The organism is Paramaledivibacter caminithermalis DSM 15212 (assembly GCF_900142245.1).
Taxonomy (GTDB): domain Bacteria; phylum Bacillota; class Clostridia; order Peptostreptococcales; family Caminicellaceae; genus Paramaledivibacter; species Paramaledivibacter caminithermalis.
This window is the reverse complement of the sequence record NZ_FRAG01000021.1, coordinates 1-57,671: the sequence shown is the minus strand read 5'-3', so window position 1 is coordinate 57,671 and position 57,671 is coordinate 1. Positions and strand designations below refer to the sequence as shown.

The 57,671-nt window shown below is 31.7% G+C and carries 57 protein-coding genes, 1 pseudogene and 1 riboswitch (1 of these 59 running past the window's edge); of the genes and pseudogenes, 47 read left to right on the top strand and 11 right to left on the bottom strand.

Translation table 11 applies throughout. From position 1 onward, the window contains the following. The 22 genes from BUB36_RS09855 to tsaA form a co-directional block, all read left to right on the top strand. Positions 1-186: the 3' portion of a DeoR/GlpR family DNA-binding transcription regulator gene (locus BUB36_RS09855; RefSeq protein WP_073149485.1), read on the top strand. It extends 561 nt beyond the left edge of the window; the window shows 186 of its 747 coding nt (coding positions 562-747); the start codon falls outside the window, past its left edge; it ends in the stop codon at positions 184-186. A 318-nt stretch (positions 187-504) separates the two neighbouring features. Further along, positions 505-1,650 carry a sugar ABC transporter substrate-binding protein gene (locus tag BUB36_RS09850; protein WP_073149483.1) on the top strand — a complete coding sequence of 382 codons (1,146 nt, stop codon included), beginning with the start codon at positions 505-507 and terminating at the stop codon, positions 1,648-1,650. A 263-nt stretch (positions 1,651-1,913) separates the two neighbouring features. After that, on the top strand, positions 1,914-3,443 hold the full coding sequence (locus BUB36_RS09845) for a sugar ABC transporter ATP-binding protein (protein WP_073149481.1): 1,530 nt from the start codon (positions 1,914-1,916) through the stop codon (positions 3,441-3,443). Beyond that, entirely contained in the window at positions 3,430-4,431 is a 1,002-nt protein-coding gene (locus tag BUB36_RS09840; protein WP_073149479.1) for an ABC transporter permease, read from the top strand. The genes BUB36_RS09845 and BUB36_RS09840 overlap by 14 nt, the downstream gene beginning before the upstream one ends. 20 nt (positions 4,432-4,451) lie before the next feature. After that, positions 4,452-5,657: an S-methyl-5-thioribose kinase gene (mtnK, locus tag BUB36_RS09835; protein WP_073149477.1), complete on the top strand. Its 1,206-nt coding sequence runs from the start codon at positions 4,452-4,454 to the stop codon at positions 5,655-5,657. Between the two features lie 11 nt (positions 5,658-5,668). Beyond that, positions 5,669-6,718 carry an S-methyl-5-thioribose-1-phosphate isomerase gene (gene mtnA / locus BUB36_RS09830; protein WP_073149475.1) on the top strand — a complete coding sequence of 350 codons (1,050 nt, stop codon included), beginning with the start codon at positions 5,669-5,671 and terminating at the stop codon, positions 6,716-6,718. A gap of 9 nt (positions 6,719-6,727) precedes the next feature. Next, complete coding sequence (locus tag BUB36_RS09825) at positions 6,728-7,510, top strand: class II aldolase/adducin family protein (protein WP_073149473.1); 783 nt, start codon at positions 6,728-6,730, stop codon at positions 7,508-7,510. A gap of 5 nt (positions 7,511-7,515) precedes the next feature. Continuing rightward, on the top strand, positions 7,516-9,000 hold the full coding sequence (locus BUB36_RS09820) for an aldehyde dehydrogenase family protein (protein WP_073149471.1): 1,485 nt from the start codon (positions 7,516-7,518) through the stop codon (positions 8,998-9,000). Continuing rightward, positions 8,997-9,314 carry a BMC domain-containing protein gene (locus BUB36_RS09815; protein WP_073149469.1) on the top strand — a complete coding sequence of 106 codons (318 nt, stop codon included), beginning with the start codon at positions 8,997-8,999 and terminating at the stop codon, positions 9,312-9,314. Before BUB36_RS09820 ends, BUB36_RS09815 begins: the two co-directional genes overlap by 4 nt. Before the next feature lie 57 nt (positions 9,315-9,371). Then, positions 9,372-9,647 carry a BMC domain-containing protein gene (locus BUB36_RS09810; protein WP_073149467.1) on the top strand — a complete coding sequence of 92 codons (276 nt, stop codon included), beginning with the start codon at positions 9,372-9,374 and terminating at the stop codon, positions 9,645-9,647. A 3-nt stretch (positions 9,648-9,650) separates the two neighbouring features. Continuing rightward, complete coding sequence (locus BUB36_RS09805; protein ID WP_073149465.1) at positions 9,651-9,932, top strand: BMC domain-containing protein; 282 nt, start codon at positions 9,651-9,653, stop codon at positions 9,930-9,932. Positions 9,933-10,065: 133 nt separating this feature from the next. Beyond that, on the top strand, positions 10,066-10,341 hold the full coding sequence (locus BUB36_RS09800) for a BMC domain-containing protein (RefSeq protein ID WP_073149504.1): 276 nt from the start codon (positions 10,066-10,068) through the stop codon (positions 10,339-10,341). A gap of 2 nt (positions 10,342-10,343) precedes the next feature. Further along, positions 10,344-11,012, top strand: coding sequence for a phosphate propanoyltransferase (gene pduL, locus BUB36_RS09795; protein ID WP_084111916.1), 669 nt, complete (start codon positions 10,344-10,346; stop codon positions 11,010-11,012). A 45-nt stretch (positions 11,013-11,057) separates the two neighbouring features. Continuing rightward, on the top strand, positions 11,058-11,294 hold the full coding sequence (locus tag BUB36_RS09790; protein ID WP_073149463.1) for a EutN/CcmL family microcompartment protein: 237 nt from the start codon (positions 11,058-11,060) through the stop codon (positions 11,292-11,294). 9 nt (positions 11,295-11,303) lie between these two features. Then, positions 11,304-11,849, top strand: coding sequence for a hypothetical protein (locus tag BUB36_RS09785; protein ID WP_073149461.1), 546 nt, complete (start codon positions 11,304-11,306; stop codon positions 11,847-11,849). Positions 11,850-11,853: 4 nt separating this feature from the next. Further along, positions 11,854-12,999: an extracellular solute-binding protein gene (locus BUB36_RS09780; protein ID WP_073149459.1), complete on the top strand. Its 1,146-nt coding sequence runs from the start codon at positions 11,854-11,856 to the stop codon at positions 12,997-12,999. 1 nt (position 13,000) lies between these two features. Next, on the top strand, positions 13,001-14,164 hold the full coding sequence (locus BUB36_RS09775; RefSeq protein ID WP_073149457.1) for an iron-containing alcohol dehydrogenase: 1,164 nt from the start codon (positions 13,001-13,003) through the stop codon (positions 14,162-14,164). Beyond that, positions 14,161-15,495 carry a CoA-disulfide reductase gene (locus BUB36_RS09770; protein ID WP_073149455.1) on the top strand — a complete coding sequence of 445 codons (1,335 nt, stop codon included), beginning with the start codon at positions 14,161-14,163 and terminating at the stop codon, positions 15,493-15,495. Before BUB36_RS09775 ends, BUB36_RS09770 begins: the two co-directional genes overlap by 4 nt. Then, positions 15,482-16,348, top strand: a complete 867-nt coding sequence (locus BUB36_RS09765) for a CoA transferase subunit A (RefSeq protein ID WP_242655755.1) — start codon at positions 15,482-15,484, stop codon at positions 16,346-16,348. Before BUB36_RS09770 ends, BUB36_RS09765 begins: the two co-directional genes overlap by 14 nt. Beyond that, on the top strand, positions 16,345-17,079 hold the full coding sequence (locus BUB36_RS09760; RefSeq protein ID WP_207550793.1) for a CoA-transferase subunit beta: 735 nt from the start codon (positions 16,345-16,347) through the stop codon (positions 17,077-17,079). Before BUB36_RS09765 ends, BUB36_RS09760 begins: the two co-directional genes overlap by 4 nt. A 234-nt stretch (positions 17,080-17,313) precedes the next feature. Beyond that, positions 17,314-19,155, top strand: a complete 1,842-nt coding sequence (locus tag BUB36_RS09755) for a sensor histidine kinase (protein ID WP_073149453.1) — start codon at positions 17,314-17,316, stop codon at positions 19,153-19,155. 156 nt (positions 19,156-19,311) lie between these two features. Beyond that, the gene (gene tsaA / locus BUB36_RS09750; RefSeq protein WP_073149451.1) at positions 19,312-19,725 is read left to right on the top strand and encodes a tRNA (N6-threonylcarbamoyladenosine(37)-N6)-methyltransferase TrmO; all 414 of its coding nucleotides are present in this window, start codon (positions 19,312-19,314) and stop codon (positions 19,723-19,725) included. A gap of 10 nt (positions 19,726-19,735) precedes the next feature. Here the strand turns inward: tsaA and BUB36_RS09745 are convergent, their stop codons facing one another. From BUB36_RS09745 to BUB36_RS20370, 4 genes are all read right to left on the bottom strand, one after another. Continuing rightward, complete coding sequence (locus BUB36_RS09745; protein WP_073149449.1) at positions 19,736-20,446, bottom strand: DUF6320 domain-containing protein; 711 nt, start codon at positions 20,444-20,446, stop codon at positions 19,736-19,738. A 13-nt stretch (positions 20,447-20,459) separates the two neighbouring features. Then, positions 20,460-21,740, bottom strand: coding sequence for a hypothetical protein (locus tag BUB36_RS09740; RefSeq protein WP_073149448.1), 1,281 nt, complete (start codon positions 21,738-21,740; stop codon positions 20,460-20,462). A 213-nt stretch (positions 21,741-21,953) separates the two neighbouring features. Next, positions 21,954-23,372, bottom strand: a complete 1,419-nt coding sequence (locus BUB36_RS09735; protein ID WP_073149446.1) for a Na+/H+ antiporter NhaC family protein — start codon at positions 23,370-23,372, stop codon at positions 21,954-21,956. A 227-nt stretch (positions 23,373-23,599) separates the two neighbouring features. After that, complete coding sequence (locus BUB36_RS20370; protein WP_278247817.1) at positions 23,600-23,725, bottom strand: hypothetical protein; 126 nt, start codon at positions 23,723-23,725, stop codon at positions 23,600-23,602. A gap of 366 nt (positions 23,726-24,091) precedes the next feature. On the opposite strand from BUB36_RS20370, the gene BUB36_RS09730 reads away from it, so the two are divergent. The 10 genes from BUB36_RS09730 (at position 24,092) to BUB36_RS09685 (ending at position 36,242) form a co-directional block, all read left to right on the top strand. Further along, positions 24,092-25,339, top strand: coding sequence for a radical SAM/SPASM domain-containing protein (locus tag BUB36_RS09730; RefSeq protein ID WP_073149444.1), 1,248 nt, complete (start codon positions 24,092-24,094; stop codon positions 25,337-25,339). A 148-nt stretch (positions 25,340-25,487) separates the two neighbouring features. Beyond that, positions 25,488-26,642 carry an aminotransferase class V-fold PLP-dependent enzyme gene (locus BUB36_RS09725; RefSeq protein WP_073149442.1) on the top strand — a complete coding sequence of 385 codons (1,155 nt, stop codon included), beginning with the start codon at positions 25,488-25,490 and terminating at the stop codon, positions 26,640-26,642. A gap of 135 nt (positions 26,643-26,777) precedes the next feature. Further along, the gene (locus BUB36_RS09720) at positions 26,778-28,013 is read left to right on the top strand and encodes an MFS transporter (RefSeq protein WP_073149440.1); all 1,236 of its coding nucleotides are present in this window, start codon (positions 26,778-26,780) and stop codon (positions 28,011-28,013) included. A gap of 113 nt (positions 28,014-28,126) precedes the next feature. Next, a complete protein-coding gene (locus tag BUB36_RS09715; RefSeq protein WP_073149438.1) occupies positions 28,127-29,257 on the top strand; it encodes an aminopeptidase in 1,131 nt (376 codons plus the stop codon). Then, a complete protein-coding gene (locus BUB36_RS09710; RefSeq protein WP_165613065.1) occupies positions 29,250-30,998 on the top strand; it encodes a M3 family metallopeptidase in 1,749 nt (582 codons plus the stop codon). Before BUB36_RS09715 ends, BUB36_RS09710 begins: the two co-directional genes overlap by 8 nt. A 29-nt stretch (positions 30,999-31,027) precedes the next feature. Further along, the gene (locus BUB36_RS09705; RefSeq protein WP_073149436.1) at positions 31,028-32,293 is read left to right on the top strand and encodes a M16 family metallopeptidase; all 1,266 of its coding nucleotides are present in this window, start codon (positions 31,028-31,030) and stop codon (positions 32,291-32,293) included. A gap of 23 nt (positions 32,294-32,316) precedes the next feature. Beyond that, on the top strand, positions 32,317-32,817 hold the full coding sequence (locus tag BUB36_RS09700; protein WP_073149434.1) for a hypothetical protein: 501 nt from the start codon (positions 32,317-32,319) through the stop codon (positions 32,815-32,817). A 14-nt stretch (positions 32,818-32,831) separates the two neighbouring features. Then, positions 32,832-34,631, top strand: a complete 1,800-nt coding sequence (locus BUB36_RS09695) for a B12-binding domain-containing radical SAM protein (RefSeq protein WP_073149432.1) — start codon at positions 32,832-32,834, stop codon at positions 34,629-34,631. Between the two features lie 239 nt (positions 34,632-34,870). Beyond that, entirely contained in the window at positions 34,871-35,623 is a 753-nt protein-coding gene (locus BUB36_RS09690) for a DUF6973 domain-containing protein (protein WP_073149430.1), read from the top strand. Positions 35,624-35,726: 103 nt separating this feature from the next. Beyond that, positions 35,727-36,242 carry a hypothetical protein gene (locus tag BUB36_RS09685; protein WP_073149428.1) on the top strand — a complete coding sequence of 172 codons (516 nt, stop codon included), beginning with the start codon at positions 35,727-35,729 and terminating at the stop codon, positions 36,240-36,242. A 75-nt stretch (positions 36,243-36,317) separates the two neighbouring features. Here the strand turns inward: BUB36_RS09685 and BUB36_RS09680 are convergent, their stop codons facing one another. From BUB36_RS09680 to BUB36_RS09670, 3 genes are all read right to left on the bottom strand, one after another. Then, positions 36,318-37,109 (bottom strand): ABC transporter ATP-binding protein, encoded by a 792-nt coding sequence (locus tag BUB36_RS09680; RefSeq protein WP_073149426.1) that lies wholly within the window; start codon positions 37,107-37,109, stop codon positions 36,318-36,320. A 2-nt stretch (positions 37,110-37,111) separates the two neighbouring features. Beyond that, a complete protein-coding gene (locus BUB36_RS09675; protein WP_242655754.1) occupies positions 37,112-38,230 on the bottom strand; it encodes a FecCD family ABC transporter permease in 1,119 nt (372 codons plus the stop codon). Between the two features lie 118 nt (positions 38,231-38,348). Continuing rightward, positions 38,349-39,473 (bottom strand): ABC transporter substrate-binding protein, encoded by a 1,125-nt coding sequence (locus tag BUB36_RS09670; RefSeq protein ID WP_073149424.1) that lies wholly within the window; start codon positions 39,471-39,473, stop codon positions 38,349-38,351. A gap of 486 nt (positions 39,474-39,959) precedes the next feature. Beyond that, positions 39,960-40,140: riboswitch (cobalamin riboswitch) on the bottom strand. Between the two features lie 392 nt (positions 40,141-40,532). Here BUB36_RS09670 and BUB36_RS09665 point away from each other — a divergent pair. The 3 genes from BUB36_RS09665 (at position 40,533) to BUB36_RS09655 (ending at position 42,495) form a co-directional block, all read left to right on the top strand. Beyond that, entirely contained in the window at positions 40,533-41,129 is a 597-nt protein-coding gene (locus tag BUB36_RS09665; RefSeq protein ID WP_073149422.1) for a DUF3793 family protein, read from the top strand. Between the two features lie 245 nt (positions 41,130-41,374). Then, positions 41,375-41,809, top strand: coding sequence for a flavodoxin (locus tag BUB36_RS09660; RefSeq protein ID WP_073149420.1), 435 nt, complete (start codon positions 41,375-41,377; stop codon positions 41,807-41,809). Between the two features lie 5 nt (positions 41,810-41,814). Further along, the gene (locus BUB36_RS09655; protein WP_330390474.1) at positions 41,815-42,495 is read left to right on the top strand and encodes an HD-GYP domain-containing protein; all 681 of its coding nucleotides are present in this window, start codon (positions 41,815-41,817) and stop codon (positions 42,493-42,495) included. Between the two features lie 246 nt (positions 42,496-42,741). On the opposite strand, the gene BUB36_RS09650 is transcribed toward BUB36_RS09655, so the two are convergent. After that, complete coding sequence (locus BUB36_RS09650; RefSeq protein ID WP_073149416.1) at positions 42,742-43,446, bottom strand: Crp/Fnr family transcriptional regulator; 705 nt, start codon at positions 43,444-43,446, stop codon at positions 42,742-42,744. Positions 43,447-43,554: 108 nt separating this feature from the next. Here BUB36_RS09650 and BUB36_RS09645 point away from each other — a divergent pair, with 108 nt between their 5' ends. Genes BUB36_RS09645 through BUB36_RS09615 form a run of 7 tightly spaced genes read left to right on the top strand, consistent with a single transcriptional unit; the run spans position 43,555 to position 51,096 of the window. Continuing rightward, a complete protein-coding gene (locus tag BUB36_RS09645; protein WP_073149414.1) occupies positions 43,555-44,757 on the top strand; it encodes an ABC transporter substrate-binding protein in 1,203 nt (400 codons plus the stop codon). Positions 44,758-44,768: 11 nt separating this feature from the next. Continuing rightward, positions 44,769-45,845, top strand: coding sequence for a FecCD family ABC transporter permease (locus BUB36_RS09640; protein WP_084111912.1), 1,077 nt, complete (start codon positions 44,769-44,771; stop codon positions 45,843-45,845). Continuing rightward, positions 45,835-46,632, top strand: coding sequence for an ABC transporter ATP-binding protein (locus tag BUB36_RS09635; protein ID WP_073149412.1), 798 nt, complete (start codon positions 45,835-45,837; stop codon positions 46,630-46,632). Before BUB36_RS09640 ends, BUB36_RS09635 begins: the two co-directional genes overlap by 11 nt. A gap of 14 nt (positions 46,633-46,646) precedes the next feature. Next, the gene (locus BUB36_RS09630) at positions 46,647-47,405 is read left to right on the top strand and encodes a nitrogenase iron protein NifH (protein WP_073149411.1); all 759 of its coding nucleotides are present in this window, start codon (positions 46,647-46,649) and stop codon (positions 47,403-47,405) included. Further along, the gene (locus tag BUB36_RS09625; RefSeq protein WP_073149409.1) at positions 47,402-48,715 is read left to right on the top strand and encodes a nitrogenase component 1; all 1,314 of its coding nucleotides are present in this window, start codon (positions 47,402-47,404) and stop codon (positions 48,713-48,715) included. The genes BUB36_RS09630 and BUB36_RS09625 overlap by 4 nt, the downstream gene beginning before the upstream one ends. A 10-nt stretch (positions 48,716-48,725) precedes the next feature. After that, positions 48,726-49,877 carry a nitrogenase component 1 gene (locus BUB36_RS09620; RefSeq protein ID WP_073149407.1) on the top strand — a complete coding sequence of 384 codons (1,152 nt, stop codon included), beginning with the start codon at positions 48,726-48,728 and terminating at the stop codon, positions 49,875-49,877. A gap of 22 nt (positions 49,878-49,899) precedes the next feature. After that, positions 49,900-51,096: an ABC transporter substrate-binding protein gene (locus tag BUB36_RS09615; protein ID WP_207550792.1), complete on the top strand. Its 1,197-nt coding sequence runs from the start codon at positions 49,900-49,902 to the stop codon at positions 51,094-51,096. Positions 51,097-51,221: 125 nt separating this feature from the next. Here the strand turns inward: BUB36_RS09615 and BUB36_RS09610 are convergent, their stop codons facing one another. Genes BUB36_RS09610 through BUB36_RS09600 form a run of 3 tightly spaced genes read right to left on the bottom strand, consistent with a single transcriptional unit; the run spans position 51,222 to position 53,638 of the window. Next, complete coding sequence (locus BUB36_RS09610; RefSeq protein ID WP_073149405.1) at positions 51,222-52,169, bottom strand: ABC transporter substrate-binding protein; 948 nt, start codon at positions 52,167-52,169, stop codon at positions 51,222-51,224. Continuing rightward, on the bottom strand, positions 52,144-52,935 hold the full coding sequence (locus BUB36_RS09605) for an ATP-binding cassette domain-containing protein (protein ID WP_073149403.1): 792 nt from the start codon (positions 52,933-52,935) through the stop codon (positions 52,144-52,146). Before BUB36_RS09605 ends, BUB36_RS09610 begins: the two co-directional genes overlap by 26 nt. Then, positions 52,928-53,638 carry a GTP-binding protein gene (locus BUB36_RS09600; protein WP_073149401.1) on the bottom strand — a complete coding sequence of 237 codons (711 nt, stop codon included), beginning with the start codon at positions 53,636-53,638 and terminating at the stop codon, positions 52,928-52,930. Before BUB36_RS09600 ends, BUB36_RS09605 begins: the two co-directional genes overlap by 8 nt. Before the next feature lie 110 nt (positions 53,639-53,748). Between BUB36_RS09600 and BUB36_RS09595 the strand changes: the two genes are divergently transcribed. From BUB36_RS09595 to BUB36_RS20135, 5 genes and pseudogenes are all read left to right on the top strand, one after another. Next, complete coding sequence (locus tag BUB36_RS09595) at positions 53,749-54,390, top strand: Crp/Fnr family transcriptional regulator (protein WP_073149399.1); 642 nt, start codon at positions 53,749-53,751, stop codon at positions 54,388-54,390. Between the two features lie 114 nt (positions 54,391-54,504). Beyond that, positions 54,505-55,500 (top strand): ABC transporter substrate-binding protein, encoded by a 996-nt coding sequence (locus BUB36_RS09590; RefSeq protein ID WP_073149397.1) that lies wholly within the window; start codon positions 54,505-54,507, stop codon positions 55,498-55,500. Then, the gene (locus BUB36_RS09585; RefSeq protein WP_073149395.1) at positions 55,472-56,224 is read left to right on the top strand and encodes an ABC transporter permease; all 753 of its coding nucleotides are present in this window, start codon (positions 55,472-55,474) and stop codon (positions 56,222-56,224) included. Before BUB36_RS09590 ends, BUB36_RS09585 begins: the two co-directional genes overlap by 29 nt. Positions 56,225-56,348: 124 nt before the next feature. Next, positions 56,349-56,990: an ATP-binding cassette domain-containing protein gene (locus BUB36_RS09580; RefSeq protein WP_165613064.1), complete on the top strand. Its 642-nt coding sequence runs from the start codon at positions 56,349-56,351 to the stop codon at positions 56,988-56,990. A gap of 491 nt (positions 56,991-57,481) precedes the next feature. Next, positions 57,482-57,671, top strand: a pseudogene (locus BUB36_RS20135) (transposase); the annotation flags it as partial.

Sequence of the window (57,671 nt, the reverse complement as noted above, 5' to 3'; positions counted from 1 at the left end):
GCTGAAGTAAATAAGATAGCCCTTGAAAACTCAGCAGAATCATACATAATAGCTGATTCTAGCAAGATTAATAAACGATCTAGATATACATTTGCACAACTTGATAATACACGAAAACTTATTACAACAAGCAAAGTTAACAAGACATATCACAAAGATCCAAGATTCATTTTAGCAGACGTCTAAATTACTATAGATTCTTTATTTTTTATGGTGGAAGGATTATTTTTGTAGAGACGATTCATGTTGTAGGTAAGCCATTGATAAATATCAGTGGTTTACCTATTTTTATTGCAAAATATTTCTTTCATAAAACAAGTATAAATATAATATTTGCACAAAAATACAAGCAAAATATGAAAAAATACGAAAATATTTTTTAAAATTATTTTTTTATTTGAAAAATATTGACACAAAGTGAAAAGTTATATAAAATTAAGACAAGAATGAATAGTCACATAATTTACATGGTACAAAAAATTATATGAAAAGGGGAAAATGTTTATGAAAAAATTTTTTGCGTTACTACTAGCTGTACTACTAATATTTTCGGTAGTAGGATGTTCTAGTCAACCTAAAGAATCTGCTCCAGAAAAAGCAGAACCAGCAGCAACTGAGTCTAGCGAACCAGCAAAAGCAAGTGAAGCAACTAGCGGAAATATTCCAGCGGCACTTCAAGGTAAGACAATTAAGATGGCACTTATTAAAGAGTGGGGTACAGGTACCCACATGATTACACATATCAATGGTGTTAAGGCAGAGGCAGCACGTTATGGTATTGAATTGAGTGTAATCGATGCCAACAATGATTTAACTAAGATGGCAGAAGGAATTGATAATGCAGTAACAAATAAGATGGATGCAATACTAATTTCTCATGGTAAAGCCGATGCTCTTACTGATTCGGTAACAAATGCTCTAAAAGCAGGAATTCCTGTAATAGTATTTGATAACGATTTTGATGTACCTGAGGAAATACATAAAGGAAAATTAGTTTCACTTGATCAATATGACTTAATGATGGGACTTTTATCTCAAATGTCATTAGTTCAAGAATTAGATGGTAAGGGTAAAGTTGTTTATAACAGAGTGGCAAACGTTCCCCCAACAGATAAGCGTCACAGAATCTGGGAAGGTGGAATACTACCAACGTATACAGGTATAGAAGTGATAAATACCATTGACCTTGGTACAGATAATCCAATGCCTAAGGCTCAAACAGCTTTAGAAACTATTTTAACTACTACTGATAAAATTGATGCAGTATATGGTGTATGGGATGAGTATGCTAAAGGCTTCTACAATGCAATAGTTGCATCTGGAAAGAAAATTCCACTATATTCAGTGGATATCTCAGATCAAGACCTAGCAATGATGCAGGATCACCCAGAAATTTGGAGATCTTCAGCAGCAGTTGACCCTACAGTAGTTGGACAAGTTCAGGTAAGATTAGCATTAAAAGCATTAGCAGGTGAAAAAATTCCTCGTTACTACTCATTGAAGCCAGTATTAATACATGTTGACGATCTTCCAAGTAAGGATGAAAGACGTGTAACTATGGCAGATTTAGCAGAATTTTATGATGGGTGGGGATCTACAACTGATTTCTTAGAAGACTGGATGTTAGAAATGGAGAAACAACAGAAATAAATATGAATGGATAAGCCCCCATATTAAATTTTATAGATATATAGAATGTTATTTTGAGGAGTATTTTTGATGTAATAGGAAGGATAGGATAAGGATATCCTATCCTTCCTAAACTCCTCATGATAACGAGTAATAATAATATTACAAATATATGATGCATATTGGGTTTGAAACTAACTGTAATAGGCTTTATGTAAATTGAGCGTAGTATTCTAAATACCTAGGTTACAAACTAAATATTTGGAAAATGAGAGGTTTTAAACATGAGTAAACTGCAAATGAAGGGTATAACTAAATCATTTCCTGGGGTAAAAGCGTTAGATAATGTAAATTTTTTTGTTGGAGATCAAGAGGTACATGCCCTAATAGGCGCCAATGGAGCAGGAAAAAGTACACTGATGAAGATTTTGGCAGGAGCTTATCAAGGCTATGAAGGTGAAATTATTATAGATGATAAGGTATGTAATATTAATAGTCCTATAGATGCTAAAAACGAAGGTGTAGTAATTGTTTATCAAGAGGTTGATACAGCCTTGGTTCCACATCTTACAGTAGCAGAGAATATTATGATGGATGCCATAATAAGCCAGGATCAGAGGTTATTTGTAAATTGGAAAAGCATCAAAACACAGGCTAAAAAGGAACTACAATCCCTAGGGCTTGATATAAATGAAAATAAATTAGTTAGTGATTTAACATTGTCAGAAAAACAAATGGTTCTTATAGGAAGAGCTGTTTATCAAAAAGCGAAGTTTTTAATTTTAGATGAACCAACTGCACCACTAAGCTATGAAGAAACAGAAAAGTTGTTTGAAATCGTAAATAAGCTTAAAAATGATGGAATGAGTATTATTTTTATAAGTCATAGATTAGATGAGATATTTAAAATCAGCGATAAGATAACAGTTTTAAGAGATGGTACATATGAAGGAACTTATGATGTTAAAGATATGACGATAGAAAAACTTGTTGAAAAAATGTTAGGGCGAAAGCTTGAAAACACTTTCCCTAAACATCATGGCGAAATAGGTGAAGTGGTATTTGAAACCAAGAATTTATCAGGCACAGGCGGAATAAGTAACGTTAATATGACGCTTGGTAAAGGTGAGATAGTAGGATTGGCAGGTCTTGTTGGTGGTGGGAAGACAGAGCTTTGTAAGTTGCTATTTGGTGAGGGGAACATATATGAGGGTGAAATTCTGTTAGAGGGTAAAAAAGTAAATCCTAAAAGCCCTAATCACGCAGTAAAAAGTGGGTTTGCATTAGTTCCAGAGGAAAGAAGAAAAGAGGGGATATTAGTTCATGAATCAATTGAAACAAATCTAACATTACCTACATTACAAAAATATTGTAATGGTCCTTTTATGAATAGAAGTGAGATGCGTAAAGTATCTAAGGAAAATATTGCAAAGGTAGGAATAAAGACACCTAATGAAAAGCAAAAAGTAGCTTTCCTAAGTGGAGGAAATCAACAGAAAGTAGCTATTGGCAAGTGGCTACTGTCAGACGCAAAAGTTTACATATTTGATGAGCCTACAAAGGGTGTTGATGTAGGTAGTAAGGCGGAAATTTATAGTTTAATAGCAGAATTAGTTAAAGAAGGAAATAGTGTTATATATGCTTCCTGTGAATTTAGTGAGATATTAGGTTTATCCGATAGGGCATATGTTATGTATAATGGAACAATTGCAAAGGAATTAATAACTAAGGATACCAACGAAGAAGAATTATTGTTCTATTCAACTGGAGGAGGACAGGATACAAGAAGGGGTGGAAACAATGCAAAACACTAAGCAAAAGTCAAAATTAGATATATATAGCTTCTTTTATAAATATGGGACAATCATAGTTACAATTGTAGCAATATTATTTTTCACTATAACCCTTGATAATTTTATGAGGGTTGATAATATAACTAATATTTTCAGATCTGTATCAATAGTTTGTCTTATAGCATTAGCTATTACAATGTCACTAACTGTTGATGGTTTTGACCTTTCGGTTGGAGCTGTGGCAGGTTTTGCAGCGGTTATAGCAGCAAAGATAATGGTTATTTGGGAGATGAGTCCAGTACTGGCTATTGTTGTTCCGTTATTAGTAGGCATACTGATAGGTTGTATTAATGCTTTCTTGATAATAAAGGTACAAATATCCGACATGCTTACAACACTATCAATGATGTTTGTTCTTACAGGAGTTTCTATTACATTTCAAAATGGTACAGCAATATATAATTATATGCCATTACCCAATAATGGTGGGATTGCACCAGGGACAATGCACCCAGCATATTTATTTATTGGACAAGGCAAAGTTATGGGTATACCGTTCCCAGTCATCATAATGCTTTTAGTTGTTGCTTTGGTTCATATTTTTCTAAATTATACAAAATACGGCAGATACCTTTATATGGTTGGAGGAAATGAGGAAGCAGCTAAATTATCAGGTATTCCCACTAAGAAATATAGATTATTAGCATATGTTTTTTCAGGATTCATAGCAGCTTTAGGTGGATTGGTATTAGGTGCAAGGCTGGGGTCAGGTGAGGTAAATGCAGGAGCAACATATCTAATGGATGCCGTTGCAGCGGCATACATAGGATTTTCAGTATTAGGTATTGGTAAAGCCAATGCTATAGGAACCTTACTTGGGGCATTATTAATGGGTATATTACTTAATGGTTTAGTAATGATGAATTTTCCATATTATTCACAGGACATCGTAAAGGGAGTTGTTTTAATCCTTGGACTTGGATTAACTTACTATAAACGTAGAGATTAAATAATAGGGGAGTAAAGAATATGAAAAATTATTATGAATTAAATGAAAAAACAGTAATTGAATATGTCAATAACAAGCTAGATTTCTTTGCGGAAGATGCTATCTATGAATGTAAAGAAATAGGCGATGGAAATTTGAACCTTGTATTTAGAATTAGAGATACAAAAAACGATAAGAGTATCATAGTAAAGCAGGCTCTTCCATATGTAAGAGCAGCTGGAGAAGATTGGCCTTTAGATATTAATAGAGGTGAAATAGAAACAAGAATACTTAAACTCGAGCATGACCTAACAGGTGGTTTAGTTCCAGAAGTATATTTGTTTGATGGAGATATGTTCTGCATGGTTATGGAAGACTTATATGATTATAAAATAATGAGATATGGACTTATGGATTTTGAGCAATATCCAAAGTTTGCTGAACAAATCAGTGATTTTCTTGTAAAGACTTTATTATTAACTTCAGATGTTGTAATGGAGCATAAGAAGAAGAAAGATGGAGTTAAGAGCTTTATAAACCCTGAATTATGTGAGATAACAGAGGATCTTGTTTATACTGAACCATTTCATATTGGTGCTAGAAATAATGTTGAAGAAAGTATAAAAGAGTATCATGAGACTCAAATAGTTAATGATAAAGAGTTAGCATTAGAAGTAGCAAAATTAAAGTTTGACTTTATGAATAATGCACAAGCTTTGCTCCATGGAGACTTACATACTGGAAGTATATTTGTAAATCAAAATCATACAAAGGTCATAGACCCAGAATTTGCATTTTATGGTCCTATGGCATATGATATCGGAGCATTGTTGGCTAACCTTATAATGAACTACATATCCACAGAAGCAAGATGTGAAGATGAGGAATTAAAGAGAAAGCATAAAGAGTATCTTTTACAAACTATTAAGGATATAGTTAACCTATTTAAATCTAAGGCATTAAAGCTTTGGAATGAGGTAGTAACTGATAAAATGGCTAAAACTCCTGGTTTTAAAGAATTTTATGTTAATGATGTTCTTGTAAATACAGCAGGGGTTACTGGCTGCGAAATGGTAAGAAGAACCGTTGGTTTTGCCCACGTAAAGGATTTAGATGGTATTGAAGATGATATTAAGAGAGCAAAGGCTAAGATGGACAATTTAAACTTGGCAAAGATTTTTATTAAGAATAGAAATGAAATAACAACAGGTGAAGACTACCTGAAATTAATTGAAAAATACTTATAGGAGATGAAAACATGATTACGACAGTAGTACCAGCAAGATTAAATGAAGATAAAACTAAACTTGTTCTTATTGATCAAACACAGCTTCCTACAAAAGAAGTTTTCCTAGAACTAGACGATAGGGAAAGAATATTTGAAGCAATAAAGATGTTAAGAGTAAGAGGAGCTCCAGCAATAGGTATAGCAGCGGCATTTGGATTATATGTTTGTGCCAATAAAATCGAAACAGAGAATTATGCTGAGTTTAGAAAAGAATTTGAAGTTATTAGGGATTATCTAGCAACATCTAGACCAACAGCAGTCAATTTATTTTGGGCATTGGATAGGATGACAGCCAGATTTGACAAAGAAGTAGGCAAATCAGTATCTGAGATTAAGGTAGCTTTATTAGAAGAGAGTGAAGCAATATTAGCAGAAGACCAAGCTATGGGTAAGGCTATTGGTGAGTATGGGTTAGAATTACTAAAGCCTAATATGGGATTATTGACTCATTGCAATGCTGGAGGGATTGCAACTTCAGGTATAGGAACAGCACTTGCACCTATATATCTAGGACATGAAAAGGGATACAATTTTAAAGTGTTTGCTGACGAGACTAGACCTCTATTACAGGGGTCAAGATTAACTGCATATGAGTTAAATAAGGCTGGAATCGATGTGACTGTCATATGTGATAACATGGCTTCACAGGTAATGAAGGAAGGTAAAATAGATGCAGTCCTTGTTGGATGTGATAGAATTGCTGCCAATGGAGATACTGCTAACAAGATTGGTACATGTGGGGTAGCTATACTTGCCAAGGAATATGGTATTCCAATGTATATTTTGGGACCTACATCAACTATAGATATGAGTACTCCAACAGGTAAAGATATAGAGATTGAGTTAAGGGATGAGGATGAGATAGGTAATGGCTTCGGTAGAAGAACTGCTCCAGAGGGAGTTAAAGCATATAATCCTGCCTTTGATGTTACAGAAGCTCGTTATATAACAGCAATAATAACTGAGAAAGGTATAGTTTATCCACCCTTTGGAGAAAATCTTGAGAAACTATTTAAATAGGAGGAACCTATGAATTTTGCAAGAAATGAAATGAAGATAAGACAAGATATATGTCAGATAGGGCAAAAACTTTATGATAAAGGTTTTGTAGCTGCCAATGATGGAAATATATCGGCAAAGATTAGTCCAAATGAGATTATAGTAACACCTACAGGTGTTAGCAAAGGTGGAATGAAGCCTAGTGATTTAGTCAAGATGACCTTAGATGGTAAGGTTCTTAGTAATAATGCAAGACCATCCTCAGAAGTAAAAATGCATATTGAAGTATACAAGCTAAATCCCCAAATAAATGGAGTTGTGCATGCACATCCTCCAATTGCCACTGCTTTTGCAGTGGCAAGATTACCTATGGAAACACCAATACTATCTGAGGCAGTAGTTAATTTAGGTGTAGTTCCTGTGGCAGATTATGCTTTACCAGGTACTGATGAAGTACCTGAGTCAATTAAGCCATATGTATTGGATTATAATGCAGTTCTCTTAGCAAATCATGGGCTACTGACATGGGGAAATGATTTAACGCAAGCATTCTTCAGAATGGAGTCTGTTGAGCATTATGGTAAGATTCTTCTTTATGTAAATCAAATTGGAGATCCAAAAGAATTTAATTGTGCTCAAATAGATGCATTATTAGATATTAGAAAGAATATTGGTATTAAATCTGGTGGTATACCTACTTGTAAAGTAGAAGGAAGAGATACTGATATTAATACTAAATCATCAAATATAGATCGACAAGAGTTAGTGAAGATGATAACTAAAGAGGTAATAAATCAGTTAAAGAGTAGGTGATAAATATGCAGATTAATGAACTACAGATTGAAAAGCTTGTAGCAGAGGTTTTAGCTAAAACTTTAGGGGCTGAGGGTAATAGCAGTTTGGTTAATAATAATAGCATTGGCAATTCTAACGAATATGAATATAATCAGAGTTTAGAGGTAGGAGTATTTGAAAAAATGGAAGATGCTATCAATGAGGCACATCGTGCCTATCAACAGTTAAAGAATTATTCTATTAAGGATAGACAGAGATTTATTGATGGAATCAAAGAATGGACTTTAAGAGAGAAAAATATTTTAGCTAAAAAAGTAGTTGAAGAAACAGGACTTGGAAACTATGAAGACAAGATTATCAAGCACGAGTTAGCAGCTAGAACGGCTGGAACAGAGGTATTGAGTAGTAAGGTTCAAAGTGGGGACACAGGATTAGCACTAATTGAACAAGCTCCATATGGTGTTGTTGGAGCTACTACGCCTTCCACAAATCCTTCAGAGACTGTTATTAGTAATACTATAGCCATGCTAGCTGCTGGTAATACAGTAGTATTTAATGTTCATCCTAGCTCAAAACATGTTTGTGCTTATACAGTTGCTAAGATTAATGAATGTATTATGGATTTGGGTGGACCAGCAAACATTATTACTATGGTTAAGGATCCTACTATGGAATCATTACAGGTCATGGCTAATTGTCCCAAAATAAATCTACTGGTTGGAACAGGTGGACCAGGGTTAGTAAGAGCCTTACTCAAATCAGGGAAAAAGGCTATTGGGGCAGGTGCTGGCAATCCTCCAGTAGTTGTTGATTCCACAGCAAATATAAAAAAAGCAGCTGCTGATATTATCAAAGGTCACTCCTTTGATAACAATATAGTTTGTATATTAGAAAAAGAAGTGTTTGTAGTAGACGAAGTTGCTAATGAATTGATTGAAAATATGAAGAGTGAAGGTGCTTTCTATTTAGACTCTAGCTATATATCAGCACTTACAGACCTTATAATAGAAGCAACTGATAAGAAGTTCTTCCTAGGCAATTCTTCTAAAACAACTAATCTACATACAAAAAAGGAGTGGGTAGGAAAGGATGCATATAAAATCCTTGATGCATTGGGTATTAGGTATAGTACGAGACCTAAATGTATTATATGCGAAGTTCCTTTTGAGCATCCATTTGTGCAATTAGAATTATTGATGCCTGTTCTACCAATAGTTAGAGTGGAAAACTTTGTGAAGGGTGTCGAGTATGCTGTTGAAGCAGAACATGGAAATAGACATACAGCAATAGTACATTCACAAAATATTGATAATATAACATATTATGCTAAGGCTATTGATACTACCATATTTGTTAAAAATGCACCATCAGTGGCTGGAATAGGTGTTGATAGTGAAAGCGTTGTTAGCTTTAGCATTGCAGGACCTACTGGAGAAGGTATAACTACAGCAAAAGATTTTACACGTGCTAGACACTGTGTACTAGTGGATGGTTTCCGTATAATATGATGAATAGTAAAGGTAGAGCTTTAGGTATGTTAGAGGTATGTGGATATTCTACAGCTCTAATTGTTATAAATGAGATATATCATCATATGGATATAAAGGTTGTAGCTATTAATATCAACAAGCCTGCTGTAGCTATACTAGAAAAGATACCACTTCAAGCACAGGTGAAATTTATAGGTACATTAGACCAAGTAAACGCTGCTTTAGAACTAGGATATAAAGTTGCACTTAAATACAATGAACCTGAGGATATTATAAGTGATTGTATTCCCAATCCCCATGAGGGAATTGAAAAGATGATAAAGGCGTGGTAATAGTGTATTTTACCTAAAAGTTTAACAATAAACCAATTTAACAGGAGGTAATAGATTATGGGTAGTGCAGTAGGATTCATAGAAACTAGAGGGTTGACAGCTGCTTTAGAAGCAGCTGATAGTATGTTAAAGACTGCTCAAGTAGAATTAGTAGGAACGGAAAAGATAGGCTCTGGACTTATATCTGTAATAGTGAAAGGAGAAGTAGGCGCAGTAAAAGCTGCTACAGAGGCAGGTGCTGATGCAGCATCAAGATTGGGAGAACTAGTAGCGGTACATGTGATTCCAAGACCTCACGATGAGATAGCTAGTATTTTACCTAAGCTGAAATAATATATGGCAATCGGTGTGTTAGAAATACAAAACCTTACCAATGCATATAAAGCTGCAGATATAATCTTAAAAAATTCAAATTCAACTTTAATACATCATAAAAAAAGTCTAGGAGGAAGGCTTATAACTTTGGTATTTGATGGTGGAGTATCGGACTTAGAAGAGGCCTTTGATGTATTGAGGAGATATTATAAAGATACATATGTATTAAAGGTTGCTGAGGTTATTGCTAATCCTGCACCAGAGCTTATGTATTATTTTAGGGAGGGGTCTTTCAGTGATTAAAAAGAGCGATATAGAACCTTCTAAAGAGGCTGTAGATAAGGAGAACATAGAACAAGCTAAAGATGATAAGTCTAAAAAAACAAAAGAACAACGTAAGACAAATACAAAGAATACTAAGGAGGTAAAAAGGATTATGGGTAAAGCTATTGGATTTATAGAGACTAGAGGATTAACAGCGGCTATAGAGGCTGCAGATAATATGTTAAAATCAGCAGAGGTATCACTTGTAGGTATGGAAAAAATAGGTTCAGGGCTTATAACTATTACTATTCAAGGGGATGTTGGAGCTGTAAAGGCAGCTACTGAGGCAGGTTCAGAAGCTGCCTCAAGAATAGGGGAATTAATAGCAGTTCACGTTATACCACGCCCTCATAATAGCATGGATTTGATATTGCCTAAGGCTAAGTAGCTATGAAAAGTGAATATGATAAAATAATAAAATCGGTAGCTGCTGAGGTAGTTGAGAATATAGTAAACATGATAGATAGTGATAATTATAGGTTTGCTGTACCTATTGGTATATCAAATAGACATGTCCACTTGAGTTCAAAGGATGTGGAGATTCTATTTGGTAAAGGTTATGAACTAAGTAAGATGAAGGATCTCAAACAAACTGGGCAATATGCTTGCAAAGAAACAGTTACCATAGCAAGTAATATTGATGGAAAAGAAAGATTAATTGAAAACATTAGAATTTTAGGTCCCATGCGCTCTGAAAGTCAAGTAGAGATTTCGGCAACGGATAGCAGATATCTAAAGATTAATCCGCCAGTTAGAAGCTCAGGAGATTTAGAAGGGTCATCGGCAATAAAGTTAATTGGACCAAGGGGAAGTGTAGATTTAAAAAAGGGTTGTATCATAGCAACTAGACATCTCCATTTATCGACCTTAGATGCTGAGAAAATGGGCATTGTCCATGGACAGATAATTCAGGTTAAGATAGATGGCATTAAACCAGGGGTATTGGGCAATGTATATTGTAAGGTTAATGATTCATATGTCTTAGAATTGCACCTTGATAACGACGATGGAAATGCATTTTTAGTTAAAAGCGGTGACTATGCTGAAGTACTTCTTTAGATAGAGTAAATGGTTCAACTATAGATTAGAAAGTAGTGATCCTTAATGATAGTTGGAAAAGTTGTAGGTAACTTGGTATCTACTAAAAAAAACTCAAAGATGATTGGCTGTAAGTTTATGAGGATAGAATTAACGGACAATACTTATATAATAGCAGTGGACCAGATTGGTGCAGGTGTTGGAGATGAGGTTATCGTTACACAAGGACATAATGCTATCTATGCTATGAATACAGATGTCCCATTACCTATAGATGCTGTGATTATTGGAATAATTGATTAGGTGATACATATGACAAAGGATATAGCAGATGCTATTGGGGTATTGGAGTTTGATTCTGTTCCTAAGGGTATGAAGGTGCTTAATCAAGTGGCTAAGAATATAGAGTTTAGCGATATAAAACAAAAGATAATATCAGGAAGAAGATATATAGGGATTCTCTATGGGAAGCATGCTAGCTTAGAATATGCTATGAATTATGCTATAGATAATTCAGATGGTGCTCTAGTTGAAATAGGATGGATAGGTTCTCCCCATAGACAATTACTTGAGTTTTTAAACAAAGAATTGACTGTTGATATTGGCAATATAAACAATATCTTTGTTGTAGAACTATTGAGTCATGCAAGATTATTAGAATTGACAAATTATATATTGCATCATACTCCAGTGGATCTTGTAGATATAGATTCCAAGGAGTATTTAGACGGAGCATCTATAGCAATCTTTAGGGGTAAAATAGATGCTTTACAATTAGCGAAGCACATAATTCCAGAGGGAGAGATGATAACAAATCTAGACCCAGTAATACGAAGGGGAATTATAAGCGGAAGGTGATTTTATGAAGACGATTAATGTACTGGCAGTCAATGATCCAGCAGTTAATGTATATGTTGATACATCAAAGGGATTTTTAAAAAGAATAGAAAATAAGCTTGGAATCAACATAGACTTTGAGATAGTACCTTTTGATTCATATTACGATACCTTAATGGAATCTTTTGATAATGATAAGATTGATATTGTAATGGTGGCAGGTCATCTTTGGTTACCTGCCTTTGTTCAAAATAATTATCTTTCAGCTTTATATACCAGAGAAGAATCGAAGGTAGATAAGGATATATTAAAGAGTATTAGAGAAGAGATGTATTATGAAGACAAGCAATATTTAATGCCATCATTTTGTGATGGACATTTATTAACCTATAGGAAAAGCTACTTAGACAGGAGCATAGCTTCAAAGGTTTCACTTAATAAAATAATTGAGCATATTAAAAATTTAAATAGAAATAATGATATATATCCAATAGTACTAAAATCCCATCCAACAGAGATATTTCTAGATGTATTACCTTATTTGCGAGCAGCTGGATGTGAACCATTTACTGATTTAGGAAAGCCACAATTTAATAATGATATGGCTGTAGAAGGGATAAAGAATTATCTAGAAATGATAAAGTATGCTCCTAAAGATACACTGTTATTTGACAATGATAGAGTCAGGGAAGCTATACAGAATAGGGAATCTATATTTGCAGTAACTTGGGGTGGACAGATGGGAGCAGTCATGGACGAGGAATGTAAGGATAGGGATGATGTTGGATTTGCTATATTGGATGAGTCATGGAATGTTACATGGTCATTTGGTATTAATAATAATAGTAATTCAAAGGAATTAGCACTAAAAGTAATGGAAGAATTAACTGCAAAGGACATTGATATAGAAGTAGGTAGGATATGTGGAAATCCAACCAGATATTCGAGTTTTACAGAAGATGATAATAAATATCCTTGGTATTCACTTGCTAAAGAGATGATAGAATCATCAAAACCATTGCCTAGTTTTCCGCTTCTATCTGATTTTATAGGGATATTTTCTAAATTTATGACTGAGATAGCTAATGGAAGAATGGAAATAATGGATGCTTTAAATGAAGCTACTGATGAAATGAATAGATTACAAAATAGTGGTTCAGGGGGGAATTAAATTGATAAATTTACTATCACCCTCAAAAAACTATTTAGGTAAGAATTGTATTGAATATTTAAATGCAGAGTTATCAGGAAATCGATTTAGAAGATGTTTAATAATAACAGATAGTTTTTTAGTGAAATCCCCTACATATAAAAGGGTTTTAAAGGTTTTATCTAATAACACCATAGGATATAAAACCTATGATCAAACTATGCCTAATCCTACCGTTCAATGTGTAGATAAAGCATATTCTCTTATATCTGCCAATGATTGTGATTTTCTAATATCTATTGGCGGAGGTTCAGCCCATGATTTAGCAAAGGCTGTAGGAATTAAAGCTACATCAAAAGGAAATATAAGGGATTATGCAGGTGTTGATAAGATTCCCAATGAAATATTACCACTTATATGTATTAATACCACATCAGGTACTGGCTCTGAGGTTACCAGATTTACAATTATCACAGATACAAAAGAACAAAAAAAGATGTCAATTATTGACAATAAGCTTATTCCCTGGATTTCTATTAATGATACAGATTCTCTTATGACAATGCCTAAGGGACTTACAGGTGCAACTGGAATGGATGCCCTGACCCACGCAATAGAAGCATATCTATCAACGGATAGTAATACATTAACGGATACCTATGCATTAAAGGCAATAGACTTAATAAATAAAAATTTGATTACTGCCTATAGAGATGGTAGTAATATAGCTGCTAGGGAAAATATGGCAAAGGCACAGTTTATGGCAGGGATAGCTTTCTCAAATGCTTCTTTAGGTTATGTACATGCTATTGCTCATCAGTTGGGAGGACTATATAATTTACCCCATGGAGTTTGTAATGCAGTATTACTACCTATAGTGTTAGAGCAGCTAGGAAGTAGGCTCGAAGGTGAAGAACTGGGAGACATTGCAAATGCCATGGGAATCAGTGTTTTTCAAAAAAAGAATAAGTATATATGTCCACGGGTTATACTTAGGATTTTAGATATGAATAAAAAATTAAATATACCAACTAACTTGACTGAGTTGGGTGTCAAAAAAGAAGATATAAGCAAGATTTGTACTATGGCATTGAATGATGCTTGTAGATTAACTAGTCCAATTCAATTTACCTATGAAGAACTAGTTTATATGCTTAATCAAGGTTTAAAGGAGAAAAGGATATGAAGGTAATAGTCATTGGTGGAGTTGCCGCAGGTATGAGTGCAGCAAGCAAAATTCGACGATCTAGATATCAATCGGAGGTAACTGTATATGAAAAGGGTGGTACCCTTTCATACGGAGCCTGCGGATTGCCATATTATGTAGGCGATGAGATTAAGGATTATGAGAAGATGATTATAAGAACCAAGGATGATTTTGAAAAGATAGGGATTAATATAAATCTATATCATGAGGTTATTGGTCTAGATGAAAACAATAAGAAGGTTATCGTAAAAAACCTACTTACAGGAGATATTTTTGAAGATAACTATGATAAGCTTTTGATTAGTACAGGGGCAAAGCCTATAATACCTCCATGGCTAGGCGTTGATCATCCAATGGTTAAGACGTTATCTACCATAGAAGATGGAATACAGATTAAGTCAGAGCTATTTAAGGATGATGTCAAAGACATAGTGATAATCGGAGCAGGATTTATAGGAGTAGAACTAGTTGAAGCAGCTGGTAATCTTGGTAAAAATGTTACCCTGATTGAATACAAAAATCAAATCCTTCCACATCTCGATAAAGAAATGGCTGCAGACCTACAGGAAGAGCTTAAGAAAAACAAGGTTAATGTAAAAACAGGTGAAAGAGTATTAGAATTAGATAGCCGTAATGAGGGTATTAAGGTTGTAACTGATAAAAACTGCTATAATGCAGATTTAGTTATATTGAGTATTGGTGTTAGACCGAATACTGACTTTTTAGAAGGTACTAGTATCAAAAGAATTAACAATGGTGCTATCCTTGTGGATAAAGAAATGAAGACAAGTGTGGAAGATATATATAGTGCTGGGGATTGTGCAACGATATTTAATAGGGTAAAAGATAGATTAGATGTTTATATACCATTAGGGACAAATGCTAATAAGCAAGGAAGATTGGCAGGTTCGGCTATTATAGGAGAAAGAACTAGATATATAGGAACTCTTGGTACATCCATGATCAAGGTATTTGATATGGAGGGGGCTAAGACTGGATTATCTGAACAAGAGGCCATACTTGAAAACTATGACTATAAAACTGTGACTATTAAATCTCTAAACCATGCACCATATTACCCAAATCCACAACCCATAAAGATTAAACTAATAGTTGAAAGAAAAACAAAGAAAATACTTGGTGCTCAAGCAGTAGGCTATGCTGGGACAGCACTTAGAATTAATACATTTGCATTGGCTATACATACAGGTATACCTGTTGATGAATTAGGATGGGTGGATTTTGGCTATGCACCACCCTTTGCTGAGGTTTGGGATGCCATACATATAGCATGTAATGCTGTTAAATAATACAGCTAGAAAGGACTCTAGTATGAATAAAGTAGTGAATATTTCTGATGCCATTAGTATAATTAAAGATGGAGATACCGTAGCCCTTGGCGGCAATACATTACACCGTGCCCCTATGGCGTTAGCACGTGAGATAGTTAGACAGAGGAAGAAGAAGCTAAATATTATAAAAACGGCTGGTGCTCATGAAGTAGATTTGCTTGTTAGAGGCGATTGTGTCGAAAGTGTAACAGCTGGATTTATCAGTTACGAAACGGAATTTGGTTTAGCTATGTACTATAGAAAAGCTGTGGAGGCAGGTAAGGTAAAGGCTAATGAACATGCTTGTTATACAGTAATGTGTGCATTAAACGCAGGTAAAATCAATGTACCCTTTATGCCAGTATACGGACTAAAGAATAGTGACCTTATTAATGCTAATGACTACTTTAGGGTGATTACCGATCCATTTACGGGAGATAGTATTACAGTAGTTAAGGCAATAAAGCCAGACGTTGCTTTAATACATGTTAGTGAATGTGATGAACATGGTAATGCCATTATAGATGGTCCTGTTTATGATGATGTATTGATGTCTAGAGCTTCAAATAAGATAATAATATCTACTGAGAAGATAATATCTCCTTCTCAAATAAGATTAAAGCAGGATAGAGTAGTCATACCTGGATTTTTAGTTCATGCTGTAGTCAATATACCTAGAGGGGCGGCTCCATGTAGTCAACCTGGTAAGTATGATATAAATAAAAAGGTATTATCTGATTTCATAAATAATAAAGATAATGATGGACTAATGAAATATCTTAGTGACTACGAGTATGCAGACAAGAAAATGGAAAGGAAGAATGTTTTATGATGACACAGGAAGCAAAAAATGTACATCCTGCTGATATAATGATAGTTACAATAGCTAAGCTATTGCATGATAACGAAACCGTATTTCATGGTGTGTCATCACAATTACCTATGGTAGCCATATTATTGGCTAAGAAGATGCATGCAAAAAATCTAAATTACCTTAATATACCTGGAGGGGTAGATTCAAATCCAAGGAATCTTCTCAGTTATTCTTCAGCCGGAGAAGATATATATAACAATGGTTGTGCTGTTTTTCCCCTACAGGAAATATTTGATTTATCCATGAGGGGGAAATTAGATGTTGCATTTTTGTCTGGTGTCCAGTTTGATAAGTCTGGAAATGTCAATGCATCTGTTATAGGAGATTATCATAATCCAAAGATTAGATTACCAGGAGGAGCAGGTAGTGCTGTATTGATACCTACAGTTAAAAGGGCATTGATATGGAGAACTAAGCATGATGCAAGAACCTTTGTAGATAGGGTAGATTTTATTACTACAAGGGGTAATGTAGATAGAATAATTACTCCTCTAGCTGTGTTTAAATATAAAGATAATGAGCTTAAGCTAGAGGCAATAAGCCCATTAACAACCATAGATGAGGTAGTGAAGAATACTGGTTTCACCGTTAATACACAGGGAGTCAGAGTATTAGATTATCCTACTAAAGAAGAAATGTTATTAATAAAAAAGATAGACCCAAAGGGTGTAAGGTATAAGGAGTTTTAATTAGGATGCCGAGAGTGGCATCTTTTTAATTGCTGAAATTTAGAATTTATTATCTCACTAGAAGTTTTTGTTCTTGCTTTAGTAAGACAAGGGGACGGTTCGTTTGTCTTTTTTTGGTGGTGAATCAAAAAGAACCGTCCCCTTGACTCTACAGAATAAAAGATAAAAAAATATCGATTTATGGAGGAAAATGGAATTGTATGAAGAATTTAATACTTTAGAGGAGGTAAGGTGATGCACAATAAAGATTACTATTATATTAAAATAATTAAACGAGTACTAGCTTTTACGGTTTTGATTTGTACTATATTGACTGGAATATTTATTTACTTTTCAAGTAATTTTTCAGAAAAAATGATGTTGGAAATGATGGAAGATAATTTTTTGCATAATTCTAAAATGTATTCTAGAGGAGTTGCAGGATATATTAGTGGGAGATATAATTTACTAAATAGCTATGCACAACATCCCTTGATTAAAGGTATGGATTGTGAAAAAATAAAGGAATACTTTAAAAAGGAAGTGAGTATATCAAATATTAGTAATTCTTCAAAGGATAGGGTGAAATCAACTAAAAGATTTGAGACTTTGTTTATAGTAGATAGTCTAGGAAATATGTATAGTACCAATGAAAAAAATAGTAATATAGGTTATGAAGAATATTTTAAAAGGACAATGAAGGGCGAAAAATGTATAACTAATTTATTTGTTTCAGAAGACAATGGGGATTTAAAGGGTACAATAACAGTGCCAGTATGGAACAACGATGGAAAAATAATTGGTATAATAGGTGGTATAGCTAATATAGAACCTTTAAACAAAATGATAAAAATATATAGAGTAAAGCATAAGGATTCATATTCATATATCATAGATAAAAATGGATATATTGTTTGCCATCCAAATAAAAATTTCATTATAAATGAAAATATAACTAAGGTCTCTAAAATAATAAATAAAGATTTTGTGCAGTACGGACGATATATTTTAGGAAACGATGAAGGGCATTTAGAATATGCTTTTAATGGAATTAGTTCAAATGCATATTTTAGTACTATCCCAGATACAGACAATTGGAAATTAGTAACTATTATACCGAATGAATATATATATGAACCCATTATAAAAAAGACTAATAAATTATTGAAGCTTGCAGTTTTAGGAATATTGATTATTGCAATAATATCCCTAAAGGGCGGACAATTTATAGCCATACCTATGCTAAGATGGAATAAAGATGTGGAAAAGAATAGAAAGCAATTGGAAGAAGAAATAGAATATTCTAATTTAAAAACAGAGTTTTTTTCTAATATATCTCATGAATTTAAAACTCCACTGAATATAATTTACTCCACAACACAATTGATGGAACTTAATCTTAAAGAAGAGGACTTAAAACCTAATATGGAAAAATTCAATAAGCATGTGGGCATAATAAAGCAAAATTGCTTTAGACTGCTAAGACTGATAAATAATATGCTTGATTTAACCAAAATAGATTCGGGCTTTATAAACTTGAATCTGCAAAATGGAAATATTGTAGCCATCATTGAAGATATTACGTTATCAACTGTTGAGTATGTGAAGAGTAAATCAAAGAAAATCGTTTTTGATACAGAAATAGAGGAAAAGATAATGGCATTTGATCCAGATAAGATTGAAAGGATTATTTTAAATTTAATTTCAAATGCTATTAAATTTACGAAACCAAATGATTTGATAGAAGTAAATATTTACGATGAAGATGAAAAAATCATTATTTCTATAAAAGATACTGGTATAGGGATTCCAGAAGATAAACAAGAACAAGTTTTTGAACGATTTAGGCAGGTCGATTCATACTTAACTAGACAAGCTGAAGGAAGTGGAATTGGTTTATGTTTAGTTAAAGCTTTTGTAGAAATGCATGATGGCAAGATTTCTTTAAAAAGTAAGTATGGTGAAGGAACAGAATTTATTATTGAATTACCTGTTAAGCTTGTTCCACAGAAAAATGATGCAACAGAAGCAAGCAGGTTTAACAAAAAACGTAATGTAGAAGTAATGGACATTGAATTTTCTGATATATACTATTGATGTAATGTTTGTTTTAGCTAAATTAACTTGCCTAGTTAGCGAATAAAATTTTTGCTTTCTAAGATACTTTAAGGAGTTTTAATATTTTATTGGAGTAATTTTTATAGACTGTTTTGACGTTCAATTTATATAAAAAATATGTAAAGGATGATAATTATGAGTGGTATTATACTAAAGCCAATTGGATTCATTTCATCTCCATTTAAAAGGCTTGAAGAAATTCCTCCTCAAAGTACACATGCTAAAGATAAAACAGCTATTATAGAGATTATGGAGGAATATAAAGAAGGGCTTAAGGATCTGGATAATTATTCACACATTATTGTACAATTTTATTTTCATAAGTCTAAGGACTATGATTTAATGACCACGACCCCATGGAGTAAAGAAAAAAAAGGAGTTTTTGCCACCAGATCGCCTAGACGTCCAAACCCAGTAGGTGTAACTATCGTAAAGCTCAAAAGTATAGATGGATGTAAACTAGAGATCCAAGGTGTCGATATGTTAGACCAAACTCCAGTATTGGATATTAAGCCCTATGTTGCGAGTCTAAATCCTGTAATAGAATAGGCTGATGATATTATATATGGAACTTCCTTTCTAGCTTAATTTTATATTTCTCAGGCAATCCATAATGCAAATAAAGAAATAAAATTGATATTGGAAGTAAAGCCAATGCAACGATTATGGACCAATATAGAGTTACAAAGTGCCTTATATGTAGTGATATAAAAACTTCGATTACTATACAATATAAAGTTAAACCCATAAGAATATAGGATACGATGTTAAGTCCTTTTCTTTTGGATTTTTTAAATAGATATGCGAATATGATTGTAGTTAATGCACCCATAATGGTACATGGTAGTCCAATTAATATAAACCAGTCCAATCTTCCATTTAAAATATCTAAAATATATAAAAAAATTATAGTTGTAATACTGATTCCAATTACTGAAATTCTAAATCTAGGTATGAATCTAAATAAAAAGAATAAATAAATCCAGCTTGCAACTATACTAACTACACTGTATTTTGACCACGTCAATTTACCTTCAATTGAAAAATTTTGAAATAGCATAAGCTCAATAGTAGTTAAAAGAATTACTGAAATTATTATAAATGCCCTTCGCTTTCGTTTTTTGACCTTGTTAGGATAACTATTTTGAGGTGAAGGGAATCTATCTTCTTCTTTTTCTTCAGGCTCTATTGGAGGAATAGGAAAATCACATAAAGGACATTTTTTGATATTATAGTCAACCTCAACACCACATTTTGAACAATAAGGCATTAAATTTCACTCCTTAATTAGTTTCGATTTTAACTGGTATATTCATTTTTCTAATTTTTCTAAAGAAAATCTTTTCTACAATCTTATTCTTTGTTAGTTTACCAAAGGATATATACAGCTTATCCCTATAGCTGACAGCAGCTACCTTTATAATATTGCCTTGACTGGGAGGAGGATATAACTCAAACCTCTCAATGTAGTCCTCTATCTCCTGTGGCATGGTGATTTTCCCTATATTTGAGAAGCCACTGGTATATCGGCTCTCGGCAAAAACATTATATATTATAGGCATAATCATATTCTTTAATACCAAAGGGAACAACCTAAGTATGATAGATAATTCACTTTTTACATTCATTGTTATTTGTTGATTTATGTATTTTTTATCAACTTCTACCTTCATAAAATGATGGACGTATTTAATTATTTCTTCAAAACTATAGACACCTAGTCTAGGATCTATCTTAGGTGTTATGCTTATGAAAAAATTACGCATTGTTTTAGATGGATATATCCCCCTTAGGTTTACAGGAACGTTAAGTACTATTGGTTTTAGCAATTTATTTCTTTTATTAGATGGCAAAGAATATATTACTTCTAAAATTGATTGAAAATAAATCGCTAAAAGAAATTCTGTTAATGTGACATTAAATTCCTTTGCTTTTTTCAATATGTTTTTAACAGGTATTATGCCTGTGACGATATGATATATACCCTTAGATTCAAGAGGAAAAGGAAACTGGAAAGCTTTATCTTTTCTAGGAAGTTTTGGAATTTTCTTATTATAATACTTTTTGAAAGCGTCTTCATATTCTTCATTATCAGGTTTTTCCGCATAATTAAAAAAACCTTCAGATTGCTTTATTTTGATTCCTTTCAATCTAAAATATTCTACAATTAGCGATTTAAGAAAAATAGATGCACCAGTGCCATCCGTTATGGCATGGGAGAATTCTACTGATATTCTCTTATTATAATATAAAACCCTAAAAGGGAATTTACCCTTCTTTTTCACTTCCATACTCATACATGGATAAAAGGTTTCTTTTTCAATTTGTGGTAATTTATCTGTATGTACAAAATAATACCAAAAGATTCCACATCTAAGGTTTACCTGAAAATATGGAAATCTTGGCATTAGATTATCAAGGGCCTTCTGTAAAATCTGAGGATTAACTATTTCAGTTAATGTAGCAGAAAGCCTAAATAATGTACTTACTCTTGAAGACATTATAGAAGGATACAGCTTACCAGCATTGTCAAGACGAAACCAGGTATTTCTTTTATATGACATTATTAGTAACCTCCAAAGGAATTAAGTTTTTAATATTTAGAAGGATGATTTGAAAACTTATAACCTACAATTTTCAACTCTGGCCCCTTTTTTATTATGTTAATATTTAAAGATTTAAGCTGTTTTTTATAATTAAGATAGAGTTATTAAAGTAAGCTGTACAGTATTCTGATTAGTAACATTAAAAAGGTCATAACTAATGAGGATTTTAAGTCATTTTTTTCTATCATAGCTTTTTTTAAAATTGAAAGGTGATGAAGCTATATTGTTATCATATTTTACTCTAATTATATTAAAATATGGGTAAATAAATGTTAATACCGGGAAAATATAACACAAGAAAGCATATGGAAAATAATGTAATGTTGGAACCTTCATTATGGATGAAACTAAAATAGCATTAATATTCCACGGAATAAGGGCAACGATGACAATTCCTGCGTCAGAAATAGTACGCACTAATGTGTTCCTAGAAATAGACAGTTTGCCATAGATTCTTTTTAGATACTGTCCTGGAATTATAGTGGTAATAGCTTGGCTGCAAGTTATGGCACATATAGCTATACAAAGTAAAGCAGTTTTATGAATTAAATTTTTTACATCCTTTATATTATTGGTAAAATTCTCAATTACAGGAGTTATCATTTGTGTACCCTCTAAAACCCCATTTAAGCCTGTCGATACCACTATAACTAATAGTACATTTTTCATTGATACAAAACCACCGCCAGACATTATCTCAGTAAGTTGTTTGTTTTCGGGATAATACCCTAATATTCCTATATTTATGATATCTCTAAAAGAAGCTCCATTCCGAACCAGAAAAATGAAGATGCTTGCAGCTAGTCCTAAGATAATACTTTTAACTATTGATGTTTTTAGTAAAACAACAGAAATTAGAATAAGTAAAGGTGGTATCAATGAAACAAGTGAGATTTTAAAATTTGAAAATAAAAGTTTTTCAAAAGCCTCTATTTTAGTGAAATCATAAGTATTGCTTACAAGTTTATTTCCGATAAACCAATATAATAATGTGCTAATAAAAAATACTGGCAAAGTTGTTGCTATCATATGCTTTATATTATCAATTACATTGGTTTCAGTAATAGCTGCTGCTAAATTTACACTACTTGACATGGGAGATGTACGATCTCCGAGATATGAACCAGATACAATTGCACCAACCAATGGAGTTAAAGGTATACCTAAACCCACTGATAAGCTTAAAAAGACAGTACCAATTGTACTTATTGCACCTAAAGCAGTTCCCATTACCATAGAAACAGCTGAACTTGCAAGAAATGCAGCTAAAATAATATTTGTATTGGATAAATATTTAAAGCCATAAAAAATCATAGTTGGAATCGTTCCACAGGCCATCCATATACTTATAAGTATACCTATTAGAGCCATCATAACTACAACTATTAAAGCGCCTTTAATACCCACGATTATCATAGTAAAGACTTCTTTTAATGAATACTTATTTTTAAAGGCAATAATAGAAGCTGTTATGAGTCCCACAAGAAGCCCTAGATATATAGATATGTTGAGTATTAAAGTTATTACTATAGCAATAATTGTGATAATAATAGTAAGATAAGTATATTTTATATTAATTAAGACCTTCATATTATACCCCTTATAGAATAATTTATAATATTCACTATAATATTATTATAATACATCTTTTCAAAAAACATCTTAATATTTTAACAAATTTTTCAAATAGAATAATACGTATCTATATTATATATGTAAAATCGAGGTAATATCAATAATATTTACATGTAAATCTCACAAAAAACAGCCCTTCCATATAGAAGGACTGTTTTTGCTTTTGAGGAATTTAATTATAATTAGCTAAGATGAACATGAACACAAGATTCTTCGTCTGCATTTGCTTTGTCAATTTCCACCTCTTCGTTTAATGAAGATTCTTCAGATACTTCTTCCTGCTTTTTAATTTTTTTAGCGTCGCTCACTAAAACACCTCCTAAGTGAATATATTAGTTGACCGTAGAATACAAATGATTATGTTAGTATAGATAAATTTATATATGTATATGTATACAATTTCTCTAACATAATCAAAGAAGATTCTACGAAATTGAAATCTGATAAGAAAATGGTGTTAATATGATAATTAGGAATATATATGGATAATATCTAATATTAATCAATTTATGGAATAATATAACTATTAAACATAATAATAACATAATAATTCGAAAAAGTAAATACATATATTCACTACAAATAATAACATTGTTTTACAATTTTTTAAAATATTGAAATAACATTATATATATAATATAATATTATATTATATATATAATGGAGGTATTGAATTGAAAATACCAAATTATGTGTTAGCTATCGAAAATACAGGGAAAAAAGGAGGACAAATATTATACAATACGATTAATGGTTCTAAGGTTTTGATAACTCCTAAGCAAGAAATGCTAATAAAGCAAAAAAGAAATTCTGAAAAACTAAAAGGATTATGGGAAAAAGGATATATTGTCAGGGATGATTATGATGAGAAGGAATATGTTTATAAGGGCTTATCCAATATATCAAAAACCTATAACTTAACGGTATTACCGACCTATGAATGTAATATGAAGTGTGAATACTGCTTTGAAAGTCACGTAGCGAAAGAATCCATGGAGAAGAAACATATAGGATGCTTAATAGATAGGATAATTCAGAAAATAGAATATGATAAAAAAACTAAAATAAGAATTGCTTTTACTGGAGGAGAACCGTTAATCAGATTTAATTTTATAAAATTATTTTTTGAACAATTTCAAAAAAAGGTATTAGGCAAATATAATATAGACTATGAAATTACGGTGATTACAAATGGGTCTTTACTAAATAGAAGAATCATTAATTTTCTAAAACAAAATAATTGTGTAGGTATTCAAGTAACATTAGACGGGGTTAAAGAAAAACATGATAGGCTACGCCGCCTTAAAAATGGAGATAATTCCTATGAACTTATAATTGATAATATCAATGCTTTCATGACTGAAATCCCCTTTGTCATACGGAGCAATTATAAGGTTGGAGAAGAAAAAGAATTATATAGCTTCATAGATGAGTTGGCGGAAAAAATAAATGATAGAAAATTAATTAAATTAAAACTAAGAAGTATAATGGATACTTTAGAAAATAGGCAATATACTAAGCAGAGCAAAAATATTGATAATCTGGGAAAGGTTATAGAATATGCCTTCAAAAAGGGAATAGAGGTTTTACAGGGTTCTATATGCGATATGTGTAGAATTTATTCAAGTAGCAATGAATATATTGTTCCTAATGGATATATATATAGGTGTTTGATGTTAGTAGGATATGAGCAATTTGCTATAGGAAATATATTTGAAAAAGTCAGAAATGGTCAAGAAGAATTTTTTAACAACTTAAATATTTGGAAATCATGCCTAGATTGTCCAATTGTTTCATTATGTGCTGGCGGGTGCAGGTATGAAGCATATGTGAAGACAGGAGATATAACAAAGAAACTTTGTAAATATAAAGAAATTAAGGAACTGACGACAAAGTTTATAAAAGCAAAATATATATTATAGATAAATCTTTATAAAAATTTATTATTTTTTAAATTCATAGACTTATCCTATGAGCTTGCTGTTAACAGTTAGCAGTCGTAACAATGTTAGATTGTATTAAAAGCTGTATATCTATCATATAAAGGGAAAGGAGGGGGGATATAAAAGTATGCTGTATAATGAATTTAAATTTAAGAAGAGATATTTTAACTGCGGGTCAGTTGGGATTATTCCACGTTCAAGTATAAAAAAAATACATAAAAATATGGAGGATGAATCAAGTAATCCTACGGGAAAGAAGATTTGTGAAAGGTTAATATCAGTTTATTATGATGTAAAAAAAGAAATGGGTACATTTCTAAATGTAAACTATGATAATTTAGCATATGTTCAAAGCACTAATGTAGGTATTGGTACAATATTAGCTTCATTCCATTGGAATGATGGAGATGAGGTGATTATTGGGAACAACGAATACATTGATGGGATACTTCCTTTTTTGGCTTTGCAGAAAAAATTCGGAGTTAAAATAAGGGTTGTAAATTCTAGTAATTTGATAAATGAAATCAATTCTGTAATGAATGATAAGGTCAAGATGGTTTTTGTAAGCCATATTGAATGTAGTACAGGAGTAGAGCATGATATTATAAGGCTTTGTCGTGAAGTTGAAAACAGAGAAAATATAAAAATAATGATTGATGGAGCTCAGGCAGTAGGGCAAATTGATTTAATTGGATTAGAGAACGTTGATTTTTATATATTTCCCTTTCATAAATGGATGTTAGGACCTATGGGGACAGGAATGGTTTATATAGGAGATAGACAGATTGAACAGCTTTGTCCCATAACCTTAAGCAGTATAGGTGGAGAAATAACAACGGATAATGATATAGTTTTAAAATCAAAGGCCATGAGAATAGAGAATTCATCCTTTAATTTTTCAATGTACAGTGCTATTTTAAATAATCTTAATCTTATGAAAGGTATAGAGATACAAAGGATATATCAAACAATAGAGGAATTGGCGGAATATTTTGCTCAAAAAGCCGTGAAACTTAAGGGAATTGAAGAAGGAACAGTTTATCAAAATAATGGAATGGTATTTATATATTTTCCAAAAGAAATTGATGTGGAATATCTTAGAAAAAAATTAGAAGAATCAGAATGTATATGCAGAACCTTTAGAGAAAAAAATTGTTTACGTTTTTGTTTTCATATTTACAATTCAAAGGAAGATATTGATGTGTTATGCAGTGCATTAGAAAGGGTGATAGGTGCTGTAACAAATAAAGAAAGAACTAATATTAATTCAAATATTTGCTAGTATAAAATAGAAAATTATACAGGGCGTCATTAGATGCTTTTATCTGGAACTAAAAGTATGACCTAATAATCTACAACCTTCAATCACAAAGCACCGAAGACGCCTTTATCCTAAAATTAACGAGGAGAGGTTTATATGATAAAGAGTCTTACAAACAATGCCCTTCTTAAAAACAGGGATTTTATATTAATAGGGTGCGCCCAGGGGGTATCCGATATAGGAAATTGGTTTTATACGATTGCAATTAGTGCAACAATATACACATACACTAAGTCTGCAATTGCTTTATCCCTAGTAATGATTTTGAGCTTAATACCATCGGCATTATTCTCCATAGTAGGGGGAGGTATTAGTGATAGGTATAATGCAAAAAGATTAATGATTTGTACTGATGTAATCCGAGGCTTGGTAACGTTATTTGCATTATTGGTAACTTCAGCCCAATATATATATATACTTTATATTATCACATTAATTAATTCCATATGCGGAGCTTTTTTCACAACTTCGAGATATTCAGTGATTACAAAAATACTTCCTAGCAAGGATATATCCAACGCCTTTTCAAAGCTCAGAATCCTCTACGAGTTAACTGTTATACTTGGCTCTGCAACAGGAGGAATAGTATTTGCATTTTTAGGTTTTAAGTACATAGTATATTCTAATTCTCTAACCTTTTTTATATCTCTAATTTTTGTTCTGCTAATCAAATATAAAGAGGATAATAAGAAAGATAAAGAAAGAAATAATTTTATCGAAATGCAAAAAGAGGGGTTTAATTATATCAAGAAAAGTGTAAAGCTTAGGATATTATCATTATATAAGGTGTTTTATACTATAAGTGGCGGTATATTAAATATCCTGCCTAGCATTCTTGCAATTAAAATATATAACTATGGAGAAACGGGTATAGGATTTATTTTTAGTGTAATTGGATTCGGGTCAATAGTAGGAGCATATATAGTAGGAAAATTAAAGGATGAAAATTTCAACAAAAGGAACTTGTTATATGGGGGAATTGTTATTATTTCAGGGTGGATATTTTTACTACTGTCAAGGAATTTCTATTTAGCCCTTGTGTCAGTAGGCATTATTTGTATGGGTAACATATTTTCTCATACCTATATTGAGAGTTATTCAGTTAAAGATATTGAACAACAATTTGTTGGTAGGATTGCAGGAGTTTTTCAGTCTATTACATATAGTGCTGTACTAATATCATTAACTTTATTAGCTAAATTATTGGATTATAATTATCAACTTACAATTATCATTTGTATTATACTAATTATTATCCCAAACAGTCTTATGAATTTGAAAAAAATCAAGGTTATAAAAACGTCTAATGATATGATTGAAAAGGAGTACTAATTTTATTTCAGTATTAAAATTTATAATGATGATTTTAATTCTTTATATTCAAATATTATATTAAAGTTAGAAAAGTGTGCATTAATATATAACTAAGGGAAGGGAATAGATATATGCTTAAGCATGATAAGTTATCAAAGCTTTTGATTGAATATTGTTTAGAGGTTCAGGAGGGAGATAGGGTTTTAATTTGTGGAACAAGTGAAATTAAGGACTTACTTCCCAATATATTATCGATGGTTCTTGATAAGAAGGCCTATGTAGCCTTTGACATTAAACACCCAGAATTGGAAGATATCATAATTTTTTATGGTTCATCTGCCCAGATAAAGTTTCTATCGTCCTATTTAAGTGCTAATCTTACAAAGTTTAATAAAATGATAAATTTCATATCAGATAAAAATCTATTCTTTAGAAGCAATCAAAATAAGGAAAAACTGCAGGCTTTTTATAGTGGAAAACATTCCTATATTGAAACATATTTGAATCATATAAAGGAAAAGAAGTTGTTTTGTACTACTGTACTGTATCCAACAACATCATATGCACAATATAGTAAAATGCCAGATAGTCATTTCAAATCATTATACAATGAATATTGCTTTCTTAATGAGGAGAATTTTTTACTAGAATATAGGAAACTAGAGGCTTTTAACAATAAAATAATTTCGTTTTTAGATAATATTAAAGAAATAAGAATAAAAGGTAAAAAAACTGATTTAGTTATGGAGGTTCAGGGGGGAAAGTGGATAAATGGTAGTGGAAAAATAAATATTCCCGATGGCGAGGTTTTTACTGCACCTATTAAAGAATCAGTAAATGGCAGGATTTTTATTGACTATCCTATTATATACAATGGAATTGAAATTAAGGAGTTGGAGCTATTTTTTAAAGAGGGCAGACTAATAGAATTTAAGTGTTCTAACAATGAAGCCTTTGAAAAAATTATAAGTATTGATAATGGTGCATGTTATCTTGGAGAGATTGGATTTGGTACAAACCACAAAATACATCAGTATATTGGAAATATAATTTTCGATGAGAAGATGGGAGGAACGGGGCATATTGCTTTAGGCTCCTCCTATCCAGAATGTGGGAAGAATAATGTTTCACAAATACATCTAGATATGGTTTTTGATAGTAATAAGGGGAAAGTAATATATGCTGATAATCAAATTTTTCTTGAAGATAGAAAATATTATATAAATGCAGGTGATGGTAGTGATATATTGGGAATTGAGTAAGGATGAACTTTTAAATAGAAAGTATGAGCTTTTATTAGAGCTACAAGGCTGTTTAGAGGACCTAGAAGAAATAGATAATGTATATAGTCATAAAACTGAATCTTTGGATATAATCAAAAATTCACAAGAAATTATAGCATGGATAGAAAAATACGAAGAAATATGTGAGAGGGCAAGTAGTGTATATCAAGTAATTTATCTATTATATTCAACACATATGAAGGATTCGGATTGTGAAAAATTATATAATCTTTGTAAAAAAAAGATTGAAAAAGTGCGTTTGTATAATGAAAAAATCAAAAGATTTTTTACTTTACAGTTAGATGAAAAGATAAAGGAAGCAATGAAAAGGACCTCCTATAAAAAGTATAAATACTATATTGAGAAGATATATTTAGAAAAGCAGCATACAGTATCAAAGGATATGGAAAATATTCTTAGTCAAGTAAAAGTATATGCTATGAAGGCTGCTGGTGAGTTATATTCCCAAATAACAAATCGATATAAATATTCAATTAATATAAATGGAAAAACTAAAAAATTGTCTTTTCCTGAAATAGTACCCTTATTTAAAGATACAAATCGAAATATAAGAAAATCTGCTAAACAGGGTTTTATAGATAGATATAAGCAAGATGACTGGCTAATTACCAATATTTATAATAATATGGTTCAGTGTAATAACATTCAAAGGCAGATAAAGAGATTTAAATCGCCAATAAGTATTAAAAATTCAGAAAACAATATTGAAGATTATATAGTAAAAATGGCAATAGAAATTATTACAGATTATAACGGTTTAGTGCAAAATTATTATGATTGGAAATCAAAAATTTTAGGTTATAAGATGGAGCATTGGGATACAACAGCTTCTCTAAAAAAACTACAAGAAAGGTATTCAATAAAAGAGGCAGAAGAAATTTTATTAGAGACATTTTACCAGTTTGATAACGAATTTGGAAATATAGCTAAAGCTTTTTTCGTAGAAAAGAGAATAGACAGCTCTATAACAGATGATAAAAGAAAAGGAGCTTTTTGTTTTTCAGCATTGCCTGATTATAAGCCCTATATATCTGTTAATTTTAACGGTAAAGTAGAGGATGTAATAACCCTTGCACATGAATTAGGACATGGGATACATAAAACATTTTGTTCAAGAGAAAATTACCTCAATTATTCTCCGTCTCTAGTTATATCCGAAACAGCTGCGGGCTTTTGTGAATTGTTAGTTATAGATAGATTAAATAATTATTTATATGAAGAAGATAAAAATAAATTGCTTATAACTAAATTAGAAAATTTCATTTTGCCAATATTCACTATGAATTTAATTACAAGGTTTGAAATCAATGCCCATAAAGAAATAGTAAAAAATGGGTTTCTCAGCTTTGAAGAATTATGTGAACTATATATAAAAGAATGGAATAGGGTGTATGGAGATTCAGTCCATCTATCTAAGGAAGTATATTACTATTGGATGATATATCCCCATATTTTTAAGGATCCTTTCTATATGTATTCCTATAGTTTAGCTAATATGTTGTCAGTAGCTGTTTATTATTTAAACATGCAAAGGGGGAAAAATTTTGTAAAAAAGTATAAGGAGCTTTTATCTAGTGGTTGTAATAACTCAACCCCAAATTTATTATCAATTATTGGAATTGAAATGGCTGATAAAAAATTTTGGGATGATATTTTCACTACTTTAAAAAATGAGTTTTTTAAAAAGATTATCAAATAGACTTTAATATGTAGAGGGGGGAGTCTAGTTTGGATTATTTTATTTCTACACTTGAAAATGGATTTAAAATAATTATTCACGATATTCCATATGTTAAAACGATTACAGCTTCTTTATGGATTAAGCAAGGGGCTCAGAATGAAGATAAAGGCAATAATGGAATATCCCATTTACTGGAACATAATTTAATAGATTTGGCTAGAACAAAAGAGGGAGAGGTTTTGCAGGAAAAAATAAATGACTATGGAGCAAAGATAAATGCAGCTACGACTAAAGAATTTACATGCTATAATATCGCCACCATGAATGATAAAGAACGATTTAAATCTTCAATAGAGGCGTTATTTAATATAGTAACCTTACCTTTATCTGAATCCACCTTTGAAAGAGAGAAAAAGATAGTTAAGAATGAAATCGAAGTTCTCAGTAAGAACCAAACTTTACAAAACTGCTTATATGCTTTATGGGACGAGCACTCAATAGCATTACCTGTTATTGGAAAGAAGGATGTGATTGATAGAATTACCTTTGAAGAAATTGAAGACTTCTTTAAGGAAAAAATAGTTCCTCCTAATACATTTTTAGTAATTATTGGAAATTTTAATAACAGCCTATGGCCGATTAACATTATTAAAGAGTATTTTTCTAAATGGGAAAATAGAAGTGACGGATTTGATGATAACAGTATTTTAGTAAAAAGAGGACCTAGAATCTCAACAAAAAGAAATCAAGATGAAATTGTATATATATCTTTAGGATTTGATGGCGTTAATTTTTATAATCCACAGAGCAGAGTTTTGGAATTTATAGGATTGCTACTCTCCGATGGGATTAATTCTAGATTGTATAAAAACCTACGGGTTAAAAACAAATACATATATTCAATTAACTGTAAAAGTTATTCCTTTGCACCAGCTGGAGCTTTTGTTATTTCTTCGGCAGTTAAGAAAGAATATTTAATTCCCATGATGGAAAATTTGATAAAGGAAATTGAGCTTTTAAGATATGAGGATGTTTCCAACCAAGAAATATATCAAACCTCTCAACGTTATCTAACTAAGCTTGCGATTGAATTAGATAAGCCCTCATCACTTATAAATTTTATTGGAAGGTATTATATACTAGGAAAAATATTCACCTATTATGATTATAAGGATGAAGTTTTAAATATCAATAGCAAGAAAATTTTACATGCAGCTAATGCAGTATTTAATAAAAATAATCTAGCCTTTGCTGCTACTGGTGATTTTGACGAAGAATCAGTAATAAAGTTATTATCACAAAGTTTTTCATAACTAGTATGAAAGGGGTAATTGATGTGCCTGATTATATTGTAATAAAATTAATTGAAATGCTGGAAAATTATAAAATGCGACCTGAAGATATTTCCCAAAAATTAAATATTACAAATATTGAAACTGCTAGCCTACTAAATAGACTTTTGGAAAAACAATATATTTGTAAAGAGGAAGTTCGGACATCAGAATTATATATAGAAAATTACTATTATGTTAATCTAGATAAAATTGATGAAATACATGATGAAATATTAAAAATGAAATCAAATGAAAAAATACAATATATTGCTGGGGAAACGACTAGAATTGTAGATATTATTTTAAGTGAAACCATAGATAAACCTGGAACTAAAATGCAGCTTAGTACAATAAATATTTCAGAGGAAGAACATACCGAATTGCTAGAAAAAATAAAAGATTTATGTGAGTTCATAAAAAAATGTGGGAAGACTGGAAAAGGAAAAAAATATAGCATGTCTCTCTTTTTTACTGAAAGACCTGACCTAGGCTTTTATGAATAGAGGTGAAAAAGTAGATGTTTAAGATTATCTTTATTAATTCAATTGATAAATATAAAAGTCATTTACAAATACCAATAGGTATTTTAAGCTTAGCTACTGTTCTTAAAAATGAAGATTATGATGTAGAGATTATTGATTTTAATCACCTATTTGTACATGGGCTATTGGAGACGGGATGCTCTACTAAAGAAAATATTTCGATAATGGGAGATTATATACTTAAAAAACAGCCGTCTATTGTATGCTTTTATACTATGTGCAACTCATACCATAATTCTCTAATATTATCAAAATATATTAAAGATAGAAGAAAAAATATAAAAGTCTTGTTTGGCGGGCCTCAGGCTTCATTAACTTCTGAGATATCTCTGAAAGCTTTTCCTTGGGTCGATGTTATTGGAATAGGAGAAGGAGAAAAAACTATTAGCAAAATTATCCAAGCAATAAAGGAAAATAAAGAATTAAAAGATATTCCTGGAATTGCCTATAGGGAAAAAGGTACAATAAAATGCAATGTGGAACCTAAACTAATACATAACCTAGATGAATTACCCTATATAAATTATTCACTTGTTCCAATTGAAGATTACAACAGTATAGCTATTGATGCTGGGAGAGGTTGTCCCTTTGAATGTACATACTGTTCTACCAAAACCTTTTGGAAACGTAGATTTAGACTTAAAAGTCCCGAGCGACTAATTAGAGAAATAAAAATTTTGAAAGAAAAATATCATAAAAAAAAATTTGACATGATACATGATTTATTCACAGCAAATAAGGGGAAGATAATTGAATTCTGTAATATGCTTATAAATCAGAAGTTAAACATTGAATGGAGCTGTAGTGCTAGAATTGATACTTTGGATGACGAAATAGTAGAAAGAATGAAGACATCGGGTTGTAAGAAAATTTATTTGGGTATTGAAACTGGGTCACAAAGAATGCAAAATGAAATTAAGAAAAATTTAAACTTGGATACTCTATGGGAAAAATTAGAAATATTAAAAAGACATAATATTGATGTAACACTGTCATTTATTTATGGTTTTCCTAATGAAAGAATTGATGATGTAAGACAAACATTAGATATTATACAAAAAGGAGTAGAAAGTGGAATTAGTAATATTCAGTTGCATTTTTATACAGTTTTAGTAGGAACAGAAATATATAATACTGTAAAAGATAATTTGTATTTTATGGATTATAATTCAGATATAGTTGATTCAATTAATATACAAGAATGTAAGGAAATGATTGAGCAAAATCCCGATATTTTTTCACAGTTCTTTAATTTTGAGACAGAAGTTAGAAGGGAATTATTATATTTAGATAGGTTTATTACATCATTTTATATTAACTTGCGTAGATATTTAAAAAGTACATTTAAGTTATTGCTAGACCATTATAACCAAGATTTGTTAAAGCTATTTATAGATTTTAGAAGAATTAACTATGATAAGTTTAATAATATTTTCAATACTGACAATTACTTTTTCTCTAGTATGACTTCCTATGAGCTTATGTGGGAAATGATAAAAATTATAAATAAATTTCTATATAGCATGGATTTTAACGAAAAAACAGAATATATTAGGGAAATTTTCCGATTTGAGGTAGATTGTTTTGAATATATGTATATAAAAAATTATAAAGATGTTAAATTTTATAGATACAATTATGATATTTTAAATATCTTGAAAGACTTTAATATAAAATGCGACCAAATATCAACTCCAATTAAAGTTAAATTCTATATAGGGGAAAATGGAAATCTGAAAGTAAAAAGAATAAAATCATATACTGAATCTGCATAAAAATATGAAGAAAGGGTCAGGGTTGAAAAGTTAAATTATATCATGTTAATTTAAGTTTTCAACCCTGATCTTTTTTTATTTAAATTTCAAAAAATGGTAATATTAACAATTATAAAACTTTAATACATGACAAAAAATAACATTTTTTTCAATTTATTTATGTTATAATGTGGTTGTCGACGTAAAAAAATACTTCTTAGCTTTGTACAAAGCATGAATTATTAAGGAGGGTGTACTTCATGATAAAAAAGTTTATAAAAAAAATTATAAGTTTAATGCTAGTTGTATGCCTTGTATTAACTGCAAATATAGTAAGTTTTGCACAAATGAAAAATAAAGATATGGAATTTAATAATTATGCTAAATTCTATTTAAACCTTGTAGAAGAATATAAAGTTAAAAATCCAAATGCATCTTTAGATGATATTAATGACATGTTAAGAAAAGCTATGAAAAAATATGATAAAAATTTTGCTGCTAATAGAATAAGAATACAAAGTATAGATTATTCAGATTATTTGCCAACAGATAAGGTAGCTTTAAGTGATCCAGAAAAAGAAGTATTTAATTCAAATCCATATTACGGATTGCAAGCTCTTCTAGCAGCACAAACAGCAATTGATATGTCAGAAAGAAGATATAGTTACGGATTACATAATGGAAATGGAGATGCTTTTAGACATTCTCTTTGGAATTGTTTAATGTCAAGTTATACAACAGTGAGTTATGCCAAAAAATTTGCTGATGCACATGAAGAAGGTGTACCAAATGAGGGATTAGAAAGTTATATGGATATTTATAATAATAAAAAAGGAAGAGATGTATACGTAGATAATAAAAGCAGAATAGATAGAGCTCCTACCTATGCCAGAACTGGTTTGATTATAGACTTGATTCAAGAAGCTGTTGATGGAGGGAATATGAGGAGATTTGCAGGCGATAATTTCAAAGGTACTTATCTTGTTAAAACAGATACACTTGGTAAAAAGTAATAGTAAAAATAGGATAGAGGCTGTAATGATATGGCCTCTGTTCAAAATCAAATTATTTTTATAGATGATATTTCAAGAGAATTTTTAAAAATAGGAGATGAATATGAGGCTTAAAAATAAATTATTTATTACTCTAATTGTAAGTATTGTTCTAATATCAGGATTTATAACATTTAAAATTATCTCGTATAAAAGTTTGCAGGTAAATAACATCATCGAAATGGATTTGGAAAAATTAGTCCAACCATACTTAAAAAATAATTCTGAAATTGAATTAAGTAAAGTTATTCCTTTTGATTGGGATGAAATATATATTTTTGAGCCATATAGTTCAAATGGGGAAATTTACAGTACAGTTGGTGTCAAATGGATTTCTGCAAACACAACATTTTTTGAATACATATTAAATATAGATAGAACAGGATTATATAGAGACCACTTAAAAAAAATTGTTTTTTTAAAAAATAAAAAAGTTATCTATGATAAAAATTATAATAAATATATATTTGATTTTTCTCAAAACTACTATTTGAAAGAAAATCAAGTTTTTAATGTAAAAAGAAAAAATAATACATATCTTTTTATTTTAAATATGAGTCGAGGGGACGGTTCTTTTTGAGTCGAGGGGACGGTTCTTTTTGACTCATTCCTAGCCAAAACTGACAAATGAAAAGTTACCTTGCCGTTTCATTTGTCAGTTTTGTTTTAAAATATTTTCATAATGCTTTGGTAAGTATATTATATTTAACTGTCCTGTTAAAGAATGTTGTCTAATCTCTGCATTCACTTCGAAAACCTCTTTAAGAAGTTTTTCAGTAATAACTTCTTTTGGTTTACCTTCGGCTACAATTTTTCCTTCTTTTATTACATATATCCTATTACAATACATTGCTGCCAAATTTAAATCATGTAAAGCAGCAAATACTTCTAAGCCCAAAGACTTTATTAAATCTAGAAGTTGAAGTTGATATTTTATATCTAAATGATTTGTTGGTTCATCTAAAATAAGAAATTTTGCTTTCTGAGCTAAAGCTCGAGCCACCATTATACGTTGCTTTTCACCACCAGATAGCGTTGAAAAAGACCGCTTTGCATAATCCTGCATATCCACTTTTTTTAGCGCCTCGTATACTATTTCATAGTCTTTAACATTATCAAGTTCAAGCATTTTTTTGTGAGGTGCACGCCCCATCATAACGATTTCTTCAACACTAAAATCAAAATTAAAATTGTTAAACTGCCTTACAACTGCCATCTGTTTTGCTGTTTCTTTTAAAGGAATATCAAAAATCTTCTTTTCATCAAGTGTAATCCACCCAGCCTTAGGTTTTATAGCTCTATAAATAGTCTTTAGTAAGGTTGATTTACCACTTCCATTAGGACCTATTAAACCAACAAATTCTCCTTTATGAACTTTGGAAGTAATTCCTTTTAATATGTGGTTACCATTTAAAATAACAGATATATTATTAGCTATCATATTCATGTTCAATTACCCCCAAACCCATAGGATTTTTTTATCATAAGCCATACAAAAAATGGAGCACCTAATAGAGAAGTTATTACTCCTATAGGCATTTCAGCCCCACCCATTATTGATTTAGCAAATACATCAGTCCATATTAAGAAAATAGCTCCTACTAACGAGCTTATAGGAACTAGCTTTCTATGATCAGAACCTGCTAATCCCCTTACAATATGAGGAATTATTAATCCTACAAATCCTATAGTGCCAGCAACACAGACTATCATACCTGTCATTAAAGAAGTAATAACCATATAGATTTTTCTATAAATATTTAAATCAGTACCAAGGGTTATGGCATTTTCATCTCCCATAAGCATCATATTTAAATTTCTAAACTGAAAAACAAAAAAGAAGACTCCAAATAATATAATAATGCTAGGCATTATTATATTATCCCATGATGCAGATGTTAAGCTTCCCATTAACCAAAAAGTTAAAGTTCTCATGCCATGGGCATCATTGGCAATAAATATTATGAAGCTTGTAAATGCCGAACAAATAGCACTAGTTGCCATACCTGCTAGCAATAGTTTTACTGAAGATGACCTTCCTCCAATATTAGATAATACATAAACCGATAGAGAACATATAAAAGCACCTAAAAAGGCAGATATACCTACTGCATTTGTACCAAATAACCTTCCTACACCTATCATAATTGCAAACGTTGCTCCCAATGACGCTCCTGATGAAATGCCTAATGTATATGGATTAGCTAATGGATTTTGTACCATTGCCTGCATTACAACACCTACTATAGCAAGTCCCATTCCTACTACTGCTCCAAGTATTATTCTTGGAAACCGAATTCCCCATATAATATCATAGTTCACTCCTGAAGTTAGAGAGTCAATATCTCCAATAGGAATTTTGATTGTATTGTAAATCACAATTCTTAAAACTTCAGAAGGTTTTATATATACTGGTCCAAATACTACAGCCAGTATAATTGATACAAATAAAGCTATAAAAAGTAAAAATATAATTACACCTAAAAACCTTCTATCTCTTATGATTCCATGCTCGAATTCACAACTTTTTTCATTATTGTTTTTTTTAAATAGATTTGTATTTGCCACTATTATCACCTGTTATTTATGTTTGTATTTCTATCAGTTTTATTCTTAATAATCAGCTTAACCTATTATATTTTTAAATAATACTATCCACCTTTATACAAAAGGTGGATAGTATTATTTAATTGAAAAGTTCAGGATAAAATCCCTTTGCAAATCTTTCAATACCGTTAATGGTTCTGATACCGCCAGCGTATGTTTCTGAAAGTGGAGTAAAGATTATTCTTTCATTTCTTATAGCGTTTACATTTTTAAGGGCAGGATTGTTTCTTAATGCTTCTGCTTCTTTATTATCTTTTTCTTGTTCAAGATAGTGAATAAGTATGATTACATCAGGGTTTTTAGCAACTATGTTTTCTGCACTATATGTTCCACCCTTATCTGCTAAGTTTATTCCTCCTGCTTTCTCAACCATATTGTTCACAAGTGATTTTTTACCATAAGAATAGTACTTATTGTCTCCAACACCCTCAAGAACAAGAACTTTTACAGGTTCTTTACCCTTTACCTTTTCTTCAATATCAGATATTCTTTCTTTCATGATTTCAATAAGTTTATTTGCTTTGTCTTCAACATTAAAAATTTTTCCTATATCTTCAATATCTTTATATACATTTTCTATACATCTTTTAGGAGCAACACCTGAGTTTCTTTGGATAAAAGTTTTAACATTTTTCTCATTCCAGCTTTCAACTGACCCCAAGTTTTTATCGAAAAATACACTACTCCATCCAAAAATCATGTCTGGTTGTTGTGCAATTACAACTTCCTTTGAAGGATATCTTTCAGATAATACTGGTATTTTTTTATAGGTTTCTTCTAACTCAGGTAATATAGGACTATCTAAAAATGCAGTGCCTGCCATGCAATCTTGAAGTCCTAGTGTAAGTAAAATCTCAGTTGGAGGTTGATTAGTAGTGATAACTTTACTAGGTTTTTTAGTGAACGTTATCTTGTATTCTTCACCTTGTGCATTGTAGTTTTTAATAGTAACTGGATAATGGTCTTTATTATCAGACCCATCCTTCGATTCAAATGAATTCAAAGTAGATATAGCAAACTTAGTAAAAGGGTATTTACTTTCTCCTATGTCCTCTTTCTTTGGTTGTTTTGAGCTTTGTTGGACATCCTGTTGTGAAGATTGCTGCTGCTGATTATTAGTTGTATTTGTGTGATTTTTACAGCCAACAACTAATGACAATACAAGTACTAAACAAAGTAAAATAGCGGTTATCTTTTTCGTCATAATGTTCCTCCTTTTTTATAATTGATGAAATTGCATAATACATTTAAAAAATTTTGGAGCACAAAATGTAGTAGAGAGAGTTGAGAAAGCTATCTACATATTGGACTTCAAAATTATTAGTGTTAATTATGCAAGTTTCGAAAGTAGAGATAAGCAACTTCAAGGTTTAATAAATTTCAAGGAAAAAATGTAGAAGCGTTCATTATTTTCTTTGAAATTTATTTTAAATGTTAATGTTGTTTATCTATATAGAATTTACATAGTAAAACTTAATTTATACATGTGCAAATATGCAATGCTTCTGGGCATTTTGGACATGTATAAATTAAAGTTTTTACTTAAATTCCTATAGTAAAAATATATAATAAAAAAAACTCCACTAGGAGTTTTCTATACAAATATGACATAAAATTTTTATAATTATGTAAAAATACATAAGTAAAATATAATCATATATGTAAATTATCTCCCACCGAAATAAATTACAACAAAAATGTATCATAGGCAGGTTTCCTGGCTTACACTTCATCCTACTTTCTTTCCTTCCCAGCTTAATAGCCAGTGGATATCAAAGATTTTGTCAGTGCTTACAGTAGCGGGGGCTGCGCCAGATTTTAACTGGTCTTCCCTTTTAACCTATTTAGGCACCTATGTTACAAAATTATTCAATTATTCATTCATACTTAATTATAAATAATTATGTTATTACTGTCAATGGAGTCAAGGATATGATTCTTTTTAACTTAATAACTAAAAAAACTAAAAAAATACAGATAAAAAGGTTTCTTGTCCATTTCACCTTCCAAATTCCACTTCATGATGGTATCCTTGTTTTTGGCTAATGGTTGACATGAGACAACTTCCGCAGAGGACTTTCAGCACCTAGCTGTTACGCATGCTTTTTGAACCGAAAAGAATCAAAAGGAGTCATTCCTTTTGATTCTGGTAAGGATTTTTTGTTAAAAAAGTATTTACAAAATATGAGAGAGATGATATAATTTTATCAAGAAAATGATAATAATTATCATTTTCAGTTATTGAAGCAGGGAGGGCTAAAAGATGAAAAAATGTGCTGAAACCTGTATATTATCCCATAAAATAAATGATGACTTTGTAGTATGGCTTGTTGGAATACTAGGTCCAGTACTTATGGGCTCAAAACCTGCAGAATTACTTAGTTTTCCAAAGCAAGATAAGTATTTATTAAAAAAAATACAAAATATAGAAAAACATATGGCAAAATGCAAAAGAATTACTTATAAGTCCTTTGAATTCAAAAATAATAGTGTTAAAATTTTATTTTACAATCCAAAAACTTTGGACCAAAATTTAAAGGAATATAGGAATATGAGATTTTTAAAGAGTGTGGGATATCCAGAGAAATATGATTTAGAGATATATGTGCAATTTATCGTTGATAAAATGAAAGATGGAGTAATCCCCCATGAAATAGGAGTATTTTTAGGATATCCTTTAAAGGATATTATTGGATTCATTGGGCATCCATCATTAAAACTTACTAAAATTAATGGTTGGAGGGTTTATGGAGATCCTAAATTGTCTGATAGAAGGTTCAATGAATTTTTAGAAGCCAAGAATAAAATAAAAAAATTACTTGAGTCTAATAAGCCTGAAGAAGTTTTATTATCTGTGTAGTATAGATATTCCAGTAAAACAGAGTAAAATAGAGGGCTAGAATAAGAAATTGAAATTATTTGCAGTGAGATATTGGTATAAATTATTTTCTTTTAGAACTTATTGGAAAAGTCTTAATACTTGGAACTTGCAACTTAAACGAGTCACAAGACGCCTTTTCCAGTTCTAAAAGTGAATTGTAAATAATTAAGCTATTAAGCTGTAATAACATACAGCAAAGTATATATAAATTGGAGGTAATATAAATGAAAAAAGCAACTATAATTTATTGGAGTGGTACTGGTAATACTGAAATGATGGCAAATGCTATTGCTGAAGGAGTAAAAGCTATTGGAAATGATGCTAAAGTGGTTAGAGTAGAAGATGCAGATAAAGATATGGTTATTAATTCAGAGCTTCTGGCTTTTGGTTGCCCTTCCATGGGTGCAGAGGTTCTAGAAGAAGAATTTATGGAACCCTTTATTGAATCCCTAAGTGATGTTGATTTTTCAGGTAAGAAAGTTGCATTATTTGGTTCATATGACTGGGGTGATGGAGAATGGATGAGAAATTGGGTAGAAAGAATGAAGGAATATGGAGCTGATTTAGTAGATGAAGAAGGCTTAATTATTCGCTTAACTCCTGATGATGATGGTATAGATGATTGCAAGGCTTTGGGAGAACAGCTAGCAAAGGCATAGATAATTTGTTAAGCAATTTACTAAGGAAGTTCAACGGATATATAGTTTCTATGGAGGATGAAATGGTTCATGATATAGACGAGTTACCAGAAAACTTTGAAGTGTATCATGATATAATTAAATGTTTAGTAGGGGCTCTTGAAGCAAAAGATTTATATACAAGGGGACATTCTAACAGAGTTGGTGATATGGCATATGAGCTTGCAAAGCATATTGGCATAAAAGGAGAAGAGCTTAATACTATACATATAGCTGGACATTTGCACGATATAGGAAAAATTGGTGTACCTGATAAAATATTAAATAAAAAAGGAAAGCTTAGTGAAAGTGAATGGAAGGCTATCAAAAGGCATCCTGAAATAGGCAGCAATATTCTAAATTGCTCAAGTAAGCTTAAGGTTATATCGAAGCTTGTTCTTCACCATCATGAAAGATGGGATGGCAAGGGGTATCCATGGGGCTTGAAGGGAAAAGATATTCCATTGGGATCTAGAATTATTGCATTATGTGATTCAATAGATGCTATGACATCTCAAAGACCCTATAGAAAACCAATACCTTGGGAAATATGCAAAATGGAGATTAGAAATAATAAAGGAGTACAATTTGACCCCTTTTTAGTGGAAGCTATGGAGGGTTTATGGGAAAACTGGGAACAGAAATTTTATGGTAGACAAGTTCAATAGCTCTATTTAGAAGTACTAGGTATATTCAATTTTATACCTAGTACTTTTTAGTTTAAGAATTCAAACTTTTTATAAAAAATTGTATATTTCAATTTAAGCAAATCTAAGTAAAATAAAATATATGTAAACTATTGCAAGTAAAATTTTAGAAGCAGAAATTAAGCTTTTTAGATCTAAAAGAATAGCCTTAAAAATTGCAATTTGGAACTTGTAACTTAAAATACGTTTAAGACGATTTACTCTACATCAACTGTATTTACCCTTTAGAATGTCGATTAACTTTTCAGGATGAATAGTAATATTACCGTTATTATTCATTTTTATTGCATTTTTTTTAGCTAGGACATTAAGTTCACGATAAAAAGAAGTTCGACCTATTCCTAAGTATTCACAAAGAGTAGTTTTAGGTAGATTAAGACAGCAATTCTTTGAAGAAGCTTTGCTACACTCATTAAGTAGAAAATGACAAACCTTCTGCTGGTTATTAGATAGATTAAAAAATATAATCTTTGAAATTAAGAATCTTATACGATTATTCATATAGTTTAAGCAGTTTTGTAATATAATAGATGAACTTTTTAAGAGTTTTAGTAATGAGTCTTCATTTATTATTAAAACATTGCAAGTAGTATTAGTTATGAAAGTAAGTGTTTCATTATTATCACTGCTTAGAAAATAGGATAAGCCAAAAACCTCTGAGGGCTTAATATATCTTAAGGGTAGGCGATCTCCATTTTCATAAAAAATATTTACTGTTATTTCACCTGACAGTAAGATTGCAATACCTTTAAAATCATCTTTTAAATCAAGGACAATTGAATTTTTACAGTAGTTTTTTTTATACCATCCAACATTTATAACGTTTCTAGTGATTTCTTCTATAGATACATCGTTAAATAAAGGACAATTTTTAAGGGAATTTAATTCATTTTTATCTAAAATATTTTTCATAAAAAAACCTCCAAGTGTTTCATTTGAAACAGATATTGAATGTAATAGATATTATACTATTAACGATAATGAAAATCAATATCAAATACTATTTTAGGAGGTTGAACTATGAAAAAAAAGATTAGCATATTTTTAATATTGATATTATGTACTGTATTCATAGGAATATTAAGTGGATGCAGTGATAACTCAATTGGAACACAACCAGTTCAAAAGGAAGAGGCAGTTAAGGAAGTACAAAAAGATGAGGCAAATAAAACGTCTGATAAACAAGATATAGAGGCAAAAAAAGAAATTATTATTGATCAGAATGGACGTGAAGTGATTTTACCAGAAAAAATCGACAATGTAGTTATGACGGCTTTACCTTTACCCAGTATATATGCCCTTACTGGAGAGGCGGTTGATAAAATTGTTGGCATGCACCCTGGTGCCAAAAGCGCTATAGAAAATTCTATCATGGGGAAAATGACACCTGAGCTTGTAAATAAGGAAACAGGCTTTATAGAAGGTACTGATTTGAATATAGAGGAGGTGCTTAAGCTTAAGCCTGATATTGCATTTTATTGGGGTTCCTATACAAATCAGCAGGAGCAATGGGAAAAAGCAGGTATACCTGCAATTGCAGTTAAGACACAGGGTGGAGGAGATGCCCTTGAAACCTTAAGTTCATGGTTAAAAATATTGGGAAAGGTATTTAATAAAGAGTCTAGAGTAGATGAAGTAATAAAATATGGAGAGAAAACCTTAGCTGATATTCAGTCAAAGACTGATGGGATTCCAGTTGAGGAAAAAGCAAAGGCATTAATATTATTCAAACATAGTGAATCAGAGATTGTAGTACCTGGAAAAGGACATTACGGACAATTTTGGATTGAAGCAACGGGAGGGTATAATGTAGCACGTGAAATTAATGTAACGGCTAATGTTAATATGGAGCAAGTCTATAAGTGGAACCCTCAGATAATATTTATTAGTAGCTTTACTGAAACCATGCCACAGGATTTATATGACAATAATATAGAGGGACAGGATTGGAGTAAAGTGGATGCAGTAAAGAATAAAAGAGTATATAAAATACCTGTAGGGGTTTATCGTTGGTATCCACCAAGTGGAGATGTGCCTCTAATGATGAAATGGATGGCTAAGCATCAATATCCTGAGCTTTTTGAGGAGTTGGATATGAAGGAAGAAACAAAGCAGTATTATAAAACCTTTTATAACTATGAATTAAGGGATGATGACGTAGAAGGTATTTTGAACCCTGCTAAAGCAGCTGCTAATGGTACTGGTGGCTTAGGAAAACAGTAAGGAGAAGATTTATGGAATTAACTGAAAAAGTTTTGATAGATATATCGGAAATACAAGAACATGAAGCAAAGAAAAGAAGAAAAAGATTTATGGTTTTTATATGCATGATAGTCGTATCCATAGGTTGTATGCTTATTTCCCTATGCATAGGAAGATATAGTATTACACCCTTGACGGCATACAAAGTGCTTATGTCCAAGATTATTCCAGTAAAGCAAAGCTGGAGTGATATAGAAGAAACGATTATTATGAATGTTAGGTTACCTAGAATTATTTTAGCCATGTTTATTGGTGGGGGGCTATCAGCTGCTGGAGCTTCAAATCAAGCTATGTTTGGGAATCCACTTGTAAGCCCCCATATTTTAGGGGTATCCTATGGTGCAGGCTTGGGGGCGGCATTAGGAATATTGTTATCAGGCAATATAGCTATTATACAGAGTATGGCTATTATGTTCGGCATATTAGGCATTATGATGACCTATATAATCAGCAAGAGGAAATCAGGTATGCAGCTGTTTATGCTAGTATTATCAGGAACCATTGTTGGTGCTTTATTTCAAGCTTTGATTTCTTTAATAAAATATGTTGCTGATCCAGAGGAAAAGCTGCCTACGATTGTATATTGGCTGATGGGGAGTTTATCTGGAACGTCTGCAAATGATTTAAAATTAGGAATACCCTTGATTACAATTGGTCTGGTAATGCTTTATGTTATCAGGTGGAAGATGAACATATTATCTTTACATGAAGATGAAGCAAAATCCTTGGGAGTAAATGTAAATAGACTAAGGGCGATTATAATTGTTGCCACAACTGTTATTGCAGCTACTGCCGTATCCCTATGTGGGATTATAGGATGGATTGGGTTAGTGATACCCCATTTAGCTAGAATGATGGTGGGAAACAATCATAAGCATCTTATTCCAGCTTCCATATGCTTAGGGAGTTTTTACTTGCTTATGATAGATAATATTGCAAGAACTATTACTGCGGCTGAAATACCATTATCGATTTTAACCGCCATAGTAGGGGCTCCATTTTTTATCTTTTTATTACGTAAAACAGGAGGAAAATGGAATGATTCTTGAGGTAGTTAATGGTACATACGGATATGGTAAAGGGGTGAATCTTTTTTCAAATTTAAACTTCAAGGTTAACACAGGAGAGATACTTACTATACTTGGTCCAAATGGTGTGGGAAAAACAACCTTGCTGAAATGTATACTAGGACTATTTAAATGGAGAAAAGGAAATACACTTATAAATAATTTAGAAGCAGACAAAATAACGCCTTCGCAGTTTTGGAAGGATATAAGCTATGTTCCACAAGGGAAAAACATGATTTTTCCATATACTGTATTGGAAATGGTTTTGATGGGAAGAGCCCCTTATCTAGGTGCTATATCCTCACCTCGCAGAGAAGATGTAAACATAGCTAAAAGAGCTATTGAAGAGGTAGGGATATCAAGATTAATGTATAAATCCTGCGGAGCCATAAGTGGTGGAGAGCTTCAGCTAGTACTTATAGCAAGGGCTTTGACTTCAGATCCTAAAATATTGGTTTTAGATGAACCAGAATCTAATCTAGATATGAAAAACCAGCTTTTGGTGCTTCAAATAATAGAAAAACTAAAGAAGGAAAAGAATATTTCTTGTATTATCAATACCCATTATCCTAATCATGCATTACGTATTTCAAACAACACACTAATGCTAGGTGGAAATGGTAGACATCTATTTGGAAAGACTTATGAAATCATTACAGAAAAAAATATTAAAAGATTTTTTGGAGTGAAAACACGAATAATTGAATTGGAAACTGAAAGGGAAAAAGCACAGATGCTATTTCCTGTAGAACTGGCAAATGAAATATAAAGGGGAGTAGTGATATGAGAAAAATTGCTGTGTATGGTAAAGGTGGGATAGGGAAGTCTACAATAACCAGCTCCTTATCCGCAGCAATTTCAAAATTGGGATATAAGGTTGTACAAATTGGTTGCGATCCAAAGGCTGATTCAACAATTAATCTTACAAATGGGCAAAAGGTAACACCTGTTATCCAATATTTAAAGGAAAAAGGTAGCTGTGAGTCCTTAGATGAAATTGCTGTTAAAGGCTATAATGATATCGTATGTATAGAGGCTGGAGGACCTACGCCTGGTGTTGGTTGCGCAGGACGAGGAATAATTATGGCCTTTGAGACCTTGGAGGATTTAGATGCCTTTGAGGAATTCAAACCTGATTTTGTATTTTATGATGTTTTAGGTGATGTAGTTTGTGGTGGATTTGCAATGCCTATTAGAGATGGATATGCAGATGAGGTTATTATTGTTACATCGGGTGAAAAGATGGCATTATTTGCAGCAGGTAATATAAAGATGGCTATAGACAGCTTTGGAGATAAGGGCTATGGAAGACTACGAGGTGTTATATTAAACAAAAGAAATATTGAGAATGAAGAAGAAATAGTATCAAGGTATGTAAAAGATATGGATAGTGAGATCATCGGCATTATACCTAGAGATGGGAATATTCAAAAATATGAAGAGCAAAATATGACTGTTATTCAAGGAGATATAGAATTACCTATATCCAAAACAATAATGGATATAGCAAAATCTATTGTTGAAGGTAGTGAGATTCAATGAGGCAGAAAATATTCAGTATACCTATAACTTATTTAAAAAAAGAAGTCAAAAATAGGGGCAATAAGATATATCCTGAGGATGCCCTGCATTATTGTTCCCCCAGTGTAGGAGGTTGGGGAGTAGTAAGGGTTGCTTGTTTAGTACCAGAGTCTGTGGTGTTGTTTGTTATTCCCCAAGGTTGTGGAAGACATGGGGCAATAGCATCTATGATGCATAACTATGATAAACAATTATTCTATTTGTATATGTCTCAAGTTGATATAGTTACAGGAGAGCATATGAATAAGATTGACAAAGCAGTTGAATTAATACTAAGTAAGCTGGAAAAGAAACCAAAGGCACTTGTTTTATGCTGTACATGTACCGACGATTTATTAGGCTCTGACTATGAAGGAAAGGCAAGGCTTTTGGAAGAAAAATTTGATATAGATGTACGAATTGGACGGATGAATCCCATTAGGAAAGAAAGTAAAAGGCCGCCTGAGCTAATGATTCAAAAAACTATTTATGACTATTTAGAAGCTGTATCTAATGAAAAAAAAGATACAATCAATATTGTTGGAAGCTTTAAAGGTTTTACTCCAAAGTGTGAAATCAATACTATTCTCAGACAAGCTGGTATAGAAGAAATCCTTCATATAAGGAATTTGAAAACTTATGAAGAATATCAAAAAATGAGTAGGTCAAAATACAATCTACTTATAAAGCCAAGTGGGAAAATCGCAACTAAGGAAATGAAAAGAAGGCTTAAGATTCCCTTTGCAGATGTGCCTGTGGCTTATAGGATAGATGGAATAGAAGAAAATTATAGAAAGATAGAGCAACTTTTAGGGCGAACCCTTGAATATAAGAAATATAGAAGAGCTACAGAAGAAGTGATACAGGATAAGGTCAAAGCACTTGGAAGGTTATCAGTGGCGGTTGGGTCTACTGCAAATGCATGTCCCTTTGAACTTGCAAGAGAGCTGGTTGAAAGAGATTTTTATGTACCTTATGTTTTTGCAGATCAGCTTCTTCCCTGTGATGAAGTTCATGTTGATTGGCTTAAAGAAAATGCACCTTATATAACAGTATACTCTACCATGAGTCCTACTATGACATTATTTTTGCAAGAAAAGAAAAAAGTAGATTTGGCTATAGGTTTTGATGCAGGATATTTTTGTTCTGGTTCCAAAACTGTTCCACTATCATTAGATGAACAGCTTTATGGATACGAAGGTGCTAAAATATTATATTCTAGAATGATAGAAGTCTTTGAAAAACCCCAAGATTTAAAGAAAGAAATGTATCAATCGGGAATGGTGATTTAAGGAGGAAGAAATGAAAGGATTATATAGTGTATTACCACCTTTTGCACCAGACTACTCTGGAGTTAGTTCAGTATTTTTTGAATTAGGTGGAGTAATGGTTATAAATGGTGCAGATGGTTGTACGGGAAATGTAACGGGATATGATGAACCAAGATTCTATAGCAGTACAGCCTGTGTTTATAGCTCTGGACTTAGGGAGCTTAATGCAGTGACAGGAGATGAAAGCTTCATTGTTGAAAGACTCAAAAACGAAAAAGGAAAATTTATTGCTTTAGCGTCAACGCCTACACCTGCTGTCATAGGCATGGATCAAAGGGCTATTGCGCAGAAGATTTCTACAGAGCTGGGTGTGCCTGTTTATCATTTTGATACAACAGGCACATATACATACGAAAAGGGAGCATCAGAAGCCTTTGCTAGGATTGCTGAAAATATGCTCATTGATATGGATGAAAAAATAGATAATAGTGTTAATCTACTGGGAGCGATTCCTCTAGATTATTGGAATGAAGTGCAGATTGAAAATATTAAAGAGGCTTTGATAAAAAGAGGTATACATATCAATGCTTGTTGGGCTATGGGTTCATCTTTAGAAGAGATTAGACATTCATTAAAGGCCCAGATGAACCTTGTACTTTCTATATCTGCCCTTAAAGCCGCAAAGATTATGAAGGAAATGTATAATATATCCTATGTAATAGGTGTTCCTATTGGAAGAGGGTATTCAGATGTAGTAGCAGATAAAATCAAGCAAAATTTAGGTAGTGATATGGAGAAAAAAGAGGTAATAAAAAAAGCATCTAATGTAAAAAAAATGCTGATTATTGGTGAGCAAATCCTAGCCAACTCTATAAGAAAAGCAGTAAAGCTTGAATATGATATTGAGGATATAAAGGTAGCATCCTTTTTCCATATGGATAAGGATTTAATGGAATCTACAGATAAATTTATTGATTCAGAGGATTCCTTTGAAGAATTATTAAGAAAATCTGACTACGATTTGATTGTTGGAGACCCCTTATTTAAGATATTTCTCAGTCCAACTGAAAAGAAAAACTATGTTGAACTGCCTCATTTAGCAGTGTCTAGTAGACTATATTGGGATAATTATGTCTGTTATACTGGTGAAGCTGGTATGGAGTTTTTAAGAAGCTCATTATAAAAATTGTAAGGGGGTACATATAATGAAGAGATTAATTACAATAGTTTTAATGGGGATGATTGCGATATCGGTTGTTGGGTGCAAGGCAGAAATAAAGGGGCAAGAGGATATTAAAACAAATGTCAGTCAGTCTAAAAAAGAAACACAAGGGAATAGTGAGGTAACTTTTAAAGAGGAAGATAATGAAAAAGAAACAAAGCAAAAAGTAATAATAGATCAAAATGGTCGCAAAGTTGAACTGCCAGATAAAATTGAGAGGATTGTCACGGGAAGAATATTACCATTTCCTGCTGTGTGGTTTTTAGCTACTGGATCTACAGATGAAATTGTAGGAATTCATCCAGCATCAAAAAGTGCAGCGGAAAATTCAATACTAAAGAAGATGGCTCCTTCTATATTAGAAGCCAAAACAAATTTTATAAAGGGGAGCGAAATGAATATTGAGGAATTATATAAGCTGAAGCCTGATATTGTGTTTATGTATGGAGATTCAGGTAATAAATTAGATGAAATTGAAGGCAAGGGAATAAACGCAGTTGGAATAAAGACCATGTCCATTGCAAATGGTGATTCTGTAGAAACTCTTAATTCTTGGCTGGAGCTATTGGGTCAAATGACTAATCAAGAAAAAAGAGCAGGAGAAATTATTGATTATGGACGAAGGGTTCAACAAGGTATAGACAAAAAATTGGAGGGTGTGGAAAAAGCTAAGAAAAAGAAAGGGCTAATGATTTTCACTTATGCTGACAAGGGTATAGTTGTTTCAGGTAAAGGATTTTTCGGAAATCACTGGCTAAAGGATACAGGCGCTGTTGATGTGGCAGAAAATGATATCAATATAAAAGGCGTTGTGAATATGGAGCAAATATATAAATGGAATCCAGAGATTATTTACATAACCAACTTTACTGATGTACAGCCCGAAGATTTATATAATAATACAATTGAAGGACAGGACTGGAGTAAAGTAAAGGCTGTACAGGATAGGCAGGTATACAAGATACCACTTGGAATATATAGATGGTTCCCACCTTGTGGAGATTCACCGCTGATGTTAAAGTGGCTGGCACAAAAGAATTATCCTGAAATATTTAATGATTATAAGATAGAAGATGAAATAAAGAAGTATTATAAAAAATTTTATGATTATGAGTTGACAGATGACGAAGTAAACAAAATACTAAACCCATCAAGGTCAGCTGCTGAAGGATATAATTAGAATAGTACTAAGGCGTCGAAAGACGCCTTTACTTCGTTTGTTTCTTGTACATTATTAATGAATAGCTAAAAAACTTACAACTAAGGTATTCCAAACTACAAAATTCTATTTATTAGTACAATGGGTTAAATTATCATTTCATAGTGCTTTTTACACAAGGAATAAAAATAATCATCATCGAAGTTATGTAAAAAACTCCAATCAGGATATAGTAAGCTACAATTATTTTCTTTGGCTAAGTCTGGAAGATCAATATCAGGATCACATGGGATTACAGCACCAGCTGATTTTAAAAGCTCTTGATGGGATTTCCCAAGGATGTTATGTAGTACCCATTCAGTACATAAAGAATCGCTATCCTTTTTTAAAGCATAATATGAAGGGATTGCTACAGCACCTTCTTTAGGCCATATGGCAACAATATTGTTAATACCTGATCTCATTGCAAATATAGTTGGAACAATGGATATAGCAGCTTCGCCAGTCATTGTTTTTTTAAAGGCTGCAGCTGGCATACTGGTAATAATACTGTTTGTAACAAATTCTTCAGCTTTTTGTCTACCGTATAAATACCATATAGACTTTATCAAGGATCTACCAGCAGAGTTATGTATGCCACCAAAGGCTATTTTGTTTTTATAATATGGATCAAGCAATTGTTCAAAGCTGTAGGGGATTTTTTCTTCTGGAATTAAATTCTTATTTACTACAAATATAAGTGGAATTATGATAAAAGGAGCAAAAATCCCAGAAGGTTCAACAATATTAGAGTTTGTTATTGCAGTTCTTAAAGGTAGTAAATCTTTGATATTGGAAAGCTCATTACTTTTACTTGGGATTAGATTCTTACTTTGAAAAATATCTAAATCTGTGGAAATCACTAAGTCGGCTTCTATAGTACCATCAGATAAATCCTCAATAATTTTTTCTTTTAGGCCCATTTTTCTTCCTAGACCATAATACTCGAAAATGATGCTATTTTCTTTTTTGGATTCCTTCAAGGAATTATTTATAAATTTTTCCTCCCTTGTACTTAAAAGACACACATTATTCCAATACACTTTGAAGCTCATAATATCCCTCTTTTCTTAATTCTTTTCCTATCCGTAAATCATTTCTAATTCCAGCTGTAATTTTATTAATGCTGTGGAGCTTTTTAAGTAGACTTATTTCAAATTGATTTCTATTTATTATTTTTGATATGCCACCATTTTGCATTACTATTCTCTTATTACCGTATAGAGCTAATAATGGATCATGGGTAACAACAAGAATAATCTTATCAGAATCCATAAGTATTTCCATGGCTTTCAGCCTATCAATACCAGCGTTTTCAATTTCGTCAATCAATATTATGGGAGTAGTTCCATTTATGGCTACATCGGCTATCATTAAGGCCCTTGATTGACCTCCGCTTAGCTTAGTCAAGGAATAGTCACCATAAATTTTTTCGCCACTAAGCTCATTAGCACATTCAATGATTTCTTGGGTTGACTTGCTTAAACTATTAAAATTGGTACATTGTAAACGCATTTCAAGAAAACCCTCTACAGACATATCTAATATAAAATGCATATTTTGCGATAAATGGGATACAAGCCTATTTTGATAGCTACTTCTATAATTATCTGGTGAAAGACCATTATTAAGAAGAATTTTACGTTTAGTAAGACCAGAACCATCACTTAGACATTCTATATCTTCAATCAACTGGGTTTTCCCAGAGCCAGTAGGACCAACGATAGTATAAATATTACCCTTTTCTAGAGTAAGCTCTTTTACTAATTCTTCGCTTCCCGTTTTATCCTTGCCTCCAACAATCATTAACTTATTAAACATAACTAAATTCACTTCCTTTGGAGAAATCTATTTTATTTATAATTCCTTGCTGATAAGTATTTCCTATTCTTATTTCACCCACACAATATGAACATGTTGCACTTGGCATGCTATGACGCAAAAAATCTCCTGCAATAGTGTGGTAATCTGGAGAATTTAGAATGATATTGCCTATCTTTTGACTTCCAAATCCGCTTAATCCATTTACCTCCAAAATCTGTGCATTTGGATTAAGTTTGACTAAATTATAGACAAATACTTCTCTTTCTGCCTGGGAAACCATATCAACCTTTGATATCAGAATGATATCAGCTGTTGTGACGATGGGACCTAATTTTTCAGGAACCTTTATACTTGATAAGCAGTCAATTACGCATATATTTAAGGCACGATCAATAAAGGGGGCACATCTATTGCATAATCCTGCTGTTTCAACAATGAGATAATCTGCACCCTTTTCTTTAGCCCAGTTAAAGATTTCTATAATATTTATTGCTAGAAAGTGATCTGGGCATAGATTTTGGCTTAATCCTGTTATTACAGGAATATTTAAGGCTTCATATACTTTTTGATCATGGCTTTTTAAACAATCTAATTTAGCTACGGCTACTTTTACATTAAGACCTTTTAAGTACCTTATGGTTTTAAAAAGAATCGATGTCTTTCCTGATGCAGGAGCTCCAGCAGTAATAACTATCTTCATAAAGCACCTCCGAAAACGATAATGATAATCTATTGCAATTACAAATATAGTATAATATAATCTTTAAAAGGAATCTGTCTTATATAAGACATTTTGGGGAGAAAAGTAATATGTATGATATAATTAAAAGTAATCCCATATTTGATGGAGTCAGTGAAGAACAGCTAAAAAAAATATTTAAGAAAATACATTATAGGATAATTAAATATTCTAAAGGAGAGTCTGTATTTACAGAATCTAATTTTAAATCTTCAATGGGAATTATATTAAGTGGAATGGTAGAAGCTCAAAAGCTCCATTATTCGGGAAAGGTTATAATTCTTAATAGAATGGCTAAAGGAGAGGTTTTGGGTATATCGGCACTTTTTAATAATAAAAGTTACTATCCATCTAGGCTTGTAGCAAAAAATAATTGTAAAATACTTTTCATATCCCAGGAGGAGTTAATAAAGATATTTGAAATGGACTTTAATATTTTACAAAGGTATTTGTCTTTTATTAGTGATAAAATATATTTTCTAAATAAAAGAATAGAAGGCTTTACATATGAAAGTATTTATGAAAGGGTACTTTGCTTTCTTGAAAATGAAAGAGAAAGACAAAATAATCAAGATGAAATAATAATAAAATATTCAAAACAAGAGCTAGCAGAGTATTTATGTATAAGTAGAGCTTCATTATACAGGGTTCTTAATGAGCTAGCAAAGGAAGGCTTAATAAAGTGGGAGAAGAATAAGATTAGATATCTTTAACAGTTTATAGCAATGAAGCTGTTTTTCAAAATAGTTTTAAAGGCATTGACAATTATATTAAAAAGTGTTAAATTGATAATGATTATCAAAGAAATATGAAGAGGGGGAATGAAAATGAATAGATTATTTAAATTTACTGTAGTAGGTTTGATAATTATTTTGTTGTTAATAGCTTTTGTGGGCTGTGCTAGCAACAATACACAAAGTGAACCTGTTACTATGAAGGTGGCAACCCTAAAGGGTCCTACAGGTATGGGAATGGTAAAACTTATGGAAGACAATGAGAAAAATGAAGGTGATATAAATTACGAATTTATTGTATCAGGTGCTCCTGATGAACTAGCTGGAAAGGTCATAAAGGGAGAAGTAGATATTGCCGCTTTACCGACAAATCTTGCATCGGTTATTTATAATAAAACCCAGGGGCAGATAAAGCTTGCAGCAATAAATACTATGGGTGTATTATATATACTTGAAAATGGAAATGAAATAAACAGCATAGCTGATTTAAAGGGTAAAAAAATATATGCTAGCGGCAAGGGAGCTACGCCCGATTATGTGCTTAGATACATATTAAAGAAAAATGGAATTGACCCTGAAAAAGATGTTGAGATAGATTTTTCTATGCAGCATGCTGATCTTTCGGCAATGGTTACTGCAGGAGATGCTGAAATAGCACTTTTACCTCAGCCCCATGCCACTATAGCTCAAATGAAAAACAAAGATGTGAGAATTGCCTTAGATATGACTGAGGAGTGGGATAAGATTTCAGGAGATGAAAGCAAGCTTGCCATGGGATGTATTGTTGTACAGAAGGAATTTGCTGAGAAGAATAAGGAAGCCTTTGATAAATTTTTAGAGAAATATAAAGCTTCTGTAAATTGGGTGAATTCAAATCAAGCAGACGCTGGTGCTTTAGTAGAGAAATATGGAATTCTTCCTAAGGCAAAATTAGCTGAAAAGGCAATACCAAAGTGTAATATTGTGTTTATGGATGCTAAGGAATCAAAGAATATATTAGATGGATTCTATAAGATACTGTTTGACTTTAATCCGAAATCAGTTGGAGGGAAGCTTCCTGATGAAGAGTTTTATTACATGGAAAAATAATAAAACATTTAAAGCATGGGTTATAGTATTTTGGACATTAGTTTGGGGGATAGTTTCTCTGCTTATAAATAAGGAGATCTATCTCCCTTCTCCTATTAGCACCCTAAAAGCTTTTACCCAATTGATAATAGTAGTAGAATTTTGGAAGAGTATTTTTATGTCGGTGTTTAGGGTAATGTTTGGATTTATTATTTCATGTGTATTGGGAATATCTATTGGAATAGTCTGCGGATTAAATAGATTATTTTATGAGCTTTTTAATCCATTAATTATTAGTATAAAATCTACTCCAGTTATTTCTTTTATAATTATTGCACTTATTTGGTTTGAATCTGACAATGTTCCCATATTTATATGCTTTTTAATGTGCTTCCCAGTTATTTGGACCAATGTTGTTGAAGGCATAAGAAATGTAGATAATAATTTACTTGAGATGGCACATGTCTATAATGTTAAAAGGTACATGATTATAAAGAAAATATATATACCTTCCGTTATTCCATATATTTCAGCTGCAATTACCATGGCTTTAGGTTTGGGTTGGAAGGTAACAGTGGCGGCTGAAGTATTGAGCAGTCCAAAATATTCAATAGGCAAACATCTTTATGATGCTAAAGTGTATTTAGAAGCCCCTGCTGTATTTGCTTGGACAGGAGTAATAATAATACTTAGCTTTGGCTTTGAATTTTTATTTAAATATATATTTAAAAAGCTAAAACTATAGGGAAACAAATTAATAGGTTAATTTATACATCAAAAAAATCGCAGAAACATCGATATTTTTATGATGTATAAATTAAAATTTGACATTGTTTTCCTATAGTTGGCTATTAAAGGATGTGTAGGATGTGGAAATTGAAGTAAAGGATATTAGCAAAAAGTATGGAAACCTTCAGGTTTTAAGGAATTTTAATATTAAGCTTGAAGAAAAAAGGATTTCAGCAATATTGGGACCATCGGGATGCGGTAAAACTACTTTACTTAATATAATTTCTGGATTAGAGAAGTATGATTCAGGAAGTATTATAGGTATTGAAAATAAAAAGTTTTCTTATATTTTCCAGGAAGATAGACTCCTGCCTTGGTCTTCTGTGGAGGAAAATATTCATTTTGTTCTAAAAAAAGACTATAAAGATCAAGAAATAATAAATATTACTGATAAATACTTAAAAATAGTAGGCTTAGAAGAATATAGACATTATTACCCTAATCAGTTAAGTGGAGGAATGAAGCAGAGAGTAGCTATTGCAAGAGCCTTTGCCTATCCTTCCGATATTTTACTTATGGATGAACCTTTTAAAGGCTTAGATATGGAGCTTAAAAAAAATCTTATTGAAGCCTTTATTTCCCTTTGGAAAAAAGACAAAAGAACGGTTATTTTTGTCACCCATGATATGGATGAAGCCATGAGGCTTGCTGATTATATATTTATATTAGGGGGTAAACCATTGGCTATAAAAGAGAAGGTAGTGACAAATGCGAAGAAATAGAAAAAATACTTCTGTACGTGACAAGGGTGACAAAGGGACGTTTCGTTTGGCAAAGGGTGACAAAGGGACGTTTCGTTTGGCATATGATTTATACCCGATTTGCTGGACACAAAGAAAAGTATGTATAATATAAATAAGGAAGGGTGTTCAGCAATGGAAAAAAACAGAGGGTTTATCCATGAATATAAGAAAGAGATAATAAGATTAGTAACAGAACAAGGTAAAAGATGTAGCAGCTGATATAGGTGTTGCTGAAACATCAGTTAGAAGATAAATTAAACAATATGGTGATCATGGTGAAAATGTGCATTTTTAGGCAAAGGCAAATTAAGACCTGAAGATGAAGAAATTCGTAAGTGAAAATCTTAATCCCCCAGTTATGCTGGGGAGAATAGAGTAAACAGTAGTGTTATCTCAAACATAAAAAAGCCTCCAATGTTATAATGATATTGGTTTCGCAGGCCATATCAAAAACATAGGAGGCGGTCCAAATGGACAATAGTAGTTTATCAGATTCTAGATGGAATTGCACGTATCATATAGTGTTTATAAGGAAAGATATTATATGGAAATATAAAAAGAGATATAGGAGAAATACTTAGGAAGTTATGTGAGATGAAAAAGGTAACATTGATGGAAGGAAAGATATGTAAAGACCAAATACATATGTATGTAAGTATC

Bases quoted from the DNA above. Each gene is read 5' to 3' on its own strand.
- BUB36_RS09850 (WP_073149483.1), top strand. From the start codon at position 505: ATGAAAAAATTTTTTGCGTTACTACTAGCTGTACTACTAATATTTTCG.
- BUB36_RS09845 (WP_073149481.1), top strand. From the start codon at position 1,914: ATGAGTAAACTGCAAATGAAGGGTATAACTAAATCATTTCCTGGGGTA.
- BUB36_RS09840 (WP_073149479.1), top strand. From the start codon at position 3,430: ATGCAAAACACTAAGCAAAAGTCAAAATTAGATATATATAGCTTCTTT.
- mtnK (WP_073149477.1), top strand. From the start codon at position 4,452: ATGAAAAATTATTATGAATTAAATGAAAAAACAGTAATTGAATATGTC.
- mtnA (WP_073149475.1), top strand. From the start codon at position 5,669: ATGATTACGACAGTAGTACCAGCAAGATTAAATGAAGATAAAACTAAA.
- BUB36_RS09825 (WP_073149473.1), top strand. From the start codon at position 6,728: ATGAATTTTGCAAGAAATGAAATGAAGATAAGACAAGATATATGTCAG.
- BUB36_RS09820 (WP_073149471.1), top strand. From the start codon at position 7,516: ATGCAGATTAATGAACTACAGATTGAAAAGCTTGTAGCAGAGGTTTTA.
- BUB36_RS09815 (WP_073149469.1), top strand. From the start codon at position 8,997: ATGATGAATAGTAAAGGTAGAGCTTTAGGTATGTTAGAGGTATGTGGA.
- BUB36_RS09810 (WP_073149467.1), top strand. From the start codon at position 9,372: ATGGGTAGTGCAGTAGGATTCATAGAAACTAGAGGGTTGACAGCTGCT.
- BUB36_RS09805 (WP_073149465.1), top strand. From the start codon at position 9,651: ATGGCAATCGGTGTGTTAGAAATACAAAACCTTACCAATGCATATAAA.
- BUB36_RS09800 (WP_073149504.1), top strand. From the start codon at position 10,066: ATGGGTAAAGCTATTGGATTTATAGAGACTAGAGGATTAACAGCGGCT.
- pduL (WP_084111916.1), top strand. From the start codon at position 10,344: ATGAAAAGTGAATATGATAAAATAATAAAATCGGTAGCTGCTGAGGTA.
- BUB36_RS09790 (WP_073149463.1), top strand. From the start codon at position 11,058: ATGATAGTTGGAAAAGTTGTAGGTAACTTGGTATCTACTAAAAAAAAC.
- BUB36_RS09785 (WP_073149461.1), top strand. From the start codon at position 11,304: ATGACAAAGGATATAGCAGATGCTATTGGGGTATTGGAGTTTGATTCT.
- BUB36_RS09780 (WP_073149459.1), top strand. From the start codon at position 11,854: ATGAAGACGATTAATGTACTGGCAGTCAATGATCCAGCAGTTAATGTA.
- BUB36_RS09770 (WP_073149455.1), top strand. From the start codon at position 14,161: ATGAAGGTAATAGTCATTGGTGGAGTTGCCGCAGGTATGAGTGCAGCA.
- BUB36_RS09765 (WP_242655755.1), top strand. From the start codon at position 15,482: ATGCTGTTAAATAATACAGCTAGAAAGGACTCTAGTATGAATAAAGTA.
- BUB36_RS09760 (WP_207550793.1), top strand. From the start codon at position 16,345: ATGATGACACAGGAAGCAAAAAATGTACATCCTGCTGATATAATGATA.
- BUB36_RS09755 (WP_073149453.1), top strand. From the start codon at position 17,314: ATGCACAATAAAGATTACTATTATATTAAAATAATTAAACGAGTACTA.
- tsaA (WP_073149451.1), top strand. From the start codon at position 19,312: ATGAGTGGTATTATACTAAAGCCAATTGGATTCATTTCATCTCCATTT.
- BUB36_RS09745 (WP_073149449.1), bottom strand. From the start codon at position 20,446: ATGCCTTATTGTTCAAAATGTGGTGTTGAGGTTGACTATAATATCAAA.
- BUB36_RS09740 (WP_073149448.1), bottom strand. From the start codon at position 21,740: ATGTCATATAAAAGAAATACCTGGTTTCGTCTTGACAATGCTGGTAAG.
- BUB36_RS09735 (WP_073149446.1), bottom strand. From the start codon at position 23,372: ATGAAGGTCTTAATTAATATAAAATATACTTATCTTACTATTATTATC.
- BUB36_RS09725 (WP_073149442.1), top strand. From the start codon at position 25,488: ATGCTGTATAATGAATTTAAATTTAAGAAGAGATATTTTAACTGCGGG.
- BUB36_RS09720 (WP_073149440.1), top strand. From the start codon at position 26,778: ATGATAAAGAGTCTTACAAACAATGCCCTTCTTAAAAACAGGGATTTT.
- BUB36_RS09715 (WP_073149438.1), top strand. From the start codon at position 28,127: ATGCTTAAGCATGATAAGTTATCAAAGCTTTTGATTGAATATTGTTTA.
- BUB36_RS09695 (WP_073149432.1), top strand. From the start codon at position 32,832: ATGTTTAAGATTATCTTTATTAATTCAATTGATAAATATAAAAGTCAT.
- BUB36_RS09690 (WP_073149430.1), top strand. From the start codon at position 34,871: ATGATAAAAAAGTTTATAAAAAAAATTATAAGTTTAATGCTAGTTGTA.
- BUB36_RS09685 (WP_073149428.1), top strand. From the start codon at position 35,727: ATGAGGCTTAAAAATAAATTATTTATTACTCTAATTGTAAGTATTGTT.
- BUB36_RS09680 (WP_073149426.1), bottom strand. From the start codon at position 37,109: ATGAATATGATAGCTAATAATATATCTGTTATTTTAAATGGTAACCAC.
- BUB36_RS09670 (WP_073149424.1), bottom strand. From the start codon at position 39,473: ATGACGAAAAAGATAACCGCTATTTTACTTTGTTTAGTACTTGTATTG.
- BUB36_RS09665 (WP_073149422.1), top strand. From the start codon at position 40,533: ATGAAAAAATGTGCTGAAACCTGTATATTATCCCATAAAATAAATGAT.
- BUB36_RS09660 (WP_073149420.1), top strand. From the start codon at position 41,375: ATGAAAAAAGCAACTATAATTTATTGGAGTGGTACTGGTAATACTGAA.
- BUB36_RS09650 (WP_073149416.1), bottom strand. From the start codon at position 43,446: ATGAAAAATATTTTAGATAAAAATGAATTAAATTCCCTTAAAAATTGT.
- BUB36_RS09645 (WP_073149414.1), top strand. From the start codon at position 43,555: ATGAAAAAAAAGATTAGCATATTTTTAATATTGATATTATGTACTGTA.
- BUB36_RS09640 (WP_084111912.1), top strand. From the start codon at position 44,769: ATGGAATTAACTGAAAAAGTTTTGATAGATATATCGGAAATACAAGAA.
- BUB36_RS09635 (WP_073149412.1), top strand. From the start codon at position 45,835: ATGATTCTTGAGGTAGTTAATGGTACATACGGATATGGTAAAGGGGTG.
- BUB36_RS09630 (WP_073149411.1), top strand. From the start codon at position 46,647: ATGAGAAAAATTGCTGTGTATGGTAAAGGTGGGATAGGGAAGTCTACA.
- BUB36_RS09625 (WP_073149409.1), top strand. From the start codon at position 47,402: ATGAGGCAGAAAATATTCAGTATACCTATAACTTATTTAAAAAAAGAA.
- BUB36_RS09620 (WP_073149407.1), top strand. From the start codon at position 48,726: ATGAAAGGATTATATAGTGTATTACCACCTTTTGCACCAGACTACTCT.
- BUB36_RS09615 (WP_207550792.1), top strand. From the start codon at position 49,900: ATGAAGAGATTAATTACAATAGTTTTAATGGGGATGATTGCGATATCG.
- BUB36_RS09610 (WP_073149405.1), bottom strand. From the start codon at position 52,169: ATGAGCTTCAAAGTGTATTGGAATAATGTGTGTCTTTTAAGTACAAGG.
- BUB36_RS09605 (WP_073149403.1), bottom strand. From the start codon at position 52,935: ATGTTTAATAAGTTAATGATTGTTGGAGGCAAGGATAAAACGGGAAGC.
- BUB36_RS09600 (WP_073149401.1), bottom strand. From the start codon at position 53,638: ATGAAGATAGTTATTACTGCTGGAGCTCCTGCATCAGGAAAGACATCG.
- BUB36_RS09595 (WP_073149399.1), top strand. From the start codon at position 53,749: ATGTATGATATAATTAAAAGTAATCCCATATTTGATGGAGTCAGTGAA.
- BUB36_RS09590 (WP_073149397.1), top strand. From the start codon at position 54,505: ATGAATAGATTATTTAAATTTACTGTAGTAGGTTTGATAATTATTTTG.
- BUB36_RS09585 (WP_073149395.1), top strand. From the start codon at position 55,472: ATGAAGAGTTTTATTACATGGAAAAATAATAAAACATTTAAAGCATGG.